This window comes from Pseudonocardia sp., assembly GCF_029263155.1.
Taxonomy (GTDB): Bacteria; Actinomycetota; Actinomycetes; order Mycobacteriales; family Pseudonocardiaceae; genus Pseudonocardia.
This window is the reverse complement of the sequence record NZ_JAJCYB010000120.1, coordinates 56,759-113,355: the sequence shown is the minus strand read 5'-3', so window position 1 is coordinate 113,355 and position 56,597 is coordinate 56,759. Positions and strand designations below refer to the sequence as shown.

General features: G+C 74.5%; 54 protein-coding genes and 1 tRNA gene (2 of these 55 running past the window's edge). 30 read left to right on the top strand and 25 right to left on the bottom strand.

From position 1 onward, the window contains the following. The 6 genes from Q1K26_RS25515 to Q1K26_RS25490 form a co-directional block, all read right to left on the bottom strand. Positions 1-908, bottom strand: partial view of a MazG family protein gene (locus Q1K26_RS25515; protein ID WP_300018228.1) — the 5' portion only. 25 nt of this gene lie to the left of the window's left edge; the window shows 908 of its 933 coding nt (coding positions 1-908); its start codon is at positions 906-908; the stop codon falls past the left edge of the window. Further along, positions 905-1,831 carry a hypothetical protein gene (locus Q1K26_RS25510; protein WP_300018226.1) on the bottom strand — a complete coding sequence of 309 codons (927 nt, stop codon included), beginning with the start codon at positions 1,829-1,831 and terminating at the stop codon, positions 905-907. Before Q1K26_RS25510 ends, Q1K26_RS25515 begins: the two co-directional genes overlap by 4 nt. A gap of 117 nt (positions 1,832-1,948) precedes the next feature. Next, positions 1,949-5,524, bottom strand: a complete 3,576-nt coding sequence (gene mfd, locus Q1K26_RS25505) for a transcription-repair coupling factor (protein ID WP_300018223.1) — start codon at positions 5,522-5,524, stop codon at positions 1,949-1,951. 128 nt (positions 5,525-5,652) lie between these two features. Then, positions 5,653-6,381 carry a hypothetical protein gene (locus tag Q1K26_RS25500; RefSeq protein ID WP_300018219.1) on the bottom strand — a complete coding sequence of 243 codons (729 nt, stop codon included), beginning with the start codon at positions 6,379-6,381 and terminating at the stop codon, positions 5,653-5,655. Further along, positions 6,378-7,283 (bottom strand): ABC transporter ATP-binding protein, encoded by a 906-nt coding sequence (locus Q1K26_RS25495; protein ID WP_300018216.1) that lies wholly within the window; start codon positions 7,281-7,283, stop codon positions 6,378-6,380. The genes Q1K26_RS25500 and Q1K26_RS25495 overlap by 4 nt, the downstream gene beginning before the upstream one ends. Positions 7,284-7,460: 177 nt before the next feature. Then, positions 7,461-10,751, bottom strand: coding sequence for a S41 family peptidase (locus Q1K26_RS25490; protein ID WP_300018214.1), 3,291 nt, complete (start codon positions 10,749-10,751; stop codon positions 7,461-7,463). A 63-nt stretch (positions 10,752-10,814) separates the two neighbouring features. Between Q1K26_RS25490 and Q1K26_RS25485 the strand changes: the two genes are divergently transcribed. After that, positions 10,815-12,041: a PQQ-dependent sugar dehydrogenase gene (locus tag Q1K26_RS25485; RefSeq protein ID WP_300018211.1), complete on the top strand. Its 1,227-nt coding sequence runs from the start codon at positions 10,815-10,817 to the stop codon at positions 12,039-12,041. Between the two features lie 105 nt (positions 12,042-12,146). Further along, positions 12,147-13,028 carry a DUF4394 domain-containing protein gene (locus Q1K26_RS25480; protein WP_300018208.1) on the top strand — a complete coding sequence of 294 codons (882 nt, stop codon included), beginning with the start codon at positions 12,147-12,149 and terminating at the stop codon, positions 13,026-13,028. Positions 13,029-13,083: 55 nt separating this feature from the next. Here Q1K26_RS25480 and Q1K26_RS25475 read toward each other — a convergent pair whose 3' ends face one another. The 4 genes from Q1K26_RS25475 to Q1K26_RS25460 form a co-directional block, all read right to left on the bottom strand. After that, positions 13,084-13,353, bottom strand: a complete 270-nt coding sequence (locus Q1K26_RS25475; protein WP_300018205.1) for a DUF2277 domain-containing protein — start codon at positions 13,351-13,353, stop codon at positions 13,084-13,086. Positions 13,354-13,864: 511 nt separating this feature from the next. Continuing rightward, positions 13,865-14,338 (bottom strand): hypothetical protein, encoded by a 474-nt coding sequence (locus Q1K26_RS25470; protein WP_300018202.1) that lies wholly within the window; start codon positions 14,336-14,338, stop codon positions 13,865-13,867. A gap of 81 nt (positions 14,339-14,419) precedes the next feature. Further along, positions 14,420-15,091 (bottom strand): PIG-L deacetylase family protein, encoded by a 672-nt coding sequence (locus Q1K26_RS25465; RefSeq protein WP_300018199.1) that lies wholly within the window; start codon positions 15,089-15,091, stop codon positions 14,420-14,422. A 64-nt stretch (positions 15,092-15,155) separates the two neighbouring features. After that, complete coding sequence (locus Q1K26_RS25460; protein ID WP_300018196.1) at positions 15,156-16,103, bottom strand: acyl-CoA desaturase; 948 nt, start codon at positions 16,101-16,103, stop codon at positions 15,156-15,158. A 179-nt stretch (positions 16,104-16,282) separates the two neighbouring features. On the opposite strand from Q1K26_RS25460, the gene Q1K26_RS25455 reads away from it, so the two are divergent. After that, positions 16,283-16,353: transfer RNA gene (locus tag Q1K26_RS25455), tRNA-Gln, on the top strand. Positions 16,354-16,365: 12 nt separating this feature from the next. Here the strand turns inward: Q1K26_RS25455 and Q1K26_RS25450 are convergent. Beyond that, positions 16,366-18,042, bottom strand: a complete 1,677-nt coding sequence (locus Q1K26_RS25450) for a DNA repair helicase XPB (protein ID WP_300018193.1) — start codon at positions 18,040-18,042, stop codon at positions 16,366-16,368. 382 nt (positions 18,043-18,424) lie between these two features. Here Q1K26_RS25450 and Q1K26_RS25445 point away from each other — a divergent pair, with 382 nt between their 5' ends. The 4 genes from Q1K26_RS25445 to Q1K26_RS25430 all read left to right on the top strand — a co-directional run bounded on the left by Q1K26_RS25445 (position 18,425) and on the right by Q1K26_RS25430 (position 23,867). Next, a complete protein-coding gene (locus tag Q1K26_RS25445; RefSeq protein ID WP_300018190.1) occupies positions 18,425-22,150 on the top strand; it encodes a nitrate- and nitrite sensing domain-containing protein in 3,726 nt (1,241 codons plus the stop codon). After that, entirely contained in the window at positions 22,147-22,590 is a 444-nt protein-coding gene (locus Q1K26_RS25440) for a roadblock/LC7 domain-containing protein (RefSeq protein ID WP_300018187.1), read from the top strand. Before Q1K26_RS25445 ends, Q1K26_RS25440 begins: the two co-directional genes overlap by 4 nt. Before the next feature lie 70 nt (positions 22,591-22,660). Continuing rightward, the gene (locus tag Q1K26_RS25435; RefSeq protein ID WP_300018185.1) at positions 22,661-23,272 is read left to right on the top strand and encodes a DUF742 domain-containing protein; all 612 of its coding nucleotides are present in this window, start codon (positions 22,661-22,663) and stop codon (positions 23,270-23,272) included. A gap of 40 nt (positions 23,273-23,312) precedes the next feature. Continuing rightward, a complete protein-coding gene (locus tag Q1K26_RS25430) occupies positions 23,313-23,867 on the top strand; it encodes an ATP/GTP-binding protein (protein WP_300018450.1) in 555 nt (184 codons plus the stop codon). A gap of 20 nt (positions 23,868-23,887) precedes the next feature. Here Q1K26_RS25430 and Q1K26_RS25425 read toward each other — a convergent pair whose 3' ends face one another. Next, positions 23,888-26,107 carry a helicase-associated domain-containing protein gene (locus tag Q1K26_RS25425; RefSeq protein WP_300018182.1) on the bottom strand — a complete coding sequence of 740 codons (2,220 nt, stop codon included), beginning with the start codon at positions 26,105-26,107 and terminating at the stop codon, positions 23,888-23,890. A gap of 83 nt (positions 26,108-26,190) precedes the next feature. Between Q1K26_RS25425 and Q1K26_RS25420 the strand changes: the two genes are divergently transcribed. Further along, a complete protein-coding gene (locus tag Q1K26_RS25420; RefSeq protein WP_300018447.1) occupies positions 26,191-26,370 on the top strand; it encodes a hypothetical protein in 180 nt (59 codons plus the stop codon). Then, a complete protein-coding gene (locus tag Q1K26_RS25415) occupies positions 26,367-26,951 on the top strand; it encodes a nucleotidyltransferase family protein (protein WP_300018444.1) in 585 nt (194 codons plus the stop codon). The genes Q1K26_RS25420 and Q1K26_RS25415 overlap by 4 nt, the downstream gene beginning before the upstream one ends. Positions 26,952-27,078: 127 nt before the next feature. Here the strand turns inward: Q1K26_RS25415 and Q1K26_RS25410 are convergent, their stop codons facing one another. Then, positions 27,079-28,128, bottom strand: coding sequence for a sigma-70 family RNA polymerase sigma factor (locus Q1K26_RS25410; RefSeq protein ID WP_300018179.1), 1,050 nt, complete (start codon positions 28,126-28,128; stop codon positions 27,079-27,081). Positions 28,129-28,391: 263 nt separating this feature from the next. Between Q1K26_RS25410 and moaC the strand changes: the two genes are divergently transcribed. From moaC to Q1K26_RS28910, 3 genes are read left to right on the top strand one after another with little or no spacing between them, the layout of a single operon-like run. Then, positions 28,392-28,871 carry a cyclic pyranopterin monophosphate synthase MoaC gene (gene moaC / locus Q1K26_RS25405; protein WP_300018176.1) on the top strand — a complete coding sequence of 160 codons (480 nt, stop codon included), beginning with the start codon at positions 28,392-28,394 and terminating at the stop codon, positions 28,869-28,871. Then, a complete protein-coding gene (locus tag Q1K26_RS28915) occupies positions 28,868-29,353 on the top strand; it encodes a MogA/MoaB family molybdenum cofactor biosynthesis protein (protein WP_363320541.1) in 486 nt (161 codons plus the stop codon). Before moaC ends, Q1K26_RS28915 begins: the two co-directional genes overlap by 4 nt. Further along, positions 29,350-29,781: a molybdenum cofactor biosynthesis protein MoaE gene (locus Q1K26_RS28910; protein WP_363320540.1), complete on the top strand. Its 432-nt coding sequence runs from the start codon at positions 29,350-29,352 to the stop codon at positions 29,779-29,781. The genes Q1K26_RS28915 and Q1K26_RS28910 overlap by 4 nt, the downstream gene beginning before the upstream one ends. 49 nt (positions 29,782-29,830) lie before the next feature. On the opposite strand, the gene Q1K26_RS25395 is transcribed toward Q1K26_RS28910, so the two are convergent. Further along, complete coding sequence (locus Q1K26_RS25395) at positions 29,831-30,400, bottom strand: transglycosylase family protein (protein ID WP_300018173.1); 570 nt, start codon at positions 30,398-30,400, stop codon at positions 29,831-29,833. A gap of 504 nt (positions 30,401-30,904) precedes the next feature. Between Q1K26_RS25395 and Q1K26_RS25390 the strand changes: the two genes are divergently transcribed. The 7 genes from Q1K26_RS25390 to Q1K26_RS25360 all read left to right on the top strand — a co-directional run bounded on the left by Q1K26_RS25390 (position 30,905) and on the right by Q1K26_RS25360 (position 38,324). Beyond that, the gene (locus tag Q1K26_RS25390; protein ID WP_300018169.1) at positions 30,905-31,807 is read left to right on the top strand and encodes a MoxR family ATPase; all 903 of its coding nucleotides are present in this window, start codon (positions 30,905-30,907) and stop codon (positions 31,805-31,807) included. Positions 31,808-31,815: 8 nt separating this feature from the next. Next, positions 31,816-32,985: a VWA domain-containing protein gene (locus tag Q1K26_RS25385; protein WP_300018166.1), complete on the top strand. Its 1,170-nt coding sequence runs from the start codon at positions 31,816-31,818 to the stop codon at positions 32,983-32,985. Further along, positions 32,978-34,093, top strand: a complete 1,116-nt coding sequence (locus tag Q1K26_RS25380; protein ID WP_300018163.1) for an XdhC/CoxI family protein — start codon at positions 32,978-32,980, stop codon at positions 34,091-34,093. The genes Q1K26_RS25385 and Q1K26_RS25380 overlap by 8 nt, the downstream gene beginning before the upstream one ends. A gap of 209 nt (positions 34,094-34,302) precedes the next feature. Beyond that, complete coding sequence (locus Q1K26_RS25375) at positions 34,303-35,502, top strand: iron-containing alcohol dehydrogenase (protein WP_300018441.1); 1,200 nt, start codon at positions 34,303-34,305, stop codon at positions 35,500-35,502. Positions 35,503-35,512: 10 nt separating this feature from the next. Further along, positions 35,513-36,874 carry a histidine kinase gene (locus Q1K26_RS25370; protein ID WP_300018160.1) on the top strand — a complete coding sequence of 454 codons (1,362 nt, stop codon included), beginning with the start codon at positions 35,513-35,515 and terminating at the stop codon, positions 36,872-36,874. 118 nt (positions 36,875-36,992) lie between these two features. Then, positions 36,993-37,628, top strand: a complete 636-nt coding sequence (locus Q1K26_RS25365) for a response regulator transcription factor (RefSeq protein ID WP_300018438.1) — start codon at positions 36,993-36,995, stop codon at positions 37,626-37,628. Positions 37,629-37,712: 84 nt separating this feature from the next. Then, a complete protein-coding gene (locus tag Q1K26_RS25360) occupies positions 37,713-38,324 on the top strand; it encodes a hypothetical protein (RefSeq protein ID WP_300018158.1) in 612 nt (203 codons plus the stop codon). A gap of 53 nt (positions 38,325-38,377) precedes the next feature. Here Q1K26_RS25360 and Q1K26_RS25355 read toward each other — a convergent pair whose 3' ends face one another. Next, the gene (locus Q1K26_RS25355; RefSeq protein WP_300018155.1) at positions 38,378-39,223 is read right to left on the bottom strand and encodes a GerMN domain-containing protein; all 846 of its coding nucleotides are present in this window, start codon (positions 39,221-39,223) and stop codon (positions 38,378-38,380) included. Positions 39,224-39,342: 119 nt separating this feature from the next. Between Q1K26_RS25355 and Q1K26_RS25350 the strand changes: the two genes are divergently transcribed. The 4 genes from Q1K26_RS25350 to Q1K26_RS25335 are packed head-to-tail and all read left to right on the top strand — an operon-like array spanning position 39,343 to position 42,363. Next, positions 39,343-39,870: a gamma carbonic anhydrase family protein gene (locus Q1K26_RS25350; protein ID WP_300018152.1), complete on the top strand. Its 528-nt coding sequence runs from the start codon at positions 39,343-39,345 to the stop codon at positions 39,868-39,870. 3 nt (positions 39,871-39,873) lie between these two features. Beyond that, positions 39,874-40,347: a MarR family transcriptional regulator gene (locus tag Q1K26_RS25345; protein WP_300018149.1), complete on the top strand. Its 474-nt coding sequence runs from the start codon at positions 39,874-39,876 to the stop codon at positions 40,345-40,347. Next, the gene (locus Q1K26_RS25340; protein WP_300018145.1) at positions 40,340-40,771 is read left to right on the top strand and encodes a MarR family winged helix-turn-helix transcriptional regulator; all 432 of its coding nucleotides are present in this window, start codon (positions 40,340-40,342) and stop codon (positions 40,769-40,771) included. The genes Q1K26_RS25345 and Q1K26_RS25340 overlap by 8 nt, the downstream gene beginning before the upstream one ends. Further along, positions 40,768-42,363, top strand: coding sequence for an MFS transporter (locus Q1K26_RS25335; RefSeq protein ID WP_300018142.1), 1,596 nt, complete (start codon positions 40,768-40,770; stop codon positions 42,361-42,363). Before Q1K26_RS25340 ends, Q1K26_RS25335 begins: the two co-directional genes overlap by 4 nt. A 16-nt stretch (positions 42,364-42,379) precedes the next feature. On the opposite strand, the gene paaI is transcribed toward Q1K26_RS25335, so the two are convergent. After that, a complete protein-coding gene (gene paaI, locus Q1K26_RS25330) occupies positions 42,380-42,817 on the bottom strand; it encodes a hydroxyphenylacetyl-CoA thioesterase PaaI (RefSeq protein WP_300018139.1) in 438 nt (145 codons plus the stop codon). Positions 42,818-42,860: 43 nt separating this feature from the next. On the opposite strand from paaI, the gene Q1K26_RS25325 reads away from it, so the two are divergent. Next, positions 42,861-43,484: an NYN domain-containing protein gene (locus tag Q1K26_RS25325; RefSeq protein WP_300018137.1), complete on the top strand. Its 624-nt coding sequence runs from the start codon at positions 42,861-42,863 to the stop codon at positions 43,482-43,484. After that, positions 43,481-44,785, top strand: coding sequence for an amidohydrolase family protein (locus Q1K26_RS25320; protein ID WP_300018134.1), 1,305 nt, complete (start codon positions 43,481-43,483; stop codon positions 44,783-44,785). The genes Q1K26_RS25325 and Q1K26_RS25320 overlap by 4 nt, the downstream gene beginning before the upstream one ends. A 478-nt stretch (positions 44,786-45,263) precedes the next feature. Here the strand turns inward: Q1K26_RS25320 and Q1K26_RS25315 are convergent, their stop codons facing one another. The 7 genes from Q1K26_RS25315 to Q1K26_RS25285 all read right to left on the bottom strand — a co-directional run bounded on the left by Q1K26_RS25315 (position 45,264) and on the right by Q1K26_RS25285 (position 50,011). Beyond that, positions 45,264-45,584: a hypothetical protein gene (locus tag Q1K26_RS25315; RefSeq protein WP_300018131.1), complete on the bottom strand. Its 321-nt coding sequence runs from the start codon at positions 45,582-45,584 to the stop codon at positions 45,264-45,266. A gap of 434 nt (positions 45,585-46,018) precedes the next feature. Beyond that, complete coding sequence (locus Q1K26_RS25310) at positions 46,019-46,393, bottom strand: hypothetical protein (RefSeq protein ID WP_300018128.1); 375 nt, start codon at positions 46,391-46,393, stop codon at positions 46,019-46,021. 213 nt (positions 46,394-46,606) lie between these two features. Beyond that, positions 46,607-47,230, bottom strand: a complete 624-nt coding sequence (locus Q1K26_RS25305; RefSeq protein ID WP_300018125.1) for a response regulator transcription factor — start codon at positions 47,228-47,230, stop codon at positions 46,607-46,609. Then, positions 47,227-48,414 carry a GAF domain-containing protein gene (locus Q1K26_RS25300; RefSeq protein ID WP_300018122.1) on the bottom strand — a complete coding sequence of 396 codons (1,188 nt, stop codon included), beginning with the start codon at positions 48,412-48,414 and terminating at the stop codon, positions 47,227-47,229. The genes Q1K26_RS25305 and Q1K26_RS25300 overlap by 4 nt, the downstream gene beginning before the upstream one ends. Before the next feature lie 51 nt (positions 48,415-48,465). After that, a complete protein-coding gene (locus Q1K26_RS25295) occupies positions 48,466-48,669 on the bottom strand; it encodes a hypothetical protein (protein ID WP_300018119.1) in 204 nt (67 codons plus the stop codon). 244 nt (positions 48,670-48,913) lie between these two features. Next, entirely contained in the window at positions 48,914-49,351 is a 438-nt protein-coding gene (locus Q1K26_RS25290; RefSeq protein WP_300018117.1) for an OsmC family protein, read from the bottom strand. A 201-nt stretch (positions 49,352-49,552) separates the two neighbouring features. Continuing rightward, positions 49,553-50,011 carry a L,D-transpeptidase gene (locus Q1K26_RS25285; protein ID WP_300018114.1) on the bottom strand — a complete coding sequence of 153 codons (459 nt, stop codon included), beginning with the start codon at positions 50,009-50,011 and terminating at the stop codon, positions 49,553-49,555. Positions 50,012-50,197: 186 nt separating this feature from the next. Between Q1K26_RS25285 and glmU the strand changes: the two genes are divergently transcribed. The 4 genes from glmU (at position 50,198) to pth (ending at position 54,235) form a co-directional block, all read left to right on the top strand. Further along, positions 50,198-51,667 carry a bifunctional UDP-N-acetylglucosamine diphosphorylase/glucosamine-1-phosphate N-acetyltransferase GlmU gene (gene glmU, locus Q1K26_RS25280; protein WP_300018111.1) on the top strand — a complete coding sequence of 490 codons (1,470 nt, stop codon included), beginning with the start codon at positions 50,198-50,200 and terminating at the stop codon, positions 51,665-51,667. A gap of 73 nt (positions 51,668-51,740) precedes the next feature. Beyond that, positions 51,741-52,721 carry a ribose-phosphate diphosphokinase gene (locus Q1K26_RS25275; protein WP_300018108.1) on the top strand — a complete coding sequence of 327 codons (981 nt, stop codon included), beginning with the start codon at positions 51,741-51,743 and terminating at the stop codon, positions 52,719-52,721. Positions 52,722-52,970: 249 nt separating this feature from the next. Further along, on the top strand, positions 52,971-53,648 hold the full coding sequence (locus Q1K26_RS25270) for a 50S ribosomal protein L25/general stress protein Ctc (protein ID WP_300018105.1): 678 nt from the start codon (positions 52,971-52,973) through the stop codon (positions 53,646-53,648). A gap of 2 nt (positions 53,649-53,650) precedes the next feature. Continuing rightward, positions 53,651-54,235: an aminoacyl-tRNA hydrolase gene (gene pth / locus Q1K26_RS25265; RefSeq protein WP_300018102.1), complete on the top strand. Its 585-nt coding sequence runs from the start codon at positions 53,651-53,653 to the stop codon at positions 54,233-54,235. 17 nt (positions 54,236-54,252) lie between these two features. Here pth and Q1K26_RS25260 read toward each other — a convergent pair whose 3' ends face one another. Then, complete coding sequence (locus Q1K26_RS25260; RefSeq protein WP_300018099.1) at positions 54,253-54,405, bottom strand: DUF4235 domain-containing protein; 153 nt, start codon at positions 54,403-54,405, stop codon at positions 54,253-54,255. 21 nt (positions 54,406-54,426) lie between these two features. After that, complete coding sequence (locus Q1K26_RS25255) at positions 54,427-56,097, bottom strand: fatty acyl-AMP ligase (RefSeq protein WP_300018096.1); 1,671 nt, start codon at positions 56,095-56,097, stop codon at positions 54,427-54,429. 132 nt (positions 56,098-56,229) lie between these two features. On the opposite strand from Q1K26_RS25255, the gene Q1K26_RS25250 reads away from it, so the two are divergent. Then, positions 56,230-56,597 carry the 5' portion of a dipeptidase gene (locus Q1K26_RS25250; protein WP_300018093.1) on the top strand. 988 nt of this gene lie beyond the right edge of the window, so only the first 368 of its 1,356 coding nucleotides appear in the window; it begins with the start codon at positions 56,230-56,232; the stop codon falls past the right edge of the window.

The following is a 56,597-nucleotide window of genomic DNA, read 5'->3' as shown; positions in this document are numbered from 1 at the left end:
GCCGGCCCGTCGAGGGCGTGGGGGTCCAGCCCCGCGTCACGGGCGGCGGACTCCGCGGCCCGGACGTCGGCGGCGAACCGCAGCGCCGCGGTGCGCAGCTGCGCCTCCGGGTCGACCCCGGCGAGCTTCGCGCGGGCGGCGAGGGCGAACAGCGCCTCGCCCACCCCGGACCCGGTCGGCAGCAACTCGTCGGGCAGGCCGGCCCGGGCGGTCCGGCTGGTCAGCTTCGCGGCCAGCGCCACCGCCGGCTGCGCCGTCGCGACGCCGTCGACGCTGGACTCCCGCTGCTTCTCCGCGCGCTTGAGCTCCTCCCAGCGGTGCTCCTGGCGCTCGGCGGTGTCGACGGTCTCCGAGCCCGCGAACACGTGGGGGTGCCGCCCGACCAGCTTCGCGACCAGGTCGGCGGCCACGTCGTCGACGGTGAACCCGGGCTGCGCGACCCGGGCGTGGAACAGCACCTGCAGCAGCACGTCGCCGAGCTCCTCGCGGATCGCGGCCCGGTCGCCGTCCTCGATCGCCTGGTAGAGCTCGTAGCACTCCTCCACGAGGTAGGGCAGCAGCGACTCGTGGGTCTGCTCGGCGTCCCACGGGCAGCCACCGGGCGAGCGCAGGCGGTCCATCACGGCGACGGAGTCGAGCAGGGCGGCGCCGGGGGTGCCGATCACCCGCTCCGGCGGTTCGCCGCGGTGTCCGGGATCGGTGGTGAACAGCACCTCGGGCCCGTCCGGGTCGTCGGCGTACCGGCCGTCGGTCAGCCGGGTGGCCCCGAGCTCGGCGACGACGGCGTCGGGCACCGAGTCGTCGGCGTGGACGCGGACCGCGGCGCGCACCGCGGGCAGCGCGGCGACCGGCACCACCGCGGGCCCGTGCGCCGGCAGGGCGACGACGGTGCGGTTCGGCGGCGTCACTCGGGAGCGGGGGGCAGCACGAGCGAGCCGGCCGTCTCCTCGGCGTCGACCACGGCGAGCTGGATCGGGTCCCACACGCCGTAGCGGGGGTTGACCTCGACGCCCAGCTCGGTGGCGGCCGGCTGGAGCAGCCGGTAGCCGATCAGCTGCAGGTCCTGCTGACCGAGCTGGCCCACCGCGGACTCGCCGGCCGGGGGGAGGTTCTCGCTGCGCTCGATCACGTGGATGAGCACCCACGGGGCCCCGTCCTGGGCCGGTCGCAGGACGACCGTCGAGCCGGCCGGTGACCCGAACGCGAAGGAGCTGGCCAGCGCCGGGTTGGTCGCGGCCCGCACCTGCTGCGCCTGCCCCTCCGGCGGCGCGTCGGCGAACACCGCCTCCGCCCCCGGCCCGCCCGCGACCACGACCTGCGCGGCGGCCAGGGCCTCCTGCTCGGTGCCGAATCCGGTGAACTCGAACGTGACCCCGAGCCGGTCGACGTAGCGTGCGCCGAGCAGGGCGGCCGCGATGTCGTCGCGGAGCCGCTCGCGGGCCACCTCGGGGCGGTAGAGCGAGACCTGGTCGAACTCCTCGGGGGAGCCGATGGACGCGACGGCCTGGTCGACCATCGCGTCGTCGACGACGATGCCCTCCTCGGCCGTGCGCCGGTCCAGCAGGGTGGACAGGATCTCGCTGGTGACGATCTCGCGCGCCACCTGTGGCGCGCCGTAGCCACCACCGCGGCCCTGGTCGCGGCCCTGCACGGCGGCCGCGCGCTCCGGGCTCAGCGCCTCGGTGATCCGGTCCTGCACCAGTGCCAGCGGGATCGTGTCGGATCCGATGATCACCGCCGAACCGACCTGGCTCGGACCACTGCCACACCCGCTGACGATCGCGCCGACGACCGTCACGGCCGCGACGACCCGTCCCACCTGCTTCCGCACGGCGCCACCCTCTCACGGGCCCCCCGAGGGCCCACCGGCACGGGGCGGCTGCCGACCTGCAGCAAGGCCACCTTCACGCAAGCCCGTTGCGTGAAGGTGGCCTTCCGGCAACGGCCGCTACCTCGCTGCGGGTGCAGGCGCGGGCGTCACCAGGTCGTGCAGCAGTCGGGTGCACCACTCCAGCAGTGCGACGTCGCGTAGCGGGGTGCCGCCGATCCGCCCGCCCTCCACCGGCTTGGGCACGATGACGACCCGCGCGGCCGCCTTGTGCTGTGACTTCGGGTACAGCCGTGCCAGCCGCATCTGCGCCGAGTCGGGCAGCTCGACCGGGCCGACGCGGATGCCGTTGCCCGCCACCGCCACCTCGGCGACCCCCAGCTCGCGGCAGGTCTGGCGGAACGCGGCGACGGCGAGCAGGTTGCGCACCGGCTGCGGTGGCTCGCCGTAGCGGTCGGTGAGCTCGTCGACGATGGCGTCGAGGGCGGCGGCGTCGCCGGCCTCGGCGATCTTGCGGTAGACCTCGAGGCGCAGCCGCTCGCCGGTGACGTAGTCGTGCGGCACGTGCGCGTCGATCGGCAGGTCGACGCGCACCTCGGTGAGCGTCTCCTCCTCGTCCCCGGAACCGGCCCCGGCCTGCTGGCGGAACGCGGCCACGGCCTCGCCGACGAGCCGGATGTAGAGGTCGAACCCGACGCCCGCGATGTGCCCGCTCTGCTCGGCGCCCAGGATGTTGCCCGCGCCGCGGATCTCCAGGTCCTTCATCGCGACGGCCGCGCCGGCACCGAGCTCGGAGTGCTGGGCGATGGTGGCGAGGCGGTCGTGGGCGGTCTCGGTGAGCGGGTGCTCGGGGGGGAACAGGAAGTAGGCGTAGCCGCGCTCCCGCCCCCGCCCGACGCGCCCCCGCAGCTGGTGCAGCTGGGACAGGCCCAGTGTGTCGGAGCGCTCCACGATCAGCGTGTTGGCGTTGGAGATGTCGAGGCCGTTCTCGACGATCGTGGTGCACACCAGCACGTCGAACTCGCCGGACCAGAACCCGGCGACCGTGCGTTCGAGCAGGTCCTCGTTCATCTGCCCGTGCGCCACGGCGATGCGTGCCTCGGGCACCAGGTCGCGGATCTTCTTCGCCGCCCGGTCGATCGTGGACACCCGGTTGTGCACGTAGAACACCTGGCCGTCGCGCAGCAGCTCGCGCCGGATCGCGGCCGCCACCTGCTTGTCGTCGTAGCCGCCGACGTAGGTGAGGGTGGGGTGGCGGTCCTCGGGCGGCGTGGTGATCGTCGACATCTCGCGGATGCCGGCCAGGCTCATCTCCAGCGTGCGCGGGATCGGCGTCGCGGAGAGGGTGAGCACGTCGACGTGGGTGCGCAGCGCGGTGATGTGCTCCTTGTGCTCCACGCCGAAGCGCTGCTCCTCGTCGACGATCACCAGGCCGAGGTCGCGCCAGCGCACGCCGGTCTGCAGCAACCGGTGCGTGCCGACCACGACGTCGACGGTGCCGTCGGCGAGCCCGACGACGGTCTCCCTGGCCTCGGAGTTGTCGGTGAACCGTGACAGCCCGCGCACCGTCACCGGGAACGCGCGCATCCGCTCGGTGAAGGTGTCCAGGTGCTGGCTGGCGAGCAGCGTCGTCGGGACGAGCACGGCCACCTGCTTGCCGTCCTGCACCGCCTTGAACGCCGCGCGCACCGCGATCTCGGTCTTGCCGAACCCGACGTCACCGGAGATCACGCGGTCCATCGGGACCGGGCGCTCCATGTCCGCCTTGACCTCGTCGATCGCGGCGAGCTGGTCGGGCGTCTCGGTGTAGGGGAAGGCGTCCTCCATCTCGCGCTGCCACGGGGTGTCGGCGGCGAACGCGTGCCCGGGCGCGGACTGGCGTGCGGCGTAGAGCTGCACCAGCTGCGCCGCGATCTGGCGGACGGCCTTGCGGGCGCGGCCCTTGGTCTTGGCCCAGTCGCCGCCCCCGAGCTTGTTGAGCGTGGGGACCTCGCCGCCGACGTAGCGGCTGATCTCGTCGAGGGCGTCGGTGGGGACGAACAGCCGGTCGGCGGGCTGGCCCCGTTTGGAGCTCGCGTACTCGATGATCAGGTACTCGCGCGTCGCCCCGGAGACCGTGCGTTCCTTCATCTCCACGAACCTGCCGATGCCGTGCTGGGAGTGCACGACGTGGTCGCCGGGCTTGAGCGTCACGAGGTCCACGGTGTTGCGCCGCTTGCTCGGCAGCTTCGCGGTCTGGGCGAGCCCGGCCCGGTTGCCGGTGAGGTCGGCCTCGGAGAGCACGACGAGCTGCCCGGCCCGGAAACCCTGCGTGAGTCGACCGCAGGTGACCGTGACCAGACCCTTCTCGATCTCCTCCTCGACGGTGTCGAGCAGCGTGGCCGGGACGTCGGCCTCGCGCAGCTGCTCCAGCGAGCGCTGCGCGGTGCCGTGCCCACCGACGACGAGTACGGCCGCACCGCCCGCGGTGACGTGGGCGCGCAGGTCGACCAGCGCCCGCTCGGTGTCCCCGCGGTAGGACTCCACCTCGTGCGACCCCGGCGCGAGCGCGTCGTCGCGGCCCGAGAGCAGCGGGCTCAGCGTCAGGACCGGGCGCCCGGTGACCGCGGCGTGGGCGAGCACGTCGTTCAGGTCGCGGTAGGCCGAGGCGCCCACGTCGATCGGTGCGTCCCCGCCGGAGCCGGCGGCGAACCAGGAGGCCTCCAGGAACTCCTGCCCGGTCCGGACGAGGTCGGCGCTGCGGGTACGCACCCGCTCGGGATCGGCCACCAGCACCGTCGCCCCCGCCGGCAGGAGGTCGGTGAGCAGCTCCAGCTCGCCCCCGGTCAGCACGGGGATCAGCGACTCCATCCCCTCGGACGGGATGCCCTGCGCGAGGTGGTCGAGCAGCTCGCGCAGCGGCCCGGAGGAGCTCAACGGGGCGTTCTCGTGGGCCTTCGCGAGCGCGGCGGCGCGTTCCCGGACCGGAGCGGTCAGCAGCAGCTCCCGGCAACCGGGGGCGAGCAGCTCCTCGACGGGTGCCACGGACCGCTGGTCGGCCACCGCGAACGAGCGCAGCTCGCTGACCTCGTCGCCCCAGAACTCCACGCGCAGCGGCTGCTCCGCGGTGGGCGGGAAGACGTCGACGATGCCGCCGCGCACCGCGAACTCACCGCGCGCCGTCACCATCTCGACGCGCGTGTACGCCAGCTCGACGAGGCGCTCCAGCAGGACGTCGAAGTCGGTGGTGTCGCCGACGCGCAGCCGCACGGGCTCCAGCCGGCCCAGGCCGGGCGCGATCGGCTGGATCAGGCTGCGGGCGGCGGTGACGACGATCCGCGGCGCGGTGGCCGGGTCGGCCAGCCTGCGGAAGATCGACAACCGGCGACCGACGGTGTCCGGGCGCGGCGAGAGCCGCTCGTGCGGCAGCGTCTCCCAGGAGGGGAGGACGACGACGGCCGCCTCCTCACCCACCCCCCCACCGAGCAGGTCGACGGCGGCCGCGCCCAGGTCCTCGGCCTCGCGGTCGGTGGCGGTCACCGCGAGCACGGTGCGGTTCTCGGCGAAACCGGCCGCGAGGAACGGGCGCAGCGCGGCGGGGCCCTCGATGCGCAGCGCGGGAACGGTGTCGGCGCGGGCGTCGCGGGCGGCGTCGACCAGGGCGCGCAGGTCGGGATCGGCGAGGGCGGAGCGGAGCAGACCGGCGAGCTGGGCCACGGTTCTGGACTACCTCTTCACGAGCAGGGTGGGCGCACGCGCAACAGACCCCTGCCCGGGACAGATGCCCGGTCGGGGTCTGCTCCCAGCCTACGCCCGGCCGGATCGGCCGCCGCGGTCGCGGCCGGTCAGGCGTCGCGGCGATCGGCCACCAGCAGTGCCACCCCCAGCAGCCCGGCGGCCAGTGCCGCGACGTAGGCGAGCGAGCCCCACGGGGCGAACGGGCCCCCGGCCGGGTCCCCGCCCAGGAAGTGCGTGGCGTTGACGAACGGCAGCCAGCCCACGATGTCGTCACCGACGCCCGGGATGATCCCGACCAGGTTCTCCGCGAGCAGCGCCCAGACCAGCAGCACCGACACCGCGCCCGCGGTCTGGCGCACCAGGATCCCGACGGCGACGGCCAGCACCGCGGCGGCGGCGTACACCAGGCCCGAACCGGCCACGACGCGCCATGTCGCGTCGTCGGTGAGCGCCACGGCCTGCGCGGGACGCAGTACCCAGACCGCAGCCCACGCGCCGAAGCCCGCGAGCAGCCCGACCACGGCGGCCGTCGCCGTCACCACCGCGGTCTTCGCGGACAGCGCGACCGCGCGGTTCGGCACCGCCTGGAACGTGGTGCGGATGGTCGAGAACCGGTACTCGGTGGTCACCGACACCGCGGCCATCACCATCACGATCACCATGCCCAGCTGCAGGAGGAACGCCGTGAGGCCGGGCGGCACCGGGCCGGCGTCGACCGGGCTGGTCGCCAGCGCCAGCGCCGCCATGCCGACGACCAGCACGATCGCCAGCGCGCTGCACCACCACGGCGAGCGCGTCGAGAACAGCTTGATCCGTTCGGCGGCGAGGGCGGTCATGACGTCACCGCCGCGTACTCCACGCTCTGTCCCGTCAGCTCCATGAACGCCTCCTCCAGCGAGCCCTGCAGAGTGGCGAGCTCGTGCAGCACCATCCCGTGGGCCGCGGCGATCTCCCCGACGCGCTCGCGCGGAGCGCCCGTCACGCGCAGTGCGCCGTCGGCCTGCGCGACGGCCAGGCCCGCGCTGCGCAGCAGGCCGGCCAGCTCCGTCGCCTGCGGGGACCGCACGGTCACCACCGCGCCGGCCGCCCCGTCCACGAACTCGGTCGTCGGACCATGGGTGATCAGCCGCCCCCGTCCGATCACCACCAGCTCGGTGGCCGTCAGCGCCATCTCCGAGAGCAGGTGGCTCGACACGAACACGGTCCGCCCCTGCGCGGCGAGCTGCTGCATGAACCGGCGGATCCACAGGATGCCTTCGGGATCGAGGCCGTTCACCGGCTCGTCGAACAGCAGGATCTCGGGGTCCCCGAGCAGCGCGCCCGCGATCCCCAGCCGCTGGGACATGCCCAGCGAGAACGTGCCCGCCCGCTTGCGCGCCACCGCGGTCAGCCCGACGGCGTCGAGGACTTCGTCCACCCGGCGTTCGGGAATCGCGTTCGACGCCGCGATCCAGCGCAGGTGCGAGCGCGCGGAGCGGTTCGGGTGCACCCACCGGGCGTCGAGCAGCGCGCCGACGGTGCGCAGCGGATGGCGCAGCTCGCCGTACCGCGTGCCGTCGACGAGCACCTCGCCCGCCGTCGGCCGGTCCAGCCCCAGCGCCATGCGCATCGTCGTCGACTTCCCGGCGCCGTTCGGGCCGAGGAACCCGGTCACGGCGCCCGGGCGGACGGTGAAGGTCAGGTCGTCGACGGCGGTGGCCGGTCCGTAGCGTTTGGTGAGCCCTCTGGCCTCGATCATGTGTGTCCCCCTTCGGTGTGCCCCGAGCACACCGCACCGGCGGACGCACCGGATCGGGGACCACCCCCGGGACGACCCCTGACCGGAACCCGGGGAAACCCCCGCCGCACACCGGACGGGTGGGGACTCTCGTACGAACCCATGGGACGAGAGTGCCGCTCGCCGGTGGTCGGCGGGTCAGGGGCGGGGCGGGAGGGCCGGGCGGCGGCGGGAGGGGCGGGTGCCGGTGTCCGGGGGGCGGACCGGCGGGGTGCGCTCCAGAGCCTCCAGGGCCAGGTCGACGGCGCGTTCGAGCTGCGGGTCCCGCCCGGCCGCCCAGTCCTGTGGTGTCACCACCACCTCGACGTCGGGCTCCACGCCCCGGTTCTCCACCTCCCAGCCCTCGTCGTCGAACCAGTACGCGTAGCGGGGCTGGGTGACGCCGGTGCCGTCGACGAGCCGGTAGCGCGAGTCGATGCCGATCACCCCGCCCCAGGTGCGGACACCCACGACCGGGCCGATGCCGCGGCGCTTGATCGTCGCGGTGCCGATGTCGCCGTCGGAGCCGGCCAGCTCGTCGGTGACGGCCACGACCGGCCCGCGCGGGGCGTCGGCGGGGTAGGTGCGCGGCTCGCGGTGCCGCCCGTGCACCCACGCGGTGACACGCCGGGCCAGCTTCTCCATGACCAGCTGGGAGGTGTGCCCACCGCCGTTGGAGCGCAGGTCGAACACCAGGCCGTCGCGGGCGGTCTCCCGGCTCAGGTCGCGGTGCAGCTGCGCCCATCCCGGGGCCATCATGTCGGGCACGTGCAGGTACCCCAGCCGCCCGCCGGATCGCTCCGCCACGAACGCGCGGCGCCCGGCGACCCAGTCCTGGTAGCGCAGCTCGTCCTCGTGCTCGAGCGGGCGGACGACGACGCGGCGCACCTCGTCCTCCCGGCGCACGGTCAGCTCCACCAGCGTGTCCGCCGTGCCGACGAGCAGCGGGGCCGGCCCGAGCAGCGGGTCGACCGGGCGGCCGCCCACCGCCAGCAGCACGTCGCCGGCGCGGACGTCCACGCCGGGCGCCGCGAGCGGGCTGCGCGCGGCCGGGGCCGAGGTATCCGCAGGCAGCACCCGGGTCACCGCCCACGCCCCGTCGACGGGGGCCAGGTCCGCGCCCAGGAACGCCGGGCACCCGTCCTCGCCGCCGGTCCAGCGTGCCCGCACGTAGGCGTGCGAGGAGCCCAGCTCGCCCTGGAACTCCCACAGCAGGTCGACCAGGTCGTCGTAGCTGCCGACGGCGTCCACCAGTGGGCGGTAGCGCTCGCGCTCGGCCGCCCAGTCGACACCGCCCATGTCCTCGATCCAGAAGTGGTCGCGCATCAGCCGCGCCGCCTCGTCGAACATCTGCCGCCACTCCGCGGCCGGGTCCACGGTGATGCCGAGCCGGGCCAGGTCCACCTCGTACTCGTCGGCGCCGTCCCCGTTCTCCGGCACCGACGAGCCGGAGCGGTCGGTGCGCAGCACGCGCAGCGCCGTGCCGTCGCGTACCAGCAGGCGGGTGCCGTCGCCGCTCACGGCGTAGCCGTCCACCGAGTCGGCGATGACATCGAGCTTGCGGCGCACCAGGTCGAACCGCTCCAGCACCGTCTTGCCGGGCTTGTCGCGGGTACCGGCCCGGCCGTCGCCCAGCACCCCGGTGAGCGGCGAGCGCAGCCACAGCAGGCAGTCCTTGCCCGCCGCCATCCCCGCGTACAGCGCCTCGACCGCGGGTACCGGGACGACCCGCTCGCCGAGCCCGTCCGCGTCGACGACGACCGGTGCGACGTCGGGCTCGGACGCCTCCTCCGGCACCGCGGCGGCGTCCGGCGAGGACGGGTCGCCGGGCTGCGGGGCGGGCGGGTCGGCCGGGCCCTCCTCGCCCGCGGACACCGGACGGCCGTCCGGGCTCGCCCCGAACGGCGACGGGGTGCGCGCGGCCAGCGGCACCAGGAACGGCCGCCAGGACGCCGGGAACGCGAGGTCGAAGGAGTGCTGGTCGTACACCGGGTCGAAGCTGCGCATCGACAGGAACGCCAGGTAGCGTCCGTCGGCGGTGAAGGCGGGCGAGCGGTCGTGGAACCGGCCCGGCGTGACCGGCACGACCTCGCCGTCGGCCGCGCGCACCAGCAGGATCCGGCTCAGGCCGGACCCGGCCGGCTCGACGCAGGCCAGCCACGCACCGTCCGGGGACCAGTCGAGCCCGGAGAACTCCGCACCGGTCGGGCTGCGCAGCAGCTCGCGCCGCTCCCCGCTCGCCGCGTCGAGCAGCAGCAGCCGCCCGTCGTGGGTGGTGAGCGCGACGGCCGCCCCGTCCGGGGCCGGCTCCAGCTCCAGCACCCGCCCCAGCTCGCCCGCCCCGCTGCGGCGCGGCTCGGCGCCGATGTGGGCGTCCAGCGCGGCGACGCACACCGCGTCCTCGCCGAGCACGTCGTCGACCCACACCGCGCGGTCCTCGCCCAGCGGCCGGGCCAGCCGTGCCCGCACGCCCGGCTCGGCGAGCAGCGTGCGCGCGGGGCCGTCGCGGTGGGTGAGCCGGTGCACGGTGCCGCGCAGCAGCGCGATGCTGGTGCGCCCGGTGCGGTCCGGGACGGCGGTGGAGACCTTCCCGGACACCCGGAACGGCGCGCGCGCCGTGTGCGGCCCGCCCAGCGCGACGTCGATCGGGCGGGGTGCGGCGCCGTCGAGGTCGTCGACGAGGAACAGCCGGCCGGCCGACTCGTAGACGACGCGGGTGCCGTCGGTGGTGGCGTGGCGGGCGTAGAAGGCGGGAGCGTCGGGACCGCCGTGGTCGGTGTGGCGGCGCAGGTCGGCGCCGTCGGTGTCGAGCGAGTAGAGGTTGCCCCAGCCCTCGTGGTCGGACAGGAACGCGATCCGCCCGCCCACGAGCATCGGCGACTCGATGTTGCCCGCCTGCTCCGCCCCGATCCGGACGAACTCGCCGGTCCCTCCCGCGTCCCACCACAGCTTCCCGGCGGTGCCGCCGCGGTAGCGCTTCCACCAGGCCGGCTCCCGGGAGATCGTGGAACACAGCAGCGTGCGGGTCCCGTCGCGGGCGATGTCGGAGACCGGCCCCACCGGAAGCAGCCGCGGCACCCCGCCGTTTGCCGGTACCGCATGCGCCCAGGTCCGTCGCGCCGCGTACGGCCCGTCCGCGGAGATCGCGACGACGTCGTCGCCGTCCCAGCCCGCCGGGCGGGTGCGGTCGTCGCCCCACCACGTCAGGCGCCGTGACCGGCCGCCCTCGACGTCGGCGACGTGGATCTCGGCCGGTCCGTCGCGCCGCGAGGCCCAGGCCACGCGCGTGCCGTCCGCGCAGAGCCGGGGCCGGGCGACCGGCGCCGCGTCGGCGGTGAGCCGGTGAGCGCGCCCACCGGTCACCGGAGCGATCCAGATGTCGTCCTCGGCGGCGAAGACCAGCGTGTCGCCCCGCAGGTGCGGGAACCGGAGATAGCTGCGGAGCGGCATGCATGGACCGTATCGGGAGGGGCCCTACAGCACCCCCACCTCCCGGACGGCACGATGGCGCCCATGCGTCGAGCGAGTGCAGCGGTGGCCGTGGCCGCCGCGTTGGTCCTGGTCGGTTGCGCGGAGCCCGGGTCGGTCGCGGGGGGCGGTGCGGGCAACTCCCCGGCCGGCGGGCCCGAGGGCGGCGCCGATCCCACGCGCACCGGGACGCCGGACCTGGCCGTCACCGAGGTCGCGTCCGGGTTCGCCAACCCCTGGGACATCGGCGTGCTGCCCGACGGCCAGGTGCTGATCACCGAACGCGAGGGCAGGCTGACCCTGCTCTCCGAGGCCGAGGAGGGTGCCACCACCACGGACGTCGCCGCCGACTTCGACGACCTCCTCGCCGAGGGCGAGGGCGGCCTGCTCGGCATGGTCGTCCATCCGGACTTCGCGCAGACCCGCCGCTTCACCACCTGCCAGACCCACACCGAGGGCGGGCAGGCCGACGACGTCCGGCTGGTCACGTGGGAGCTCGCGGCCGACGGGGGCTCGGCCGCGCGGCTGGCCGACCCGCTGGTCGGCGGTCTCCCGCTCAACCCCTCGGGTCGGCACTCCGGTTGCCGCCCCACCCTGGCCGCCGACGGTGCCCTGCTCGTCGGCACCGGCGACACCGCACGCGGCGACGTCCCGCAGGACCTCACCTCCCTGGGCGGGAAGGTGCTGCGCGTCGACCTGGAGACCGGCGGGCCCGCTGCGGGCAACCCGTTCGCCGACGCGGCCGACCCGGCGCAGCGGCTGATCTACACCTACGGGCACCGCAACGTGCAGGGCGTGGCCGTGCAGCCCGAGACCGGTGACGCCTGGACCGCCGAGCACGGCCCCAGCACCGACGACGAGGTCAACGTGCTGCGCCCCGGCGGCAACTACGGCTGGGACCCGTCGCAGGGCGGCACGGTCGGCGGCTACGACGAGTCGGTGCCGATGACCGATCTGGAACGCTTCCCCGACGCGGTGCCGGCCGCGTGGAGCTCGGGGAGCCCGGTGGAGGCCCTGTCCGGGGCCGCGTTCCTGTCCGGTCCGCAGTGGGGTGATCTCGACGGCACGCTGGTCGTCGGGGCGCTGCGCGGCGAGAAGCTGCTGTTCATGACCCCCGGCCCGGACGGCACGGTGACCGAGGTGGGTATCCCCGACGAACTCGACGGCACCTACGGGCGGCTGCGCGCGGTCCGCCTCGCCCCGGACGGTGCGCTGCTCGTCTCCACCTCGAACGGGAGCGACGACCGGATCCTGCGGATCGATCCGGTATGAGCATTGTGAATTAAGTGTCCGCTTCGTCACGGTACGGAGGGTGACTCGTTGGGCCGTTCGGGGGGGACCGGTGGTAGGTCTCCACGACCAACGAGAGAGGTTCAGATGACGACGACCTTCCGTCGCGCACTGATCGCCGCCGGTGCCGTGACCGCGGTGGGCGCGGCCGTCTTCGCCCCGGCCGCCCTGGCCGGGGACCGCCAGGACAGCTACGACGACAAGGGCAAGGGCCTGCAGGCCGTCGGTCTCGTCGACGGCACCACGATCGTCGGCTTCAGCACCGCGGACCCCGCCTCGGCCTACGAGATCGGCACGGTCGAGCTGGCCAAGGACAAGTACCTCGTCGGCATCGACTACCGGGTCCAGGACGGCGAGCTCTACGGCGTCGGCGACGCCGGTGGGCTCTACATGATCGACGACGAGGACGCGAGCACCGACCACATCGGCCAGCTCACGGTCGCACTCGACGGCGAGAACTTCGGCGTCGACTTCAACCCGGCCGCCAACGCGCTGCGCGTCATCTCCGACGCCGGCCAGAACCTGCGCCAGCCCTTCGCCACCATGCCGCTCGCGGCCACGCTGGAGGACGGCGACCTGACCAACCCGGCCACCGCCCCCGCCACCGGAACGGTGATCGCCGAGGGTGTCTCCGGCGCGGCGTACACCAACAACGACCTCGAGGCCGTGACGGCCACCACGCTGTTCGACCTCGACGCCGCGCTCGACCGCGTGGCGCTGCAGTCCCCGGCCAACTCCGGCACGCTCGCGGGGACCGGCAACCTGCCCGCCGACATCGGCCCGGACGCCGGTTTCGACATCTACACCACGCTGACCGACGGCGTGGCCGACGGCAACGCCGCGTTCGCCGCGGTGGACGTCGCCGGTGAGAAGCGCCTCTGGGCCGTCGACGTGCTGACCGGTGGGGCCACCGACCTCGGCGCGTTCGGCGCCGACGTCACCGACCTCGCCGTCGCGCTCGACCAGTAGGCACCCGCATCCCGAACTCCCCCGCCGGAGCGCTCCGGCGGGGGCGTTCGTGCGTTCAGCGCCCGTACCGGACGGCGGCCCGTTCCCGCGCCTTCGCCGCCTCCACCTCGCGGTCCTTGGGCGGGGCTGAAGTGACCAGCGAGTCGAGCAGCTCCCGGGTGGCGCGTTCGACGGCGACGACCGCCGCGGCGAAGGCGGCCTCGTTCGCCGCGGACGGACGGGCCGCGCCGCTGATCTTGCGCACGTACTGCAGGGCCGCCCCGTGCACCTCGTCGGCGGTGGCGGGCGGCTCGAAGTTGTGCAGGGTCCGGATGTTGCGACACATGCCATCACTCTGCCCGCACCCCGCACTTCGGAGCCACACTGCAGTTCCCGGCGCCGCAGAACAGCAGTACGGCTCCGCAGTGCGGCTGTGGATGGGGTGTGGACAACTTCTGCGGCCTGCGGTCGTCGTGCGGGAGGCTCGTCCCGTGCGCAACCACCGGTTCGACGACGTGTTCTGCGGGTCCTCCGCCGTCGCTGCGGGCATGGTCACCCGCGGGCAGCTGCGGGGCCCGCTCGCCAGCCGACTCTTCCGCGACGTCTACGTGAGGGCGGGCACGAAGGTCACCCACCCGGTGCGGTGCCGGGGTGCCACGCTCGCCCTCCCGGCCGGGGCCGTGATCACCGGGCGGTCCGCGGCCACGGTGCGCGGGGTGCCGCTCGCGTGGCCGGAGGACCCGGTCACCGTGCTCGCCCCGCCCGAGATGCGGCTGGGCCGCCGGTCCGGGATCGATGTGCGGCGCAGCGGCATCGAACCCGGTGACGCCGAGCCGTGGGCGTACGGCCTGCTGGCCTCACCGATGCGGCTGACGCTGGACCTGCTGCTCGGCCGCCCGCTGCCCGACGCCGTCGCCGACCTCGACGCCGTGCTGCGCGCGAAGCTCGTGGACCGTGGCGCGGTCGCGGCGATGGTCGCCGGACGCTCCGACAACGGCATCGTCGACGCCCGGCGGGCGGTCGCGCTGGCCGACCCGCTCGCGGAGTCGCTGCCGGAGTCGAAGGTCCGGGTGCTGCTGGAGCTGGCCGGCCTGCACCCGGTCCCGCAGCACTGGATCGAGGACGATACGGGCCGCCTGGCCCGGGTGGACCTGGCCTTTCCCGAGCTCAGGGTCGCGATCGAGTACGACGGCGACTGGCGCGACGGCGAGCGCTGGGCCCTGAACCGCGATCGCGACCGCCTCAACCGCGTCCAGGCCGCAGGCTGGTACGTAGTGTTCATCACGGCCCCGCTGCTGCGGGACCCGCGCGCCCTCGTAGCCCTCGTCCACACCGCACTTCGGAGCCACAGCGCTGTTCCGAGACCGCGAGAACAGCAGTTAGGGCTCCGAAGTGCCGGTCGATCCGATGTGTCAGTCGACGGGGTCGGGGCCCGTCAGGGCGGCCACGCCCAGCACCATCTTCTGGATGTGGAAGGCCTCCGCGTACCTCGCGTGGCACTGGACGCCGCGGATCCTGGCCAGACCGGAGAAGGTCTCGTGGTCGAACCAGCTGCGGTCGCGCTGCGAGCCGTAGTGCTCGTGCAGCTTCGCCACCTTCTCCCGCAGCACCGGCTCGGCGAGCGGCAGGTAGGCGGTGGGCTGGCGCAGGTCGCCGTCCCACTTGAGGATCTCGTAGCCCAGCGCGAGATGGTCGCGGAACACCGTGGGCACGAGCTCGGCGAGCGTGCGGTGGTCCTGGTGGGCGTCGTGCGGTGAGGGCGCGAGGATCAGGTCGGGCTCGCCGCGCGGGCGCAGCTCCTCCAGCGCGAGCTTGGCCCGCTCCCACCGGGTGGGGACGCGACCGTCGGGAAGGTCCAGCACGCTCACGTCCAACCGGGCACCCGGGCAGAACGCGGTGAGCGCGGCGCGTTCCTCCTCCTCGCGCAGCGACCCTCCGCCGGTGAGGACGAGCGCGGACACCGACACCCCCGGATGCGATCGGCACAGCTCCAGCAGCGCTCCACCCGCGCCGATCGCGATGTCGTCACAGTGGGCCCCGAGCAGCAGCATCCGGTCGACGCGCTCGGGGAGCAGGCTCAGCACGGCGTGATCCGGTACACGCCGCGATCCTTCCACGATCGGAGGATCCGGTCCCGTGGGGTGGGACTCAGCGGGCGGAGATCTTCGCCAGGCGGTCGGTGGTCGGCCACCGGACGTCGTGCGCCCACCCGAACCGCTCGAAGATCCAGATCAGCCGGGCCGAGATGTCGATCTGGCCGCGGAGCACGCCGTGGCGGGCACAGGTCGGGTCGGCGTGGTGCAGGTTGTGCCACGACTCGCCCATCGACAGGATCGCGAGCGGCCAGAAGTTGCGTGACCGGTCCCGCGAGTGGAACGGCCGCCTGCCCATCATGTGGCAGATCGAGTTGATCGACCACGTCACGTGGTTGGAGACCGCGAGGCGCACCAGACCGCCCCAGAAGAACCCGGTGACCGCGCCCTGCCACGACCACGTCACCAGGCCGCCGATCAGGGCCGGCAGCAGCAGGCTGACCGCCACCCACACCCCGAACGTCCGAGCGACGCCGCGCAGGGCGCGGTCGGCGAGCAGGTCGGGGATGAACCGGGCGTGGTTGGTCTCGTCGCGATCGAAGAACCAGCCCATGTGGGCGTGCAGGAAGCCCTTCGTCACGGCCAGGGGCGAGGTGCCGAACGCCCACGGCGAGTGCGGGTCGCCGTGCCGGTCGGAGTAGGCGTGGTGTCGGCGGTGGTCGGCGACCCAGTTGAACACGTTGCCCTGGACGGCCAGCGATCCGGTGATCGCCATGGCCACCCGCAGCCACGGCCGCGCCTTGAACGCCTTGTGCGTGAAGTGCCGGTGGAAGCCGACGGTGATGCCGAGCACGGCGATGGTGTAGAAGCCGGCCAGCAGCGCGAGGTCGTGCCAGCCGACGCCCCACCCCCAGGCCAGCGGGATCGCCGCCACCAGCGCAAGCATCGGACCGCCGACGAAGACGTAGATCATCGCGTGTTGGAACGCGGTGCGCCTGCCTCCGATCACCGGATTCGGTCCCTCGCGCAGCGGATCGGACGGGGCCTCGGCGGCGACGGACATGGATCTCCTCGGGTCGGGGGACGGCGGCCACGGCGGGCCGCCCGGCGACCCTGATCCCCCTGCGGAGGGTAGGCGGCCCTGAGCCCGGGCGCAGCACCCGCAACGGAAACTTCCGGCAAATCGCACCCGGCCCCTCGGCGCGCGGGCCGGGCGACCCGCCGTGCCAAGATGAAGGCCTGTCCGCCGTGGTGTAAGGGCAGCACTGCTGATTTTGGTTCAGTAGGTCCAGGTTCGAATCCTGGCGGCGGAGCACCGGGTCGGACTACCCCGCCGTGCCGTCCCCCACCCCGCCCAGCGCCGGCCCGAGCAGGTCGTCGGCGTCGACGATCCGGTAGGCGTAGCCCTGCTCGGCCAGGAAGCGCTGCCGGTGCGCGGCGTAGTCGGTGTCGAGGGTGTCCCGGGAGACCACGGAGTAGAAGTGGGCCTGCCTGCCGTCGCCCTTGGGGCGCAGCAGCCGCCCGAGCCGCTGCGCCTCCTCCTGCCGCGAGCCGAACGTGCCCGAGACCTGGATGGCGACGCTGGCCTCGGGCAGGTCGATGGAGAAGTTCGCGACCTTGCTGACCACCAGGACGGGTATCTCGCCCTGGCGGAACCGCTGGAACAGCGCCTCGCGCTCCCGGTTGCGCGTGGAGCCCTGGATCACGGGCGCGTCCAGCGCCTCGCCGAGCTCGTCGAGCTGGTCGAGGTAGGCGCCGATGACGAGCGTCGGCTCGCCGGGGTGCCGCGCGATGACCGACTTCACGACGGCGAGCTTCGTGTGCGCGGTGGACGCCATCCGGTAGCGCTCCTCGGCCTCCGCGACCGCGTAGGACATGCGCTCGGCGTCGGTCAGGGTGACCCGGACCTCGACGCAGTCGGCCGGTGCGATCCAGCCCTGCTGCTCGATGTCGCGCCACGGCGCGTCGTAGCGCTTGGGGCCGATGAGGGAGAAGACGTCGCCCTCGCGGCCGTCCTCGCGCACCAGCGTGGCCGTCAATCCGAGGCGTCGCCGGGACTGCAGGTCGGCGGTCATCCGGAAGACCGGCGCGGGCAGCAGGTGCACCTCGTCGTAGATGACCAGGCCCCAGTCGCGGGAGTCGAACAGCTCCAGGTGCCGGTACTCGCCCTTGGTCTTGCGGGTGATCACCTGGTAGGTGGCGATCGTGACCGGGCGGATCTCCTTGCGCTCCCCGGAGTACTCGCCGATCTCGTCCTCGGTGAGGCTGGTGCGGGCGATGAGCTCGCGCTTCCACTGCCGCCCGGCCACGGTGTTGGTCACCAGGATCAGGGTCGTGGCCTGCGCCTGCGCCATCGCCGCGGCGCCCACCAGCGTCTTGCCCGCCCCGCATGGCAGCACCACGACCCCGGAACCGCCCGCCCAGAACCCGTCGACGGCCTGGCGCTGGTAGTCGCGCAGCGTCCAGCCGTCCTCGGCCAGCGCGATCGGGTGCGCCTCGCCGTCGACGTACCCGGCCAGGTCCTCGGCAGGCCAGCCGATCTTGAGCAGCGCCTGCTTGAGGTGGCCGCGCTCGGACGGGTGCACGATCACGGTGTCGTCGTCGACGCGTGCCCCGAGCAGCGGGGCGATCTTCTTCTGGCGCAGCACCTCCTCCAGCACGGCGCGGTCGAGCGCGACGAGCACGAGCCCGTGCACCGGGGACTGGGCCAGCTGCAGCCGCCCGTAGCGGCCCATCGTGTCGACGACGTCGACGAGCATGGGCTGCGGGACGGCGTAGCGGGAGTAGCGGACCAGCGCGTCCACGACCTGCTCCGCGTCGTGCCCGGCCGCGCGCGCGTTCCACAGCGCGAGCGGGGTGACGCGGTAGGTGTGCACGTGCTCCGGGGCCCGCTCCAGTTCCGCGAACGGGGCGATCGCGATGCGGGCGGCCTGCGCGTCGGCGTGGTCCACCTCGAGCAGCAGGGTCTTGTCGGACTGGACGATGAGTGGTCCGTCGGTCACGTCGGGCAGGCCTCCGAGGGTGGGAGTGTGTGAGCGGCGTCTCGGTGAGCGGTGCCTGCCGGGCGTCCGGCGGGCACCACGACGACGGGGGCGGCGCCGAGCTTGGGTTATGCTGCGCACGCACCGTCTGCGAGAACGCACGTGTCCCGCGACGATCATACCCGGTCCCACCGGGCATCGCCCTCCCCAGCGGGCGCGTGTCGGAAGGACCACGACAGAAGGTGCTCATGCCAGACGCGATGCTCCGGGCACGCCAGATGTGGCGTTCGCGGCCACCCACCGCCGCCAAGGGGCGTTTCGGCTCCCGTGGTCTCGCGGCCGGGCGTCCCGGCGTGCCAGAGTTCCTCGGATCGTCGCCGGCAATCCTTTGGGGGACGTTGACGTGACCACCACCGAGCTCGAGACCACCTGGTCCGAGCGGCTGAACCCGCGCAACTGGACGCTGGCCTGGAAGCTGATCGCGATCGGCCTGGTGCCCGCGCTGCTTGCGCTCGCCCTGGGTGTGCTGCGCATCGCCGACCAGGCCGACGACGCCGCCGGTCTCGGGGTGAGCAACCGGCTGCTGGAGGTCCGCGGCGAGGTGGCCGCCGCCGCCGACGCGCTGCGCCAGGAACGCGACGAGGCCGCGATGTTCGTCGCCGGCGGCCGCACCGAGGACCGCGGTGTCCTCGACATCGGCATCGGGCAGACCCACACCACGGTGCAGGCCGCCCTCACCGCCGTCGGCGACGCCGGAAACGACTTCGACGCCACCACCACCTCCGCACTGGCGCAGACGCAGGAGGCGATCGACGGGCTCGACCCGCTGCGCACCGACGTCGGGTCCGGCACCGGCACCGACGCCGACGCGGTGGTGCAGCGCTACACGGACGTGATCGCGGGCGTCGACGGCCTCGACCGCGCGCTGCTGCGCCAGCTGCGCACGCCCGACGTCGCCGGACTCGCCGACGCGCTCACGGCCGTCACCAGCGCGGGCGAGCAGCTCGCGGTGCAGCACACGGTGCTCGGGGCGGCGATCCGTGCCGGCCAGCTGCGCCCGGCCGACGTCGCATCCAGCGTGGCGGCGGACAACCGTCTGGCCGCCGAGTACAGCTCCTACCAGGTCGCGCTCACCCCGGACCAGCTCGCGCGGTTCGGGGCGATCGGCGGCAACGAGGTCAACGCCGATCTCGAGCAGGTCAAGAACCTGATCCTCAGCACGCCCACCGACCGTCCGGTCGTGGTCGACCCGGCCGCGTGGGACGCCGCGTACAGCACGTCGGCCACCGCGGTCCAGGAGGCGGGCAGCGCGATCCTGGACGAGCTGGTGGCGGTCAGCACGGCGGCCGAGGAGAGCGCCAGCAACCTCGCGGGCATCAACTCGGTGATCCTGATGCTGGGCCTGCTGCTCGGCATCGCGATCGCGGTACTCGTCGCGCGGGCGCTCATCCGGTCGCTGCGGGTGCTGCGCACCACCGCGCTCGACGTCGCCGAACGGCGGCTGCCCGAGGCGGTCGAGAGCATGCGGGCCGGTCAGACCCCGGACGTCACCGTCGATCCCGTGCCGCTCACCACCCGTGACGAGGTCGGCCAGGTGGCCCGCGCGTTCGACGCGGTGCACGGCCAGGCCATCCGCCTCGCCGCCGACCAGGCCGCGCTGCAGACCAATGTCAGCTCGATGTTCGTCAACCTGTCCCGGCGCAGCCAGGCGCTCGTGGAGCGGCAGCTGCAGCTCATCGAGCAGCTGGAGAGCAACGAGCAGGACCCCGACCAGCTGTCGAACCTGTTCCAGCTCGACCACCTCGCCACCCGCATGCGGCGCAACTCGGAGAACCTGCTGGTCCTCGCGGGCACCGACCTCGCCAAGCGCAACATCGCACCGGTCCCGATGGTCGACGTGCTGCGCGCCGCGGTGTCGGAGATCGAGCAGTACCAGCGCATCGTCGTGCAGGCCCCGCCCAACACCTCGATCGTCGGGCGGGCGGCGAGCGACCTCGTCCACCTGCTGGCCGAGCTGCTCGACAACGCCACCAACTTCTCCCCGCCCGACTCCCAGGTGGTCATGAGCACCACCCGCACGGCGGAGGGCTCGATCCTGGTCGAGATCGCCGACCGCGGCGTCGGGATGGTCGACTACGAGCTGGCCGACGCCAACCAGCGCCTCGGTGGGCCGTCGTCGGTCGACGTCTCGGCATCACGGCGGATGGGCCTGTTCGTGGTCGGCCGCCTCGGGGCCCGGCACGGCGTCGAGGTGCAGCTGAGCACGTCGTCCGCAGGTGGGCCGGGGGCCGGGCTGACCGCGTCGGTCACCGTGCCCGCGCACCTCGTCCCGGTGTCGGAAGGGGAGGCACCGCGTCCGTCGCGACCCGTCCCGGCCACCGCGTTCGACGTGCCGCCCCAGCGGGCTGCGGGCACCAGCAACGGTCGCCCCGGGTCGCTGTCCGCCCTGGTGGCCGGGGCCGACGGTCCCGTCGTGCCCAACCCGGCCTTCGAGCCGGGCCCGCCCGGAGCGCCGCTGACCCCGTACCCGCAGGTCAACGGCTCCGGTGCGCCGCCGTCGCTGCCCAGTCGCCAGCCGGGGTCGTCATTGCAGCAGGACGGGTTCGGCCCGCCGCGCTCGCCCGCCGACGACGCCGGCCCGGCCGGGGAGCCCTCCGTGGCCGAGCAGGCCCGGCTGGACCAGCTCGCCGCCGAACGCGCTGCGGCGCAGCAGGCCGGATCGCCCGTCGGCCCCGTCGCCGAGGACCGCGACGAGGACGCTCCGGACGAGGCCGATGCGCTCGCCGGCGACGAGACCGCCGCCCACCCCGTCGTCGAGACCCAGCACGACGGGCCCGCCCAGGTCGAGGCGGACGGATCCGCGGGCACCGGGACAGGTGCGGGCTCGGCTGCGGAGCGGGCCGACGACCCGGCGGCCGACCACGCCCGGCACGCGATCATCGAGGCGGCCGAGCCGTCGACCGAGGGTGCGGACACCGTCGCGCAGGCGCACACGGACCCCGCCGATCCCGACGACAGCGACGGCCCGGCCGGTTCCGCCGCCGCCGAAGCGGCGCCCGCCGACACCGCCCACCCCGGCAACGGGAGCGGCCCGGATCCCGAGCGACCCGGCGGGGCGGCACCCACCGCAGGCCCGCTGCGCAACCCGTGGCCCAACGGCGCGCCCCCGCACGGTCCCGGCGATCGGCCGCAGTCCCCGGCGCTGCCCCATCGGCGGCCCAGTCCGTCGCCCGCGCGTGCGGAGGCGGCTTCCGGGAACGGTTCGCCCAGCGATCCGGTCGCCCCGCCGACGACGCCGATGCCGGTGATCGGCAACGGCGCGGGCGCGCTCCCGGTGTCGGCTTCCGCGGCGGACGCTTCACCGCAGGCCGGCGAGCCGGCAGGCCCGGACGAGCTGTTCGCCCCGAGCGTGCCCGCGGACGCCGCAGCGTCGGCTTCCCCGCCCGACCCCGGCGGGCCCGTGGCGTCGCGCCCGATCGGGGTCCGGCCGCCCGAGACCGCGTCCGGGTTCGAGATGGGTGAGACCACCCCGATCTTCGAGGAGATCGCGTCGGCCTGGTTCCGCTCCAACCGGCCGCTCCCGGTCGACTGGGAGGCCGAGGCCCGCTCCGCGGCACCGTCGCCGCAGGCGCGGCCCCGGCCGCTCCCGGCACCTCCGGCACCTCCGGCGGCGCCGATCCCTCCGTCCCCCCCGGTGTCCGCGGTGCCGCCCGCGGCTCCGATGCCGCCCGCTGCCGTGCCGCAGCCGCTGTCGCGGCGCCCCGCCCCGGCGGCGCCGGCGCAGGCCGCCTCGGCTGACCCGAACGGGTTCGCCAGCACGGCCGACGAGGGGTGGCGCGCGGCCGAGGACGCCGTACCGGCCGGTGACCGCCCCGACGAGCTCACCTCTGCCGGCCTCCCGAAGCGGCGCCCGCGCGCACGCCTGATCCCGGGCAGTGCAGGATCGGCCGTGCTGGCCCCGCCCGTCTCTCCCGCGCGCAGCGCGGAGAGCGTGCGTGGCAGGCTCGCCAGTTACCAGCAGGGCGTCCGACAGGGACGCGAGAGCAGATACCGCGGCGATGGCCATCAGGGCAACGGTGCGACCGAACCCGCCAACGCGGGCGGCAACCACGACGAGGAGAGACCGTGACAGCGCCCCACGCACAGACCCCACACGGACAGGCACAACCGAGCCGGTTCGGATGGCTGGTCACGAACTTCGCGGAGCGGGTCCCGGGCGTTGCGCACGCGATCGTGGTGTCGGCCGACGGCCTGCTGCTCACGAGCTCGGACCGGCTGCCCCGCGACCGGGCCGACCAGCTCGCCGCGGTGGCGTCCGGACTGATCAGCCTCACCCAGGGTGCGGCGCGTTGCTTCGACGCAGGCGGTGTCGTGCAGACCGTCGTCGAGATGGACCGCGGCATCGTCCTGCTGATGTCGATCAGCGACGGGTCGTGTCTCGCGGTGCTGGCGTCACCGAGCTGTGACATCGGCCTGATCGGATACGAGATGACACTGCTGGTCGACCGCGTCGGGCAGCTCCTCACCCCCGAGCTCCGCGCGGAGCTGCAAGGATCCTTCGGGCCCTGAACCGCACGACAGCCCCGACCCCCGCACGACAGCCTCACCCACGATCGGCAGAGAAGGCAGGTGATGTCCGATGACCTCGGGTCCCGACGACGAGCGACGGCAACCCTCGGAGCCGACCTTCGCCGACGTGATGAACGGGTTCAGCTTCGACAGCGCACGGCCCTCACGCCGCCGCAGGTGGGGCCGCAAGCGAGGTGACGAGGACGCCGTGGATGCGGCACCCGCCCCGCCGCCCGCTCAGCCGCCGCCCCGCCCACCGGCGCCCCCGCCCGCCCCCGCCGGCCCGTCGACCGGGCCGGTCGACATGCGGGTCGTCGAGCCCGAGCAGTTCGGCAGCGGTGCCGGCGCCTCCGCCGTCCGGCCCTACGCCTGGACCCGTGGACGTACCAAGTCCGGCCTCGACCTGGCGATCGAGACGCTCGTGTCGACCAGCCAGCGGGGCCGGGACCAGATGGGCCTGCTGCAGGTGGAACACCGCGCCGTCGCCGAACTGTGCGAGCAGACGCGTTCGGTGGCCGAGGTGGCCGCGCTCCTGTCTCTTCCCCTGGGCGTGGCCCGGGTGCTGCTGGGCGACATGGCGGGCCTCGGCGTGGTCACCGTGCACCAGACCGCGAGCAGCGCCGGCAACGTGCCGGACCTCGCCCTGATGGAAAGGGTGCTGAGTGGACTCCGTCGGCTCTAGTCACACCAGACAAGGCCCGAACGTCGCCACCGCGGCGACGATCTCGGCCAAGATCGTGGTGGCCGGGGGCTTCGGCGTGGGCAAGACCACGTTCGTCGGCTCGGTCTCCGAGATCGTGCCGCTGACCACCGAGGCGGTGATGACCGAGGCCAGCGCCGGTCACGACGACCTGTCGGCCACCCCCAACAAGACCACCACGACCGTGGCCATGGACTTCGGGCGGGTGTCGCTGGATGCCGAGCTGATCCTGTACCTGTTCGGCACGCCGGGGCAGCACCGGTTCTGGTTCATGTGGGACGACCTGGTGCGCGGCGCGATCGGTGCCGTCGTGCTCGTCGACACCCGCCGCCTCGCCGACTCGTTCGCGGCCATCGACTTCTTCGAGGACCGCGGCCTGCCCTACGTCGTGGGGCTCAACTGCTTCGACGGGTTGCAGCAGCACCGCATCGAGGACGTCCGTGAGGCGATGTCGGTCGACCCGGCCATCCCGATCGTCACCTGCGACGCCCGCAACCGGGAGTCCACCAAGCGTGCTCTGATCACGCTGGTGGAGCACGCCATGGCGCACCGGATGGCGGCCCGCGCGGCGCACTGACCACCCGGCTGTCGGCCGTCTCAGTCCTCCACGAGCGCGATGGAGGAGATGCGGTGCAGGGGCACGCGGTGCAGGCCGCCGTCCACCCGGTCACGGCCCTCGACCACCCCACCGCCGACACTGAGCGGCTCCAGCACGCGCTCGCCCGCCACACCGTGGGCGTCCACGAACCCCAGCCACACGGTGCGGCTCTCGCTGGCCGCGCGGCGCAGCGTGTCGAGCATGTCGGTCCGCCCGCCCGTGGTGCCGCGGCGGACGCCGGTGAGCGCGTCACCCGCCCGCATCCGCGTGACGAGCGCCGCGAGCTGGGCCGGGTCGGGTTCGGGCGGCAGCCCGCGGTCGGGTGGCCGGCGCGAGGAGGTGGTGCGGCGGCCCCGCTCGGCCAGGTCGAGCACGCCCCCTCCGGTGTCCTCGGCGGCCGGGCTGAACCCGGCCTCCCGCAGCCCGTCGAGCAGCTCCACCAGCGGCAGTGGGCTCACCGCCACCGTCGGGGCGATCCGCCGCAGTTCCAGTCCCATCGAATCGGGGTGGGCGAGCACCTCGGAGATCAGCACCTCGTCGTCGGAGCGCAGGAACGAGGCGGCGGCACCGCCGCGCAGCCGGCCGTGGCGGCGCGCCACGTCGTCGACCAGGTAGGTCAGGCCCTGCGGCACCGGCGTGGCGGAGCGCTTGGCCAGCAGCTCGTGCAGGTCCGACGCGCTGCGCCCGGCGTCCAGGGCGCGGCGGACGGTGGCCTCGGTGAATCGGTACACGGTGGCGCCGCCGGCCGACTCCACCTCGGCCATCAGGTCCAGCTCCCTGGCCAGCTCGGCCACCAGCGGGCCGGGGGCCACAGCGGTGAGGTCGGCCTGCAGCAGCACGTGGTCGACCGGCTCGGGAAGGACCGCACGCAGGGCCGCCACGAGCCCGTCCGGGTCGCCGAGCAGCGCGCGCCCGGGGCTCGACAGCGCGTCGAGGGCGACCACACCCAGGACCGTGCCCTCCTCGACGGTCCAGGTGACGACCTCGTCGCGCAGCCGGCCGCCGCGCCGTGGGGCCCGCCAGGACAGGAGGTCTGCGAGCCGGGCGGGCGAGCCGGGTGCCGTGCCCGGGGGCAGCTCGGCGAGCCCGGCGAGCACCCGGCGGCGGTCGCGGGGGGCGAGCGGGCGGCGCACGCCGTCGGACAGGGCGGAGATGGGTCGCCCGGCGTCGTCCTTGCGGCCGACCAGACCGGGCAGCCGGGGCAGGGCGAGCCACGTGCGGGCCAGCAGCGACCAGCGCAGCTCGGGCCCGCCCGCCGCCCAGATGTCCGCGGCGGTCGTCGGCGTCCACTCCGGGGTGACCGAGTCGGTGGCGGCCACGAGGTCGGCCGCGACCGCGATCTCGACCAGCAGCGCGGCCACCGGTTCGTCGACGTCCATCTCCCGCGCCGCCCGCCGCAGCTCGCGCACCCCCAGCCCGCCCGAGCGCAGCACCGGCGGCGGGGTGCGGCCCCAGGACGCGATCAGCAGCTCCACCTGGCGCAGCACGCCCAGCGCGGCACCGGCGGCCGTGCCGTCGACGACGTCGAGGCCCCGATCGCGGGGGGTGATGTCGGGCGGGGAGACGGCGACCGCGCCCAGGGGGCGGTCGCCGCGCAGCGCGAGCCCGACCTGACGGGGCAGCTCGACGGTGTCCGGGTCGACGCGCACCAGCAGGCCGCGGGTGAGCAGCCGGCCGACGGGGCTGTGCGGGTCGGCGCCGGCCCGGCTGCGGCCGATCGGGGGGCCGGCGGCCAGCGCGTCGAGGACGCGGCGCTCGTCGGGGTCGAGGACGGCAAGCATCTCGGGCAGGGCGGAGGAGGCGGCCGCACCCGACGAGGTGCGGCCCAGCCCGCCCGGGTGCCGGGGTACGACGTCCCGGGCGGCGGGTACGACCGCCAGCTCGCCGTCGGTGCCCCACGCCACGGCGCGGGCCCGCAGCGCGTCCAGGGCGGCGCCGAGCACCGGGGCGGGCAGGTCCGGGCCCAGCAGCCGGGCGACCTCCGTGCGCGGGACGGGTGCGGTGTCGGCGTCGGCCACGACGAGGGCCTCCAGCACCGCGAGCGTGACGGTGTCGAGGTCGTCGCACGCGCGGTGCACCGACGCCCGGACCGCGGCCCGCGTGGCGAGCACGGTGACGTCGGCGGGCGGGGGTACGGCGAGGTCGGGGCGCAGCGCCAGCAGCTCGGCGAGGGTGTCGTCGTCCTGGGCGCGCAGCCAGTCGACCAGCGGCGTGGGCACCGCTCCACGGTAGTCGGTGGCATGCGCGATACTCGGTGTCGACCACCCCGGCGCACAGCAGGACCGAGATCTCGGAGGACATCGTGGCCAAGACAGCCCCCGCGGGCCGAGTCGACCCGACCTGGCCGGACCTGCCCGACGGCGAGCACCCCGTCAGCGAGCTCGCCAGCCCCGTGCAGGGGTCGCTGTCCCCGTTCGGGGACGTCGAGTTCCCGCTCGCCGAGGTGCCCTACGTGCACCCCGTCACGGAGATCAACCGATAGCGGTCGCGGGTCTCCTCCTCGCGGCGGGCGCCGGTCGGCGGATGGGCAGGCCGAAGGCGCTCGTCGATCTCGACGGCGAACCGCTGGTGCGGCGGTCGTTGCGCGTGCTGGCCGACGGCGGCTGCGCGCCACGGCACGTCGTGCTGGGCGCCGCCGCCGACGAGGTGCGGGCCGTGCTGCCCGGCGGGGTGACGGCCACCGTCGCCGCCGGCTGGGAGTCCGGCATGGGTGCCTCGCTGCGCGCCGGCCTGGACACGCTCCCCGCCGACGTCGACACGGTGCTCGTGCACCTGGTGGACCTGCCCGGTGTCACCGCCGCCGCGGTGGCCCGGCTCGTCGCCGCGTCGTCCGGCCCGGACACGCTGCTCCGTGCCGCCTACGACGGCCGCCCGGCGCACCCGGTCGTGCTGGGGCGAGCGCACTGGGATGGTGTGCACGCCGCGGCCGAGGGTGACGCGGGCGCCCGCGGCTACCTGGGCGGCCACCCCGCGGTGGTGCTGGTGGAGTGCGGCGACGTCGCCGCGCCGGAGGACGTCGACACCCCCGACCAGCTCGCCCGCTACCGCACGACGCCGAGGTAGCAACAGCGCGGCCGGTGGTGGCGCTCTCGCAGAGCCGGTGGCCGGTCGCAGACATTCCGGCGTCTCGCAGAGGTTGTGGCGTGTGCGAGGGGCCGGTGCGTGTGCGAGGGCCGGTGCGGTGGGGGTCTCAGGGCCGCAGCGTCGCCGGTAGGTCGAACGCGGCGTGGTGTTCGGGGCCGATGAACGTGGTGATCTCGGCGATCCGGTCGTCGCGGACGGTGAGGACGTCGATCGCGAACGCCAGGAACGCGCCCGCGTCGTCGTCGAACAGGTAGCTGGCCAGCGCGGGCTGGCCGTTGGCGCCCACCGGGACGCGCCGCCACGCCCCGCACGCGCCCAGCGGCACCGCGACGGCGAAGTCGGTGACCGCGTCGAGGCCGCGGTACCAGTGCGGCAGCGGCGGCATCGACCACGTGACGTCCTGGGTCAGCAGCGCCACGAGCGCGTCGGCGTCGCCGCGTTCGAGCGCGGCCGAGTACTGCGCGACGATCCCGGCGATGCGCGCGTCGTCGACCTGGCGCAGCGTCTGCTGCTGGGAGCGGGCCGGCACCCGCTCGACCACGATCTTGCGGGCCCGCTGCAGCGCGCTGTTGACCGATGCCGTCGAGGTGTCCATCACGGCCGCGATCTCGGCGGCGGAGAAGCCGAGCACCTCGAACAGCAGCAGCGCCGCGCGCTGATTGCCCGGCAGGTGCTGCAGCGCGGCGACGAAGGCCAGCTCCACGGCCTCCCGCTGCTCGTAGCGCGCCTGGGGCCCGGCGGGGCCGTCGACGAGACCGGCATCGGGATAGGGGCCCAGCCACGCGACCTCGGCGCGCGGCGCGTCGGCGAGGACGGCACGGTCGCTGGACGGCCCGAGGTCGACGGGCAGGGCCCGCCTGCCGCGCCGCTCGACCGAGTCCAGGCAGGTGCGGGTGGCCACGGTGTACAGCCAGGAACGCAGCGAGCTGCGGCCCTCGAACCGCGCGACCCCGCGCCAGGCCCGCAGCAGGGCCTCCTGCAGGGCGTCGTCGGCGTCGTGGGTGGATCCCAGCATCCGGTAGCAGTGGGCGTGCAGCTCCCTGCGCAGCGGCCCCACGAGGCGGCTGAACGCCGCGTCGTCGCCGTCCCGGGCCCGGGCCAGGTCCCCGTCGAAGGGATCACCGGCCTCGGCGACCGGCGCGGAGGTTTCGGTCACCGCGATGATTCTGCCCGACGGCGGCGGTCACCGGCGTCCGACAGCCCGACAGGAGGTCTCCGATGCCGACCGTCGCCGCCGCGACCCTCTCCGTCCCCGGCGCCCGGATCCACGGCGAGGTCCGGGCCGGCGGCCCGCTCGTGGGGCCGTGCCTCCACGCAGTGATCCGCGCGCGAGCGCCGGCGGGGCGGGGTCGGGCGGTCCCCGCCACCCGGGGACGGTGGCGTGGGCGGGGCGCGCGGCGGTGGTCGTAGGGTTCCCCCGTGGAGTTGACGCACGTGGACAGTGCCGGCGCGGCCCGGATGGTGGACGTGACCGGCAAGGAGGCCACCGCGCGCACCGCGGTGGCCACGGGGGTGCTGCGCACCACCGCGGAGGTGATCGAGCTGCTGCGCCGCGACGGCCTCCCCAAGGGCGACGCGCTGGCCACCGCCCGCATCGCCGGGATCATGGGGGCGAAACGCACGCCGGACCTGGTGCCGCTGTGCCACCCGATCGCGCTGAGCGGGGTCGTCGTCGACCTCGACGCCGACGGGGCGGAGGTGCGCATCCGGGCCACGGTCCGCACCACCGACCGCACCGGCGTGGAGATGGAGGCGCTGACGGCGGTGGCGGTGGCCGGGCTGGCGCTGCACGACATGGTCAAGGCCGTCGACCCGGCCGCCGTGCTCGACGAGGTGCGGGTGGAGCGCAAGGACGGCGGCAAGACCGGCACCTGGGTGCGTCCCGAGGACCGGTCGTGAGCGTGCGGCCGAGGAGCGCCCGGGTCGTCACCGCGTCGAACCGCGCCGCGGCGGGCGTGTATGCCGACCGCGGCGGCCCGCTGATCGTCGGATGGCTGCGCGAGCGCGGCTACGACACCCCGGACCCGGCCGTGGTGCCCGACGGCGATCCGGTCGGCGAGGCGCTGCGCAGCGCCGTCGCGGACGGCGCCGACGTCGTCATCACCACCGGCGGCACGGGCATCTCCCCGACCGACGCGACCCCGGACGTCACCCGCGCGGTGCTCGACTACGAGGTGCCGGGGCTGGCGGACGCGATCCGCGCGGCGGGCGCGCCGACCGTGCCCACGGCGGTGCTGTCGCGCGGGCTGGCCGGGGTGGCGGGCCGCACGCTGGTCGTGAACCTCCCCGGATCGACAGGGGGAGTTCGGGACGGTCTGGACGTGCTGGCCGGCGTGCTGGACCACGCCGTGGACCAGCTCCGAGGAGGGGATCACACATGACCGACGCCGTCGTCCTGCGTGCCGCGGTGGGCGAGGACGTACTCGACGTGGCCGAGCACGCCGCGCTGGTGGATCACGCCGCGGCCGGCGCGGTGGTGACGTTCGCGGGTGTGGTCCGCGACCACGACGGCGGCCGCTCCGTGCGCGGGCTGGAGTACAGCGCCCATCCCACCGCCTCCGCGGTGGTCGCGGAGGTGGCGGCCGACGTGGCCGCCCGGGCCCGGGGCGTCCGCGCCGTCGCGGTGAGCCACCGGGTGGGTCGCCTGGAGATCGGGGAGGTCGCGCTGGCGTGCGCGGTGGCCGCCGATCACCGGCGGGAGGCGTTCGAGACGTGTCTGGAACTCGTCGAGGAGGTCAAGCGGCGGCTGCCGGTGTGGAAGCACCAGGCCTTCGCCGACGGCACCGACGAGTGGGTCAACTCGACCTGAGACCACGGCGGCGTGCGCGGGCACGCCGCCGTGATCCGCAGGGGACGGATCAGACGTTCAGCGTCTGGCCGACCCGGATGACGTTCGGGTTGCTGACGGTGCTCTTGTTGTTCGCCCACAGGGCCTGCCACGTCGTCCCGTTGCGGGCGGCGATCTTGGACAGGGTGTCACCCGCGACGACGGTGTAGTTGCCGTTGCCCGTAGGGGCGGGCGCGGCGGCGGGCGCCGCGACGGGGGCGGACGCGCGGACGCGGTTCGGCTCGGCGGCACTGTTGAGGCCGAGCTTGCGCGAGCAGGCGGGCCATGCGCCCCAGCCCTGCCCCGCGAGGGTGCGCTCGGCGACGGCGATCTGCTCGGACTTGCTCGCCTGGTGCGGCATGCCGGAGCCGCCGAAGGCGCGCCAGGTGCTCGGGCTGAACTGCAGGCCACCGTAGTAGCCGTTGCCGGTGTTGATGCTCCAGTTGCCGCCGCTCTCGCACTGTGCAAGGCGGTCCCAGTCGGAGATCGGGGCGGCGTGGGCGGTGCCGGCCAGGGCCACGGGGGTTCCGGCCACAACTGCGCCGGCAACAGCCAGCCGCAGGAGACTTCGGCCCTTGGGGAACGCGGGTCGGGAAGTCATGTCAATGCTCTCCAATTCGCGCCGTATCGGAGGACGTGCTCGTCAGCGGGCAGGGAGTGACCCGCCGGAGCCGTCCTTGCCGGTCCCCGGTCGCCGTCGTGCAGCGGTCGGAAATCGGCGTCCTCATCCCTGTCCCGTGTTCATCTCGACGGACCGGAATCGCGGGACAGGGTGTGGCGCGACGGTTCCGGATGCATTTCCGGTCGAACCTCTCGGAACGACCGAGCGCTGACGCTACGAGGCGAGAAGCGGGAAACCGCAATTCACCGGCCTGTGACGATGGTCACGGTAACGCGCGCATAACGAACGCGATACGGGGGTATTCGCAGGTCAGCGCGACGGCATCACGGACGGATCACGGAGATATCAATACTGCCAAAGTGCAAGTATTACCGATTGCGTCACATCGTAAGGAGAACGCAAGGTGACGGGCCGTGTGCGCTGTGCTGTCGCCGCGTCCTGCCCGCGGTAGCTCCCGACCTGGCGGTCAGTCATGCTGAGGGGGTGAACGATCGCCCCGAAGGTCCTGCGGAGTCTCCGGCCGCGCTCGCGGCCGCGCTGCGCGCCACCGGCTACCTCGCCGACGACGGCCTGGCCACCGCCACCTTCCTCGCCCTGCGGATGAACCGGCCGCTGTTCTGCGAGGGGGAGCCCGGCACCGGGAAGACCGCGCTGGCGCAGGCGCTGGCCCAGGTGCTCGGCGCGAAGCTGATCCGGCTGCAGTGCCACGACGGGATCGACGCGTCCCAGGCGCTCTACGACTGGGACTTCCCCCGGCAGCTGCTGCACCTGCGCGCCCTGGAGGCCGCCGCGGGCGTCAGCCGGGAGACCCTCGACGCGGACGCCGTCGAGGCCTCGCTCTACGACCCACGCTTCCTGCTCGCCCGCCCGATCCTCGAGGCGCTGCAGACCACCCCGAGCGTGCTGCTCATCGACGAGGTCGACCGGGCCGACGACGAGTTCGAGGCGTTCCTCCTCGAGGTGCTCACCGAGCACGCGGTGACGATCCCGGAGATCGGGGAGGTCCGGGCGACGACGCCGCCGATGGTCGTGCTCACCTCCAACCGCACCCGGGAGGTGCACGACGCGCTCAAGCGCCGCTGCCTCTACCTCTGGCTCGACCATCCGGACCTGGCGCGCGAGATCGAGATCCTGCACTCCCGCCTGCCCGGGCTCCCGGACCGGCTGGCCGCACAGGTGGCGGGCGCGGTCCGCAACCTGCGCCAGGCCGACCTGCTCAAGCCGCCCGGCGTCGCCGAGACCATCGACTGGGCGCGAGCCCTGCAGCTCGTCGGCGCCCGGCACCTCGACGTCGACAGCGCGGCCGCCACGCTCGGCGCCGTCCTCAAGTACCGCGAGGACGCCGACCGCGTCCGCAAGCAGCTCGACACCCTGCTCGCGTCCTGAGCAGCTCCGTGACCACCACCGAGCAGAACGCCTCCGGCGACGGCGGGTCCGAGCGCGACGTCGAGGAGCCGATCGAGGGGCTGGTCGGGTTCACCGTCGTGCTGCGCAGCGCGGGACTCGCCGTCACCACCGACCGGGTCGCCGCGTTCCTCACCGCGCTCGACGAGCTCGACGTCACCAGCCGGATGCAGACGTACTGGGCGGGCCGGCTCACGCTCTGCTCGGACCCCGACGACCTGCCCCGCTACGACCGCGCGTTCGAGGACTGGTTCACCCCGCCCCGGGGCGGGGGGCGCACCACCGTCGTCGACGAACGCAAGCCGCCGCCGCCGCGGCTGGCCGCGCTCACCCCATCCGAACGGGACCCCGGTGACGAGGGCGACGACGAGGGCGACACCCCGCAGGTGCATGCCCGCGCGAGCGGCAACGAGGTGCTGCGCAACCGCGACCTCGCCGAGCTCACCCCGGCCGAGCGCGAGCACCTGCGCCGACTGCTCGCCCTGCTGCGCCCGCAGCTGCCCACCCGCCGGTCGCGGCGGCTGCGCCCGGCCCGCCACGGTGCCCCCGACCCGGGCCGCACGCTGCGCTCGGCGCTGCGCAACCAGGGCGAGCTGCGCAGCCTCCGGCGCCGCGACCGGTCGCGCAGGCCGCGCAAGCTGGTGCTGCTCGTCGACGTCTCCGGATCGATGGAGCCCTACGCCGACGCGCTGCTCCGGTTCGCCCACGTCGTCGTCCGGCGCTCGCCGAACGCCGTGGAGGCCTTCACGCTCGGCACCCGGCTCACCCGCATCACCCGCGAGCTGCGCATGCGCGACGCCGACCGGGCCATCGCCGCCGCGGGGCGGGCCATCCCGGACTGGTCGGGCGGCACGCGCCTGGGCGAGGTGATGCGCGCGTTCGTCGACCGCTGGGGGCAGCGCGGCGCGGCCCGGCGCGCCGTCGTCGTCGTCTTCTCCGACGGCTGGGAACGCGGTGAGACCGACCTGCTCGGCGCGCAGATGTCGCGGCTGCACCGGCTGGCCCACCGCATGGTCTGGGTCAACCCGCACGCGGGCAAGGACGGCTACGCCCCCGTGCAGGGTGGAATAGTGGCCGCGCTCCCGTACTTGGACGACCTGTTGGCCGGGCACAGCCTGGCCACGTTGGAACAGCTGCTTGGAGTGATCCGCAATGCGTGACGTGCTCGCGAGGCTCGACGAGTGGTGGGGCAAGGGCGAGACCGTGGCGCTCGCCACCGTCGTCGGCACCTACAGCTCCGCACCCCGCCAGGTCGGCGCCTCGATGCTGGTCGGCCCCGCGGGCGAGGCCGTGGGCAGCGTGTCCGGCGGCTGCGTCGAGGGTGCGGTCTACGAGCTCGGCCAGCAGGTGCTCGCCGACGGGCGGCCGGTCTTCCAGCGCTACGGCGTGTCCGACGAGGACGCCTTCACGGTGGGCCTGACCTGCGGCGGGATCATCGACATCTTCGTCGAGAAGGTCGATCCGGAGTCCTATGCGCAGCTCGGCGAGGTCGCGGCGGCGGTCCGTGACGAGTCCCCCGTGGCCGTCGCCACGGTGATCAGCGGCCCGACCGAGCGGCTGGGCACGCGCCTGGTCGTGTGGCCCGAGCACGTCGACGGAACCACCGGCTCCGAGCGCCTCGACGACGCCATCCGCGACGACGCCCGCGGCCTGCTCGACGCCGGGCGCAACGGGCAGGTCTCCTACGGCGTCGACGGCCAGCGGCGCGGGGAGGGACTCACCGTGTTCGTCGAGTCGTTCGCGCCGCCACCGCGCATGATCGTGTTCGGGGCCATCGACTTCGCGGCCGCCGTGGCGCGGATGGGCAGCTTCCTGGGCTTCCGGGTCACGGTGTGCGACGCGCGGCCGGTGTTCGCGACCGCCACCCGCTTCCCCGGGGCCAACGAGGTCGTCGTGGAGTGGCCGCACCGCTACCTGGCCGCCGAGGCCGAGGCCGGGCGCATCGACAAGCGCACCGTGCTCTGCGTGCTCACCCACGACCCCAAGTTCGACGTGCCGCTGCTGGAGGTGGCGCTGCGGCTGCCGGAGGTCGCCTACATCGGTGCGATGGGCTCGCGGCGCACCCACGACGACCGGATCTCCCGGCTCCGGGAGATCGGGCTGACCGACGCCGAGATCGGGCGCATGTCCTCGCCGATCGGGCTGGATCTGGGCGCCCGTACGCCGGAGGAGACCGCGGTGTCGATCGCGGCGGAGATGATCGCCCAGCATTGGGGGGGCGCCGGCACCCCGTTGGCGGAGCGCGACGGGCCCATCCACGTCGGCTGATCCCGTCCGATCGGACAGGGTCGGTTGTCGCCGGTGGCCCTGCGACGACGGCCGGCCCCGATGTGCACCCGCAGGGAGCACCCCCGGAGCACGGCGCGGCTGTAGCCTCGGACGGGCCACCCGGCGTTCGGAAGCCGGGGTGGCCCCCACCAGATGTGCAGGAGGGCAGCGTGGTCCTCGTCGGAGAGGCACGCCGGGTCGGTGACTCGGTGCTGCTCGCGCGGCGCAGTCCCGAGCACAGCCCCCGTCCGGAGGGGTCGCTGCGGCTGTCGAAGTTCCACGCCCCGGAGATCGTCTTCGGTCCCGAGTCGCTGCCGGAGGCCGCGCACGCCGCAGTGCGGCTCGGCGCCCGACGGCCGTTCGTCGTCACCGATCCCGGGGTGATGGAGGCGGGCTGGCCGGTCGAGCTGCTCGCCTGGTTGCGCGACGCGGGCCTGGACCCGCAGGTCTGGCTCGATCTCACGCCCAACCCCAAGGACCACGAGATCGAGGCGGGCTACCGCCGGTACGCCGACGCCGGTTGCGACGTCGTGCTCGGCATCGGTGGCGGCTCGGTGATCGACGCGGCCAAGGGCGTGGCGCTGCTCGCGGCCAACGGCGGGCGGATCCTCGACTACGAGGGCATCGACCGCATCGAGCACCCGATCCCGCCGCTGATCATGATGCCGACCACGTCGGGCACCGGCGCGGACGTCTCCCAGTTCTGCATCGTCACCGACACCGAGCGGCACACCAAGATCACGATCATGGGCCGGGCGCTGGTCCCGGACGTCTCCGTCGTCGACCCGCGGCTGCTGGTCACGATGCCGGAGTGGCTCAACGCGGCCACCGGGCTGGACGCGCTCACGCACGGCATCGAGGCGTTCGTGTCGTTGGCCCACGGCCCGCTCACCGACCACCACGCCCTGCAGGCGATCTCGCTGGTCAACGGGAACCTCGCCGAGACGATGCTGCGCCCGCGCAACGCCGACGCCCGATCGCTCATGGCGCAGGCCGCGCTGGAGGCCGGCCTGGCGTTCACCAACGCGATCCTCGGCGCGACGCACGCCATGAGTCACCAGGTCGGCGGCATGCTCGACCTGCCGCACGGCGTCGTCAACGGCGTGCTGCTGCCGCACGTCATCCGGTTCAACGGCGCCGACGGGCCGGAGCGGTTCGTGCCGATCGCGCAGGCCATGGGCCTGGACGTGGCGCGGGTGCCGGCCGAGGAGGCCGTGCACATGGTCGCCGAGGCGGTGCGCGAGCTCGGCGACGAGGTCGGGGTGCCCAAGGGCCTGTCCGCGCTCGGGGTCATGGCCGAGGACATCCCGCGCCTCGCACAGCTCACGCTCGGCGATGCCTGCCTCACCACCAACCCGCGCGGCGCGTCCGTCGAGGACATCGACGCGCTGTTCCGGGCGGCCATGTGAGGTCGTTCCGGTGACGACGGCCCAGTGGCCGCCCCGCCGCGGCTCGGCGCGCGGACGGCCCCGACCCGACCTGGAGGCCCTGACCGGCCTGCGGTCGGGCAAGCCGCACTACTACCCCGAGTACCGCGTGGCGGCCGAGCGGATGCGCCGCGTCATCCACGCCCTGGAGCGGATCTCCGCCGCGCTGGTGCGCACCATGGAAGGGTCCGAGGCACTGGTGCGGGCCGTCGTCGAGGCGGCGGCCAACCACCTGTCCGCGGAGTGGGTCGTGTTCGCCCTCGTCGACGGGGAGCTGGCCGACGCCCAGCCGCGGCACCTGGTCCGCGGCCCCGACGGTGCGGAGTGGCCCGACATCGGATCGGTGCCCGACCGCGTGCGCGACCACATCCACCAGGTCTGCCACGGCACCTCGGACGACGCGCACGACGGGGAGGTCGCCCGCCGCCACCTGCACGTGCCGGTGCGGCTCGACGGGCGGATCGTCGGCGGTGTCATCGCCTGGACACCCGAGGAGCGCGAGATCGACGACGTCGACCACTCGGTGCTGCGCATCCTGGCCGGTCAGACCGCCGCCGCCCTGCAGAACTGCGCCCTGCTCGACCACTCCGCACGGCTCTACGCCCACGCCACCCGCCAGGCCGACGACCTCAAGGCGCGCAACGACCAGCTCGTCACCACCCAGGCCGAGCTGGGGGCCGCGCGGCAGCGCGAGGTGCTCGACGTCGAGCGTCACCGCATCGCCCGCGAGCTGCACGACAGCGTCACCCAGTACGCCCTGTCCGCGGGCATGCACATCGAGCTGGTGCGCTCGGAGATCACCGACGACCGGCTGCGCGGGCAGCTCGACACCGCCAAGGACCTCACCCGCCGGGCCGTCGAGCAGCTGCGCTCGGCGATCTACGCCCTCAACGAGCGCGACGGTTGCGCCGACGAGGACCTGCCCTCGATGCTGCGGCGGCTCTCGGGCGTACACATGCCCGACGAGCTGCGGGTGGAGGTGCGGATCGGCGGGAAGCCCGTGTCGCTGCCCGCCGACTGCGAGCAGTCGCTGTTCCGCATCGCGGGTGAGGCGCTGTTCAACACCGCGGTGCACGCCGACGCGAGCCGGGCGGTGGTGCGCCTGGCCTACCACTGCGAGCAGGTCCGCCTGACGATCTCCGACGACGGCTGCGGCAGCCCCGACGACGTGCGCCGCAGCCTGCGCGCGGCCGGCCTCGCCGCCCCGTCCGGCGAGCACCGCGGGCTGGTCAACATGCAGACCAGGGCACGCGAGCTGGGCGGCACGCTGACCTTCCGGCGCGCGCGCCTGGGCGGGCTGCAGGTCCAGGTCGACGTGCCGGTGCCGTGCACACCCGACAGGAGCACAGCGTGATCGAGGTCGCGAGATCGGCGTTCGGTGCGGCGGCGCCGTGCACGGGAGCGACGGGGCCCGGCGGGGAGCGGCCGTGAACGCCACCGCCCGCACCGACGCCCCGACCCGGGCGCGGCCGATGCCGACCCGGATCGTGCTCGTCGACGACCACTCGATCATGCGGCAGGGCCTGCGGGCCGTGCTGGAGCGCGAGGAGGACCTGCGGGTGGTCGGGGAGGCGGGCACCCCGGCCGACGCGGTGGCCGCGGTCGCCGCCACCCGCCCGCACGTGGTGCTGCTGGACCTCAAGCTCACCGCGGGCCCGCAGACCGACGGCCTCGACGTCTGCCGCAGGCTGTGCGCGGCGCACCCGGGGCTCGGCGTGCTGGTGCTCACCACGTTCGCCGAGGACCGGCTCGTCGTCGAGTCCGTGCAGGCCGGGGCGCGCGGGTACGTCGTCAAGGACGTGGACACCACCGAGCTGGTGCGCGCGATCCGTGCCGTGTCGCGCGGGGAGAGCGCGTTCGACGCGCGCAGCGCCTCGGCGATGGTGCGCTCCCTGTCCGGCGGGGTGCCCGACCGCGAGCGCCTCACCGAGCGCGAGCTCGACGTCCTGCGCCTGCTCGCCCGGGGCCTGAGCAACCGGGCGATCGGCGCGGAGCTGTTCATCTCCGAGACGACGGTGAAGTTCCACGTGGGCAACCTGATGCGCAAGCTCATGGTCAGCCGCCGCGCGGAGGCGGTCTACGCGGCGACGAAGCTGGGCCTGCTGTAGTCGGTCCCGTCCGGACGAGTGGGGCTCCCGTCCGAACCCATGCGACGGAGGTCCCACTCGTTGCGACGCATAGGCTGCGCCGCCATGCGCCCCTACGCCGAGCGGCCCCTGCGGGTTCTCCGCCAACTGCTCGCCGACGCACTGGTCGTGGGGTGGGTGTGGTTCGTCGTGTCGGTCGCGCTGGCGGTGAAGGCGCTGATCGACGGGCTGCAGGGGCCGGCCATGACTCTCACCGCGGCCGGGGAGGCCGTGCGCGGTGCGTTCACCGACGCCGCGAACACCGCGCGGGGCGTGCCCTTCGTCGGGGAGGACCTCGCGCGGGCGCTGGGCACGGGGACCGGGGCGGGCGAGTCCCTGGCCGCGGCCGGACGGGACCAGGTCGCCACCGTCGCCACCGCCGCCACGGGTACCGCGATCGGGCTCGTCGTACTCGCCGCGGTGCCGGTGGTTCTCGTGTGGCTGGCGGTGCGGGTGCGCTGGATCCGGATGGCGGCGTCGGCCCGCGCGGTACGCGACGTCGACACCGACCTGCTCGCGCTGCGCGCGATGACCCGCCGGCCGGTGCGGCGGCTGCTCGCCGTGTCGCCGGACCCGGCGGCGGCGTGGCGCCGCGACGACCGGGCGACCATGCACCGCCTGGCGGCGCTGGAGCTGGCGTCGCTCGGCCTGCGCTCCCCGGAGCGCCCTCCGGACTGAGGACGCCGGGCGGCCGACCACGCGGCCGACCGGCACCGCGGGCCGCTCGCCGCTCAGGCGCGGACCGTGATCGTCTTGTCGTCGGTGAGCACCGGCCGGCCCTCGCCGCCGGAGGGGTCGTCCTCCATGATGCGGACGACGTAGTCGCCCGGTGCGAGGTCGAGGGTGAACGCGAACGGGGCGAACACCTGACCCTCCGCGGTGTTCGTGAAGCCGGAGTCGACGACCTCGCCGCCGGACTCCACCTCCCACAGCAGCGTCGCCTCGAACACCGCCGCCTCGCCGGTGACCTCGACGCGCCCGCTGACGGTCGCCCCATCGGCCGGGGAGTTGATCTGCACGAGCGAGCGGGTGGCGTAGATGTCGGCGCGCTCCACCGGTTCGGCCGTGGACACCGCCCCGAACAGCTCGTCCACCGGCTCGCCGTCGAGAAGGATCCGCACCGGGTCGACGGACTGCAGCGCCGCCTGCACCGTGTAGACGAGCTGCTGCACCGTCAGCGTGGCTCCCGCCGTCCCGACCTGCGCCCCCGGTGTCACCCCGGTCAGGTCGACGGTGATCACACCGTCGGACGTCGAGACCGGGGCGCCCAGCGCGGTGCCCTCGGGCCAGAGCGTGCGGTAGTCCGGGTCGTCGCCCGTCGGCGACGCGAGCATCTCGCGGACGGCGTCGCTCGCGGGGTCGTCGGTGGCCACCCGGTGGAACTCCCGCTGCAGCCGCAGACCTGCGGCGGTGTCGGCGACGTAGTAGACGGGGAGAGCGCGCTCTCCGGGCGTATCGGTGGTGGTGGGTGGCGGCGTCGGAGGCGGGCCGATCGGCCCCGGTCCGGACGGCGGGGAGCCCCCGCAGCCGGCCAGCACGATGCCCACCAGCACGGTCAGCGCGACCAGTCGCCGCATGCCGTCCACCTCCTCGTCGCCGCCGGTACCGGGCGAAGGTACCGGTCGGCCCCCAGGTTGCCCGGCCGCGGGCCGATCCCCCGTCCGGACCACCCGGACGGGTACGGCACGCTGCGGTCATGCCGCTGTTCTCGTTCGAGGGGCTCGCCCCGGCCGTGCACCCCGACGCGTTCGTCGCGCCCACCGCCACCCTGGTCGGCGATGTGCGCGTGGAGGCCCACGCGTCGATCTGGTACGGCGCGGTGCTGCGCGCCGACTTCGGCCCGATCATCGTGCGCGAGGGCGCGAACGTGCAGGACGGCTGCGTACTGCACGGCGGCGACGACCCGATCACCGAGATCGGCGCGGGCGCGACGATCGGTCATCTCTGCGTGGTGCACGGCTGCGTGATCGGCCCCGAGGCGCTGATCGGCAACGGAGCGACCGTGCAGGACGGCGCGCGGATCGGGGCCCGCTGCCTGGTCGGTGCGGGTGCCACGGTGCCGCCGAACACGGTGGTGCCCGACGGGCAGCTCGTGCTGGGCCCGGTCGGGCGGGAGACGGGTCCGCTCACCGGGTCGGCACGCTGGTGGGTGGAGGAGAACCCGGGGACCTACCGCGAGCTCGCGCGGCGGCACCGGCGCGGGGTGCGGCCGGTGGAGGGCTGAACGGTGGCCGCCGAGCGGGATCACGACGCCGAGGTCGAGCGCCTGGAGCGCGAGGTCAGCCTCCTGCTGCGGCGCTCCCGGAGCGTGCTGCGGGCCCTCGCCGGGCGCGTGCACCCCGACATCGACGCCGGCTCCTACGCCGTGCTGCTGGCGATCTCCCGGGCCGGGCCGCTCCGGTTGGTCGATCTCGCCGACGAGTTCGGCCTGGACAAGTCGACGATGAGCCGGCAGGTCACGACCCTGCAGTCGGTCGGGCTGGTGCGGCGCAGGCCCGACCCGCAGGACGGGCGGGCCTTCCTGCTCGAGCTCAGCGAGGACGGGCGCCGCCGGCTTGAGGAGGTCATGCGGTCGCGGCACGAGGTGTGGCGGCAGCGGCTGGCGGCCTGGTCGACCCAGGAGATCGCGGACCTCGCCGACGGGCTCACCCGGCTGGCGGCGACGATCCCGGATCCCGGGAGGGAACCACCGGTTGCATGACGCAACCATCTTCCATATAGTTGTCCTATGCACACGACGTCGACGGCCGACCCCGATACGGCGGTCGACGAACCCGACCAACCGCCTCGGGGAGATCGCGGGGCTGCGCGGGGTCGACCAGTCCGTCGTCAGCCGCCAGGTGGGTGAGCTCCAGGCCCGCGGCCTCGTGTGCCGCCGCCCCGATCCCGCCGACCGCCGCGCCGGCCTGGTCCGCCTGACCCCCGAGGGCCGTGCGCTGCTCGCCGGGGCGCAGCGGCTCAAGCGCGACCTCGTCCGCGGGGCACTGGCCCGGGCCGCCCCCGTCGACGTCCGTACCGCGGCCCGGGTCGTCGCCGCCATCGCCGACGAGCTCGACGACCGCCTCGGCGACCCGGATCCGCTCGCCTTCCCCCGCACGTCCACGACGAAGGAACTCCTGCCATGACCGCCACCGCCAGCGCGCAGACCGAGGGCGCACCCGCCGGGAACGGGCGCAACCGGCGCGAGGTGCTCACCGCCCTGTCCGGGCTGCTGCTCGCGATGTTCATCGCGATCCTGTCCAGCACGATCGTGGCCAACGCGCTGCCGACGATCGTCGCCGACCTGCGCGGCGACCAGACCGGCTACACCTGGGTCGTCACCGCCACGCTGCTCACCACCACCGCCACCACGCCGATCTGGGGCAAGCTCGCCGACCTGTTCAGCAAGAAACTGCTGGTCCAGATCGCGATCGTGATCTTCGTGGTCGCCTCGATCGGGGCCGGGCTGTCCGGCTCGATGGGCGCGCTGATCGCCTGGCGGGCCGGGCAGGGCGTGGGAGCCGGTGGCCTGCAGGCGCTCGCGCAGGTCGTCATCGCCGCGCTGATCCCCCCGCGGGAGCGCGGCCGCTACTCCGGCTACCTCGGAGCCGTGCTGGCCGCGGCCACCGTGTCCGGCCCGCTCGCCGGCGGCCTGCTCGTGAGCACCCCCGGGCTGGGCTGGCGCTGGTGCTTCTTCATCGGCGTGCCGATCGGGCTCGTGGCGCTCGTGGTGCTGCAGCGCACCCTGCACGTGCCGACGCTGCCGCGCGCGGTCCGGCTCGACTACCTCGGCGCCGCGCTCATCGCCGGTGGCGTGTCGGTACTGCTGGTGTGGATCTCGCTGGCCGGGTCGTCGTTCGCCTGGGCGTCGGGCACCTCGTACGCGCTCGCCGCGCTCGGCGTCGCCGCACTGGCGGTCGCCGTCATCGTGGAGTTCCGCGCCCCGGAACCGGTGATCCCGATGACGCTGTTCCGGGAGCGCACCGTGGTGCTCTCGGTGGTGGCGAGCCTCGTCGTCGGCGTCGTGATGTTCGGCGGCACGGTCTTCCTCGGGCAGTACTTCCAGGTCGCCCGTTCCTACGACCCGACCACGGCCGGGCTGCTGACGCTCCCGCTGATCGGTGGCCTGCTCGTCGCCTCGACCGTCTCCGGACAGCTGATCAGCCGTTTCGGCCGCTGGAAGCCCTACCTCGTCACCGGCGCGGTGCTGATCACCACGGGCCTGGCGCTGCTGTCGACCATCGACCACACCACCCCGGTCGTGCGGATCGGCGGGTTCCTCGTGGTGCTCGGCGTCGGCATCGGGATGAGCATGCAGAATCTCGTGCTCGCCGTGCAGAACACCGTCGACCTGCGCGACGTCGGGGCGGCGAGCGCGCTGGTGGCGTTCCTCCGCTCGCTCGGCGGCACCGTCGGCGTCACCGTGCTGGGGGTCGTGCTCAGCGCACGGGTCGCGCTGCTCAGCGGGTCCGCGTCCGGGCTGGAGGGGCTCGCGACCGACACCCCGGTGCAGGCCGAGGCGGTGCGGGCCGCCTACGGCGACGGCATCGCACTGGTCTTCGGGCTCGCGGCGGTGGCGTCGCTCCTCACCCTGGTGGCGGTGCTGCTCATCCGCGAGGTGCCGCTGCGCACCACCATCGGGAAGTCGCCGGAACCGGAGTCCGCGGGCCCGGCCGCCGAGGCGCGCGACCGCGTGGTCCCCGTGCTGGTGGCGGGGCCGACAGCCGCTCGCGGGTAGCCGCCGGCTCGGGCGGCTACCCGTGGGCCGGCGGGGGCTGGGTGAGGCCGGGGACCTGGCGGGTCCGGCCGCGGAACTCGGCCACCACGGTGTCCCCGGACCGCACCGTCACGTCGTACAGACCCGAGCGTCCGGTCCGCGCCCGCTCCACCGCCTCGGCGACCAGCTCGTCGCCCAGCGCGGTGGGCCGCAGGAACGCGATGTCCGCGCCCGCGGCGACGGCCGAGACGCCGTGGCTGTTGGACGCGTACGCGAGCGCGGCGTCGGCGAGCAGGAACACGTAGCCGCCGTGGCAGATCCCGTGCCCGTTGACGTGGCGCGCCGCGACCGTCATCCCCACCCGGGCCGCGCCGGGTGACACGCCGAGCAGGCGCACCCCGGCACCACGGCCCGCCGCGTCCGCGCGTTCCATCGCCGCGGCGCTGCGGCGGGCGATCTCCTCGGGCTGATCCATCCGGGCAGGATGTCACCCGCGACACCCGGGATAGGGTCCGGCCATGACCGTGACAGCACCGCCCGCAGGCCCCCGTGTGCTGCTGGTCTGGGACGCGCCGAACATGGACATGAGCCTGGGCACCCTGCTGGGGGCCCGGCCCACGTCGGCGTTCCGCCCGCGCTTCGACGCCGTCGGTCGCTGGCTGCTGGATCTGGCCGGGCCCGACGCGATCGCCGAGGCCACCGTGTTCACCAACGTGGTACCCGGCAGCACCGAGGTGGTGCGACCGTGGGTGGAGGCGCTGCGCAACGTCGGCTTCGCCGTCTTCGCCAAGCCGAAGATCACCGAAGACTCCGACGTCGACGACGACATGCTCGCCCACATCCGGCTGCGCGCCGACGAGGGCACGCTCGAACACGTCGTGGTGGCCTCCGGCGACGGTCGCGCGTTCCGCGAGCCGCTGGAGGAGCTGCGCGCCAAGGGCACCTATGTCACGGTCATCGGGTTCCGCGAGCACGCGACGTTCGCGGTGGCCTCGGACGTGATGGAGTTCGTCGACCTCGAGGAGATCGAGGGCGTCTTCCGCGAGCCACTGCCGCGGATCACGCTGGACTCGCTGCCCGACGGTGGTGCCTGGCTGCCCCCGTTCCGCTCGCTGCGCTCGTTGCTGGAGCCCCGCAGGTGATCCGGCTGACGGCCCCGGTCGTGCTCCCGTGCGACCCGGCGTGCTCGGTGCTGCGCGACGGCGTCGTGGACGTCGGCGACGACGGCCGCATCGCCTTCGTCGGTCCCGCCCCGCAGGCCCCGGCGGCGCCCGGCCCGGTGCACGCGGTGCCCGGCGCGCTGCTGCCCGGGCTGGTCAACACCCACGCCCACACCCCGATGCTCGCGCTGCGCGGCGCCGGCGGCGACCTGCCGCTGCTGCGCTGGCTGCACGAGGTGATGTGGCCGATGGAGGCCCGCCTCACCGGTGCCGACGTGCGCGACGCGATGGCCGCGGGCGCAGTGGAGCAGCTGCGCGCGGGCACCACCACCAGCGTCGAGATGTACTTCCACACCCAGGCCGTGCTCGATGCCGTGGTCGCCGTCGGCTCGCGGGTGCTGCTGACGCCCGGCGTGATCGCCGCACCGGGCTGGGACCGCCTGGGCACCTGGGAGCAGATGCGCGACGACATCTCCGCGCGCATCGACGCGGACGGGCTCACCACCGGCCGCGTCGAGCTGGGCTACGGCCCGCACTCGGCGTACACGCTGCCGCCCGAGGCGCTCGCGTCGATCGGCGAGCACGCGCGCGCACGCGGCGCCTTGCTGCACGTGCACGTCGCCGAGGCGGCCGACGAGGACGCGGTCGCCCGCGCCTCGCACGGGTCGGTTCCCGCACTGCTGGACGAGCTCGGCGTCCTCGACGGGCGGGTGCTCGCCGCGCACGCCGTCCAGCTCTCCGACGACGACGTGGCGCTGCTGGCCGCCCGGGGCACGGCCGTGGCGCACTGTCCCGGCTCGAACGCCAAGCTGGCCGCGGGCATCGCGCGGGTCACGGCGCTGCGCCGGGCGGGCGTGCGGGTCGGGCTGGGCACCGACGGGCCCGCCTCCGGCGACGACCTCGACGTCTGGGCGCAGGCCCGGCTCGCCGGGCTGCTCGCGCGCGTCACCAGCGGCGACGCGGCCGCCCTGACCGCCGCGGAGCTGCTGCTGATGGCCACCCGCGACGGCGCCGCGGCGATCGGCCGAGCCGACCTCGGCGCGCTGGAGCCGGGCCGCTGGGCCGACCTGGTGCACGTCGACCTCGACGATCCCGTCTTCACCGATCCCGGTGACGACGCGCAGCTGCTGTCCAACCTCGTGTGGGCGGGCGGCGCGCGCCTGGTCCGCGATGTGTGGGTCGCGGGGGAGCAGGTGCTGGCAGGCGGCGAGCCGACCCGCGTGGACCGGGCGACGACCACGGCTGCGGTCCGGGCCCTGGCGGCCCGCCTCCGTATCCCCTAGCAGCTTTCCCGCGTCGAGCACGCACCCCGTGCCCGACCGGTTCCGGGCGCAGTGCCCAGGATCGCGCCCTCGCAGCGGACCGTCCCGCATCCCGCATCCTGCCGCGTGTCCGCCCCGCGTTCCCGCCGCCCGCGCCGCGCGGCGCTCGCAGCGCGGTCCTCGTGCCGAGCTCTGTCTCGCGCGCTCGGCTGCGTCCCGCGCACCGCCGGGAGCGCGCGAGGCGCCGGTGGGTGCGCGAGGGGCCGCTGGGTGCGCGAGGGGCCGCTGGGTGCGCCATACGCGTGGGTGCGTGGGACGGCGCCGGGCGCTCGCCCGGGTACCCATGCCGGTGCGACGCGACGGGCCGGTGTCCGCACCGACCGCGGGTGGTCCGTCACCACCTGCGATGCGTGCGGGCCACCGGCCCGGTCCCTGCTCGCGGCCCGCTCCCCAGCCGACCGCTTCCCCGCGGCCCCGTCCCGGGCCCGGGTCGTCCGTGTCACCGGTGTCCGGCGCCCTCCAGCCGGAAGTGGTGCCGGCCACCGGCGCGCGGCTCCACGAGGGCGTGCGCGGCCGGGCGTCGCCGCCGGGCAGGCGGTGTCGGGTGTGCCGGGCGGGTCGGGGCGGCGAGCGACTGCACCGGGATCGGGGCGGTCAGCGGGTCGCGGCGGAACTCGTCGACCGCGTCCGCGGGCCGGGCGGCGGGCTCCTGCTGGCGGCCTCGCCAGCCGCCCCGGTTGAGCGCGTGGAAGATCGGGGTGAGTGCGGCGTCCTCGTCGAACGCGTGGCGACCCGACCGCCGTCTCTCGCTGTATGCCATGACCACTTCCGACACACGACACCTCCGTGTTCGTCGCCGATCGGCCCATCGTCGTCTGGACCGTTCAGCGCATTCCGACTACGACACCCACAACGGGGACACCCGCTCGGGGAAACGGGTTCGGAGCGACGGTTACAGGCGCTCGGCGCGATTACGCTCGTTCGGGTGGTGTTTTCTTCACGATCACACTCTCGTGGGTGTCCGTGCCGCGCCCGCTGCAGCCGTGGTGGCCAGAATCCACCCCGCGGCCACGAGCGCGCGCGCTATCCACCGCGACGCGCCCGGCGTCCGCCGGTAGCCGTCCGGCCCGAGGTACACGATCGGGAGCAGGGTGTCCGCGACGTCGATCCACGGGTTCCGGGCGGGATCCTGGCCCGCGCCGATCGGTGGAGGCTGGTGGAAGGCGAACCAGGTGCGGCCCAGTACCCCCGGGCTCACCGGCCGGCACACGCGGCCAACCAGGGGCGATGGCCGTCGCCCACGGTCCGGCGCGGCAGCGCGCCCCAGATCCGGGTGGCGCGACCGGCGGCGGCGCAGCGTCGGTGCTGCCGCGCGATCCGTACCCGCGCGGGAAGTTCCTCACGGCCCGTGCGCCGGTACGCCGCGGCCGGCTGGTCGGAGAAACCCGGCGAGCGGTCGTTCATCACGCTTTCGATGCAGCACGACCTCGTTCGGACGTCAATCACATGGGTGTCGTTCAACGATCCGTAGTCGAATCCGTCGATGAGGACGACTCCTTCGGCCGCACCGGACCAGCGAGTCCTCGAGTCGCGGAACGTGCCGATCCGGGCGTGGTCGAGCCGGACCACCCCGCGGTCGGCCCGCCTGCCGGATCACCAGGGCGGCCGAGAGCCGCCGACGCGGGCCCCGCGCCGGCGCCCCGGCCGGCGGCGGTGTCGTCGTCGTGAGGACGCTGACGGTCGCCGTCGCGGGCACGACCGTCCCGACCCGAAGGGGCCTTCGCCCGGTCGCGAGGGCGACCGTCGGCGCCGTAGCGCGTCCATCCCCGCTCCGGCAGCGCATCAGAGCAGGCCGGCCTCGCTCGCCTTGCCGATGGCCTCCACGCGGTTGCGCGCGCCGAGCTTGTGCAGCGCCGACTGCAGGTACGTCTTGACGGTGTTGCGTGCGAGACCGGTGCTCTCGGCGATCTCCGGGTTGGTGCGGCCCTGCGCGGCCAGCCGCAGCACCTCGTACTCGCGGCGGGTGAGGCCGCTGCGGGCCAGTGCCGCCTGGTTGCCCACCGTCCCGGGCACCATCCGTGGGTCCGACACCCGCTCGCCGCGCAGCACCCGGCGCAGCGCGGCCACCAGGTCCGTGGCGGCGGCGTCCTTGAGCAGGGCGCCGTGGGCCCCGGCGTCGAGCGCGGCCTGCACGCCGTGATGGTCGCCGTGGGCGGTGAACACCACGACCTTCGCCGCCGGGCAGCCCTCGCGCAGCCCGGCGACGACCTCCGGGGCCAGCATGTCGGGCAACCGCAGATCCAGCAGCACCAGGTCGGGTCGCAGCCCGGGGGCGCGCTCCAGCGCGGTGCGCCCGCTCTCCGCCGAGCCCACCACCACCAGCGCGGGCTCACCGCGCAGCAGCAGAGCCACGCCGTCGCGTACGACCGGATGGTCGTCGACCACCATCACCCGGGCGGGACTCATCCGACGTGCCCGGGCACGGGCAGCAGCATCCGCAACGTCGTGCCGCCGTCCTCGTCGTGCACCAGGCTGACCCGGCCGCCCAGGCGGGCGGCCTTCTCCACCAGCATCCGGATGCCCAGGCCCGCGCCGTCGGGCGTGTCGGCGATCGACTCCGCGGTGGGGCAGCCGTCGTCGGCGACCGCCACCTGCACGCCGCCCTCCACCATCCCCAGGCTGACGACGACGGTCGCCGCCCCCGCGTGCTTCTCGGTGTTGAGCAGCCCCTCCCGCACGGCGCTGATCAGCAACGTGGTGCGTTCGGCGTCGAGCGGGGCGACCTCGCCGAGCGGGACGAGCCGCGCAGGCACCCCGGTGCGGGCCTCGAAGCTGCGGCAGTGCTCGGCGAGCTCGATCGGCAGCGCGCGCTCCGGGCCGGACTCCGACAGCGCCAGCAGCGACTCGCGCAGTGCCAGCGACGCGGCGGAGACGTCGGATTCCAGGCGGCCCAGGCGCGTGCGCAGCACGGGGTTGTCGGGCAGCGTGGTGCGCAGGTCGCGCACCTGGGCGCCGATGGAGAACAGCATCGCGCCGACGGAGTCGTGCAGCGAGGCCTGCATGCGCTGGCGCTCCGCGGCCACCGCGGTGGTGCGGCCGGACTCGGCACGGTCGGCCAGACGCAGGGCCCGCGCCGCCTCCCGGGCGATGTTCTCCACGGCGCCCACGGCGTCGTCGCCGAACTCGCCCGCGCCGCGCAGCGCCGCGTAGGCGACCGCCACGGTGGCCGGGGCGCCGTCCGGCCGGTTCTCGAGGATCGGTACCGCCAGCATCGCCGACATCGCCTCGCGGCGCACCATCCCGTCGAAGTGGTGGGTGATGCTCGGTGCCGACACGTAGTCGCTGACCCGCACGGGCTGCCCCAGGGCGAGCACCCGCCCGCCGACACCCTGCCCGACGGGCACCGCGAGGTCCTGCAGCGAGTCGGTGCGGTTGCCCGCCAGCCACCGGATGACGGCCCGGCCCGGGCCGTCGAGATCGGCGACGAACCCCGCGTCGGCCCCGGCGGCGTCGCGGATCAACCGTGCGGTGCCGTGCAGGGCGAGCACGCGGTCGAGCACGGACAGCAGGCCGTCGCGCTCGGCCAGCAGGGCGTTGAGCACGTGCTCCTGCTCGCGGGCGCGCTCGGCCGCACGGTCGCTGGACGACATCCGCGGACGATCGCACACCTGGGACCGCCGCAACACACCCGCTTGCAGGGGTCAGCGCCCGCGGCTCTCCCGATCGCGCTCGGGCGCGGAGGCGGCGTGCGGTGCGACCGGGGGTGGGTCGGACGTCGGACCGGTCCGCGGCACCTGGCGGTCCCGCATGCGCACCGCGCGACCGACGAGCAGCCCGACGACGACGGCCACCGCGCACCAGGCGACCACGGCGACGAGCACCCACTCGACCACGGCGATGATCACCCCTCAGGTACGCGACGTGCACGGAGTGTGTTCACCGGAGAGTGTGCCGCTCCACGGTGACAAATGCACCTCGGCGTACCCGAAGGGGACCGATCGGACGATGGGTTCGGGCGGATCGGCCGTAGCGGCCCACCCGCCCGTGGTTCGGCGACCGGTCAGCGGCCGTTCGGTCGTGGCGGAGGGGTCGGCTCCGGCCGCCCGTTCCCCGTGCAGCTCATGTGGTTCTCCTTCGTGATGTCCGGCCTCACTCGAGGCCGGCGTCCAGCGTGATGGTGGTGCCGGAGAGCGCCTTGCTGACCGGGCAGCCGTCCTTCGCCTGCTGCGCCGCGGCCTCGAAGCCCGCCGCGTCCAGGCCGTCGACCTCGCCGCGGACGGTGAGAGCGATCCCGGTGATGGCGAAGCCGCCGGCCGGGTCCGGGCCGAGGGTGACCTCGGCCCGCACGTCGAGGGACTGCGGCGTGCCGCCGGCCTCGGCGATGAACGCGGAGAGCTGCATCGCGTAGCAGGCGGAGTGGGCCGCGGCGATGAGCTCCTCGGGACTGGTCGTCCCGCCGGCGTCGTCGGCCGCCCGCTTGGGGAAGCTGACGTCGTAGGTACCGACCTTGCTGCTGCTGAGCTCCACCTGACCGGCGCCCTGCTCCAGGGTGCCGTTCCATGCGGTCCGCGCGGTGCGAGTGGGCATCGTGGCCTCCGGGTCTCCTCGGTGTCGGGTTCTCGTTCTCTCCAACACCTGGGATGCCCGACCCGTCCGCGTTCTCACGGAGTGTGAGACGACCGGTCGGAGCTCGACGGCGAACGGGGGATCAGCGGGCGGCGGGCGCCGAGCCGAGACCCGATCCGGTGACGCTCCGCCGGTGAACGGTCGCGCGGCGATCGAGGGGGGTCAGCGGACCTCGACGCGGTCGCCGACGCGGAGGTGGCCGAAGAAGGCCTCGGCGTCCTCGAAGGCCAGCCGGACGCACCCGGCCGACGGCGTGTGCAGGTTGCCCTCGTGGAAGGCGATCCCGCCCGCGGCGAAGAACACGGCGAACGGCATGGGCGCCCCGTCGAACTCGCCGCTGCGGTGGTCCCGGTGCTTCCACTCGACCCGGAAGTCGCCCCGCGGGGTCTCCCGCTCGGGCCCGCCGGGGCTGATCGGCACCGGGCCGCGGGCGACGTCCCCGTCCTCGATCAGCCAGGCGATCCGCTCGTCCAGGTCGACGCACGCGCGCGCGGCCTCCGAGCACGGCGTGCCGTCGGCGATGTCGTCCGCCTGCGCGGTGCCCGTGGCACCGAGCGTGACCAGGCCGACGACGACCGCGGTCGCCGCCCAGCGACGCGCGAGACTGCTGTGCCTACCCATGCCGACGTCCTCACCCGTGTACCTCGCCGGCCCGACCTGCCGCGCGTCCGCCACCCCAACGAGAGACGGCGGAACGGGGTTACGGTGCGCGCCCGGATGGTGTTCCGCCGTGACGACGTAGGATTCGCGGGTCCGGACGTCGGCGCTGCTCCGGCGCGCAGGTCAGCGACGAGGGAGCCGCAGCCCATGCCCGAAACCGTCCCGATGCCTGCCGTGTCCCCCGCGGCGGCCGTCGTCCTCGCCGCGGGCGAGGGCACCCGGATGCGGTCGGCGGTCCCGAAGGTCCTGCATCCGATCGGGGGGCGCAGCCTGCTCGGGCACGCGGTCCACGCCACGGCGGCGCTCGATCCGGCGCACCTGGTCGTGGTGGTCGGACACGGCCGGGAGCAGGTCGCGGTCGCCGTCGGTGACTTCGCCGACGAGCTGCAGCGCACGGTGGTCACCGCCGTCCAGGATCGGCAGCTCGGCACCGGTCACGCCGTCGGCTGCGGCCTCGCCGACCTGCCGGCCGACCTCGCCGGGCCGGTGCTCGTGAGCTACGGCGACGTCCCGCTGCTGGAACCGGCCACGCTCGCCGCGCTGCTCGCCGCGCACCACGACGGCGGCTGCGCGGTCACCGTCCTCACCACGACCCTCGAGGACCCCACCGGGTACGGCCGCATCGAGCGGGGGCCGGGCGGGACCGTCACCGGCATCGTCGAGCAGGCCGACGCCGCGCCCGAGCAGCGGCGGATCCGCGAGATCAACTCCGGGGTGTACGTGTTCGACGCGGCGTTCCTGCGCGCCGGCCTGGGCCGCCTCGGCACCGGGAACAGCCAGGGCGAGCTCTACCTCACCGATCTCGTCGCGATGGCGCACGCCGACGGGTCGGGCGCGGGCGCCCTCGCGTGCGCCGACGCGTGGCAGGTCACCGGCGTCAACGACCGGGTGCAGCTCGCCGCCGTGCGCGCCGAGCTCAACCGCCGCGTGCTGGACCGCTGGATGCGCGCGGGCGTCACCGTCGTCGACCCGGCCACCACCTGGGTCGACGTGCAGGTGCAGCTCGGCGTCGACGTCGTGCTGCACCCCGGCACGCAGCTGCACGGCGTCACCTCGGTCGGCGACGGCGCGACGATCGGCCCGGACACCACGCTCACCTCGTGCGAGATCGGGGCCGGTGCGTCGGTGGTCCGCACGCACGGCAGTGACTCCGCCATCGGGCCCGGCGCGTCGGTCGGACCGTTCGCCTACCTGCGCCCCGGCGTCCGGCTCGGCCGGGCCGGCAAGATCGGCACGTTCGTCGAGGTGAAGAACTCCGACATCGGAGCCGGCACCAAGGTCCCGCACCTCACCTACGTCGGCGACGCCACCATCGGCGAGCACAGCAACATCGGCGCCTCGTCGGTGTTCGTCAACTACGACGGCGTGCGCAAGCAGCGCACCGTCATCGGCTCGCACGCCCGCACCGGCTCGGACAACACCTTCATCGCCCCGGTGCACGTCGGCGACGGTGCCTACACCGGCGCGGGCGCCGTCGTGCGGGAGGACGTCCCGCCGGGGGCGCTGGCGGTGTCGGCCGGGTCACAGCGGACCATCGAGGGATGGGTCGCGCGCAAGCGACCCGACACGGCGGCCGCGAGAGCGGCCCACGACGCCCTGGAGGCTGAAGCTCCGTGAGCGAGCGACAGCGAGCGAACCACCTGCGCGGTGCCCTGCGCGCAGCGCCGACCGAGTGCTGCGAGGGAGCGCGATGAGTGCCATGTCGGCCACGCCCAAGAAGAACCTGATGCTCTTCTCGGGGCGGGCACATCCCGAACTCGCCGAGCAGGTGGCCAAGCACCTGGACGTCACCATCACGCCGCAGTCGGCCTACTCCTTCGCGAACGGTGAGATCTTCGTCCGCTTCGAGGAGTCGGTGCGCGGCTGCGACGCCTTCGTCCTGCAGAGCCACTCCGCACCGATCAACGACCAGATCATGGAGCAGCTGATCATGGTCGACGCGCTCAAGCGCGCCTCGGCCAAGCGGATCACCGTGGTCATGCCGTTCTGGGGCTACGCGCGCCAGGACAAGAAGCACCGCGGTCGCGAGCCGATCTCCGCGCGCCTGGTCGCCGACATGTTCCTGGTCGCCGGCGCGGACCGGATCATGACCGTCGACCTGCACACCGCCCAGATCCAGGGCTTCTTCGACGGCCCGGTCGACCACCTCTTCGCCCTGCCGGTGCTCGCCGAGCACGTCCGGCGCACCTACGCCGACGAGGCCCTCGCGGTGGTCTCGCCCGACTCCGGCCGCGTCCGCCTCGCCGAGCGCTGGGCCGAGACGCTCGGCGGCACCCCGCTGGCGTTCATCCACAAGACCCGCGACCCGCGCAAGCCCAACGAGGCCGTCGCGAACCGGGTCGTCGGCGACATCGACGGTCGGCTCTGCGTCGTCATCGACGACATGATCGACACCGGTGGCACGGTGGCGAAGGCGGTCGAGGCACTGCTCGCCCATGGCGCGAAGGACGTGGTCGTGGCCGCCACCCACGGCGTCCTGTCCGGCCCGGCCACGGAGCGCCTCGCCAACTGCGGGGCCCGTGAGGTGATCTTCACCGACACGCTCCCGATCCCGGAGGAGAAGCGCTTCCCGGCGATGACGGTCCTGTCCATCGCGCCGCTGCTGGCCCAGGCCGTGCACCAGGTGTTCGACGACGGCTCGGTCACCAGCCTCTTCGACGGCAACGCGTAGCCCCCGCGAGTCGGGGTCTCCGGGCGCGCGAGTCGGGGTCTCCGGGCGCACCGATGCCCCGACACGCTCGCACCCAGGCCCCGACTCGCGGGTGGGTGCGGGGCCTGCGCGACCGGTCGCGTATCGTTTCCCCCAGTTCCGCGGCGAGGGCGGGTGTCCTTCTAGCCCGCCGTGATCGACGCAGGCCCGGTCCGTCCGGTGAGCCTCGCCGCGCGCTCACACGCAGACGTCTGACCGAGGAGTAACACCGTGGCCGAGGCCCGCATCGACGCCGAGACCCGCACCGAGTTCGGCAAGGGCGCCGCCCGCCGCACCCGACGTGCCGGCAAGATCCCCGCCGTGCTCTACGGGCACGGCACCGACCCCCAGCACCTCTCGCTCCCGGAGCTGGAGTTCAAGCGGGTCGTCCGCGAGCAGGGCCGCAACGCCGTGGTCACCCTGAACATCGGCGGCACCCCGCAGCTCGCGCTGACCAAGACGGTCGTGCAGCACCCGATCCGGCCCTACATCGAGCACGTCGACCTGCTGGTGATCCGCCGCGGCGAGAAGGTCGTCGTCGAGATCACGGTGCACATCACCGGCAGCGCGGCGCCGGGCAGCCTGGTCACCCAGGAGCTCAACACGCTCGAGGTCGAGGCCGACGTGTCGTCGATCCCGGAGTACGCGGAGGTCTCGGTCGAGGGTCTCGCCATCGGCACCCAGATCCTCGCCGGCTCGATCCCCATGCCCGCCAACTGCGAGCTCCGCACCGACCCCGAGGCGCTGGTCGTCAACGTCAACGCCGCGCCCACCGAGTCCGACCTCGAGGACGAGGTCGACACCGCGGGTGCCGGCGTCGTCGAGGACGCGCCCGACAGCGACGCCGGTGACGCCCCGTCGTCCGGGGAGTCCGACGCCGCCGAGGCGTCCGCCGACTCGGACGGCTGATCATGGTGCCGGGTCCTGCACTGGTCGTCGGGCTCGGCAACCCCGGGCCCGACTACGCGGCGACCCGGCACAACGTCGGCTTCCGCGTCGTCGACCATCTGGCGGCGCGGGCCGGCGGCGGCCGGTTCTCCAAGCACCGCGCGAACGCCGAGGTGCTGGAGGGTCGGCTCGCCGGTCGCCGGGTCGTGCTGGCCAAGCCGCGCACGTACATGAACGTGTCCGGCGGTCCGGTCGCGAACCTGGCGAAGTACTTCTCCGTGCCGGTCGAGGACATCGTGGTCGTCCACGACGAACTCGACCTCGGCTTCGGGGTCGTCCGCCTCAAGCGTGGCGGCGGCGAGGGCGGGCACAACGGGTTGCGGTCGATCTCGACGTCGCTCGGCACGCGCGACTACCTGCGCGTGCGATTCGGCATCGGCCGCCCACCCGGCCGCCAGGACCCCGCCGACTACGTGCTGCGGCGCTTCGCCGCGGCGGAGGTGAAGGAGCTCGACCTCGCCGTCGACCTCGCCGCCGACGCCGTCGAGGCCCTGCTGGCCGACGGGCTGGAGCCGGCGCAGAACCGGTTCCACGCCCTCTCGGGCTGACCCCTCCGCGCGCCGGTTCAGTCGCCCGGCCACTCCCCGGTCCACCGTTCGAACGCCCGTGCACCGCCGCGGTCGATGGCGGTCTTGACCACGGCGAAGATCGCTCCCTGCAGCGCGGCCGCGACGAGGATCTGCCGGAACGGGTACCCGGTCTGCCCGCTGCGCGCCACCCGATGCCGCGGCCGGGCCGCTCAGACGCGCGCCCGCAGCAACTCGCCGGTCGCCGCGCGGCGCAGCTTGCCCGAGGGGGTCTTCGGCAGGCTGCCCGGACCCAGTACGACGACCTCCGCGGGCCGTACCCCCACCGCGGACACCACCCGCCTGGTGACGTCCTTGCGGATCAGGGACTCCGCCGCCGGGTCACCGGCCTTGCGGGACTCGACGGCCACCAGGAACGACTCGCGGTGCGCCCCGTCGCCCGCGAGCTTGCGGACCGCCACGACGTTGCCGGCGCGGACGTCTCCGGCGTGGGCGGCGGCACGCTCGATGTCGGTGGGGTAGATGTTGCGGCCACCCATGATGATGACGTCCTTGCGGCGCCCGCACACCACGACCTCGCCGCCGACGACGTAGCCCTCGTCGCCGGTGTCGAGCCAGCCGTCGGCGTCCTGGGTGGCGACCGGCCCGTCGACGGTGAGATAGCCGGGCGTCACCGACTCCCCGCGCAGCTGCAGCACCCCGACCTCGCGCTCGCCGAGCACCGCGCCGGCGTCGCCGACCACCCGCACCTCGATCCCGGGCAGCGGCGGGCCCAGGCGGGGGAACCGGCGTCCCGTGCCCGGCTCGGCGCGCCGGTGGGACTCCAGCGCGTCCGGGTCGATCTCGTCGACCTGCAGCCCGGTCCCGACCGGCGCGAACGACACCCCGAGCGCCGTCTCGGCCATCCCGTACGCCGCGAGCACCGACTCGGGTCGCAGCCCGAACCGGGCGCCGGCGGCGGTGAAGGCGTCCACCGCGTCGGGATCGATCGGCTCGGCGCCGTTGAGCGCGATCCGCAGCGTCGACAGGTCCAGCGGGCCCTCGGCGCGCGCGAGCTGGCGGCCGAGCACGGCGTAGGCGAAGTTCGGAGCGGCCGTCACGGTGCCGCCGTACCCCGAGATCAGCTCCGCCCACAGCAGCGGGCGGGTGAGGAAGTCCACGGGCGTGACGGTCACGAGCTCCAGCCCGGTGGCCATCGGCACCGTCAGGAAGCCGACCATTCCCATGTCGTGGAACAGCGGCAGCCACGACACCATCACGTCGCGCTGCACGTCCAGCTCCGACGCCGTGACCATGCCCGCGATGTTGGCGTGCAGGTTGCGGTGGGTGATGCGCACGGCCTTGGGCTCGGCGGTCGAGCCGCTGGTCAGCTGCAGCAGGGCCGTGTCGTCCTCACCCGCGACGTCGGCGTCGGGGGCGGCGCCCGCTCGCTCGTCGCCGTCGGGGGGGTCGCCGTCCAGGGGGTCGCCGTCCAGGGAGTCGATGGTGCGGAACGCGATGCCGCGCTCGGTCAGCACCGGTGCGAGCGCGTCGAACGGGGCGCCCAGCAGCACCAGCTTCGCGCCGATCATGCCCAGTACGGACACGGTGTCCTCGGCCCAGGCGGCCAGGTCGGTGCGCGCGGTCGGCTGGTGCAGCATCGTCACGCTGCCCCCGCACAGCCACACGGCCTGGGCGGCGGGCGCGATCGACGCCGGCTCCCCGGCCAGCACACCCACCGACGATCCGGCGCCCAGCTCGGGCCGCAGCGAGCGGGCCATCCGGAGCGCGGACGCGTGCACCTGCGGCCAGGTGCGTCGCACGGGAGCCTTCGGCTCCCCGGTGGTCATCCCCCGCGACGAGTGCGCGGCGGAGTCCAGCAACATCGCCAGGAACCGGGACATGGGCGCGAGCCTACGTGCTCCGCGCGCCGTCGGTGATCCGTAACTCCACGGTGCACCACCGCTCGGCCGGACCCGCACGCCCCGCCGCCGAGTGCGGGCAGCGGGCCGGTCCGGGGCCACTACCATCGGCGCGTGTCCCACGCCGCGCTGCCCCCGTCCCCCGTCACCGCCGCCGTGGAGGCCGCCCTCCCCGGCGCCCGCGCGGACCTGGAACGGCTGGTGCGGATCCCGAGCGTCTGGGCTGATCCCGCGCACGCCGACGACACCCGCCACAGCGCCGAGGCCGTGGCCGAGCTGGCCCGCGCGGCCGGGGCCGTGGAGGTGGGCGTCGTCGCGGCCGACGGCGGCGCCCCCGCCGTCCTCGCCCACTGGCCGGCCCCGGACGGTGCTCCCACCGTCCTGCTCTACGCCCACCACGACGTCCAGCCCACCGGCGGCGACGCCGAGTGGACCAGCCCGCCGTTCGAGCCGACCGAGCGCGCCGGACGGCTCTACGGCCG

Bases quoted from the DNA above. Each gene is read 5' to 3' on its own strand.
- Q1K26_RS25485 (WP_300018211.1), top strand. From the start codon at position 10,815: ATGCGTCGAGCGAGTGCAGCGGTGGCCGTGGCCGCCGCGTTGGTCCTG.
- paaI (WP_300018139.1), bottom strand. From the start codon at position 42,817: ATGGATCAGCCCGAGGAGATCGCCCGCCGCAGCGCCGCGGCGATGGAA.
- Q1K26_RS25380 (WP_300018163.1), top strand. From the start codon at position 32,978: ATGCGTGACGTGCTCGCGAGGCTCGACGAGTGGTGGGGCAAGGGCGAG.
- Q1K26_RS25350 (WP_300018152.1), top strand. From the start codon at position 39,343: ATGCCGCTGTTCTCGTTCGAGGGGCTCGCCCCGGCCGTGCACCCCGAC.
- Q1K26_RS25490 (WP_300018214.1), bottom strand. From the start codon at position 10,751: ATGCCGCTCCGCAGCTATCTCCGGTTCCCGCACCTGCGGGGCGACACG.
- Q1K26_RS25495 (WP_300018216.1), bottom strand. From the start codon at position 7,283: ATGATCGAGGCCAGAGGGCTCACCAAACGCTACGGACCGGCCACCGCC.
- Q1K26_RS25275 (WP_300018108.1), top strand. From the start codon at position 51,741: ATGAGTGCCATGTCGGCCACGCCCAAGAAGAACCTGATGCTCTTCTCG.
- Q1K26_RS25300 (WP_300018122.1), bottom strand. From the start codon at position 48,414: ATGTCGTCCAGCGACCGTGCGGCCGAGCGCGCCCGCGAGCAGGAGCAC.
- Q1K26_RS25435 (WP_300018185.1), top strand. From the start codon at position 22,661: ATGACCTCGGGTCCCGACGACGAGCGACGGCAACCCTCGGAGCCGACC.
- glmU (WP_300018111.1), top strand. From the start codon at position 50,198: ATGCCCGAAACCGTCCCGATGCCTGCCGTGTCCCCCGCGGCGGCCGTC.
- Q1K26_RS25325 (WP_300018137.1), top strand. From the start codon at position 42,861: ATGACCGTGACAGCACCGCCCGCAGGCCCCCGTGTGCTGCTGGTCTGG.
- Q1K26_RS25290 (WP_300018117.1), bottom strand. From the start codon at position 49,351: ATGCCCACTCGCACCGCGCGGACCGCATGGAACGGCACCCTGGAGCAG.
- Q1K26_RS25460 (WP_300018196.1), bottom strand. From the start codon at position 16,103: ATGTCCGTCGCCGCCGAGGCCCCGTCCGATCCGCTGCGCGAGGGACCG.
- Q1K26_RS25480 (WP_300018208.1), top strand. From the start codon at position 12,147: ATGACGACGACCTTCCGTCGCGCACTGATCGCCGCCGGTGCCGTGACC.
- Q1K26_RS25305 (WP_300018125.1), bottom strand. From the start codon at position 47,230: ATGAGTCCCGCCCGGGTGATGGTGGTCGACGACCATCCGGTCGTACGC.
- Q1K26_RS28910 (WP_363320540.1), top strand. From the start codon at position 29,350: ATGACCGACGCCGTCGTCCTGCGTGCCGCGGTGGGCGAGGACGTACTC.
- Q1K26_RS25315 (WP_300018131.1), bottom strand. From the start codon at position 45,584: ATGGCATACAGCGAGAGACGGCGGTCGGGTCGCCACGCGTTCGACGAG.
- Q1K26_RS25285 (WP_300018114.1), bottom strand. From the start codon at position 50,011: ATGGGTAGGCACAGCAGTCTCGCGCGTCGCTGGGCGGCGACCGCGGTC.
- pth (WP_300018102.1), top strand. From the start codon at position 53,651: ATGGTGCCGGGTCCTGCACTGGTCGTCGGGCTCGGCAACCCCGGGCCC.
- Q1K26_RS25255 (WP_300018096.1), bottom strand. From the start codon at position 56,097: ATGTCCCGGTTCCTGGCGATGTTGCTGGACTCCGCCGCGCACTCGTCG.
- Q1K26_RS25335 (WP_300018142.1), top strand. From the start codon at position 40,768: ATGACCGCCACCGCCAGCGCGCAGACCGAGGGCGCACCCGCCGGGAAC.
- Q1K26_RS25360 (WP_300018158.1), top strand. From the start codon at position 37,713: ATGCGCCCCTACGCCGAGCGGCCCCTGCGGGTTCTCCGCCAACTGCTC.
- Q1K26_RS25365 (WP_300018438.1), top strand. From the start codon at position 36,993: ATGCCGACCCGGATCGTGCTCGTCGACGACCACTCGATCATGCGGCAG.
- Q1K26_RS25355 (WP_300018155.1), bottom strand. From the start codon at position 39,223: ATGCGGCGACTGGTCGCGCTGACCGTGCTGGTGGGCATCGTGCTGGCC.
- Q1K26_RS25475 (WP_300018205.1), bottom strand. From the start codon at position 13,353: ATGTGTCGCAACATCCGGACCCTGCACAACTTCGAGCCGCCCGCCACC.
- Q1K26_RS25395 (WP_300018173.1), bottom strand. From the start codon at position 30,400: ATGACTTCCCGACCCGCGTTCCCCAAGGGCCGAAGTCTCCTGCGGCTG.
- Q1K26_RS25500 (WP_300018219.1), bottom strand. From the start codon at position 6,381: ATGACCGCCCTCGCCGCCGAACGGATCAAGCTGTTCTCGACGCGCTCG.